Consider the following 54,968-nt stretch of genomic DNA (forward strand, 5'->3'; position numbering starts at 1 on the left):
AAGTCATGGCGAATTCCACCATCTGGTGGCTGATAGCGGGGGCCGCCATCGTGCTGGAGTTGCTTTCCGGCACGGTCTACCTGTTGCTGCTGGCGACCGGTTTCGCAGCGGCGGCCATTGCGGCGCATCTGGGCGCCGGCACCGTCGCGCAACTGGTGGTGGCGGCCGTCGTGGGCGTGGGCGCGGTCCTGGTCTGGTATGCCGTTCAGCGCCGCCGCCCGGCCGCACCGCCTACGACATCGAACCGCGATGTCAATCTGGACATCGGCGAGATCATCCACGTCGAGGCCTGGAACCCCGACGGCACCGCCACCGTTCGCTACCGCGGCGCCCAGTGGACCGTGATCCCGCGCTCGGGCCAGGCCCCCACCACCGGCGAGCACCGCGTGGTCGAGGTGGTCGGCAGCCGCCTCGTGGTCGACAAGACCTGATCAGAACAGAACAGAACCCTAGAGGAGAAAACCATGGAATTTTCGGTCCCCATCATCATCCTGGTCATCGCGATCATCTTCATCAGCCAGTCGGTCAAGTTCGTGCCGCAGCAGAACGCCTGGGTGCGCGAGCGCCTGGGCAAGTACCACGGCACCATGACGCCCGGCCCCAACTTCCTGATCCCGTTCATCGACCGGGTCGCCTACAAGCACAGCCTGAAGGAAATCCCGCTCGACGTGCCGAGCCAGATCTGCATCACGCGCGACAACACCCAGCTGCAGGTCGACGGCATCCTGTACTTCCAGGTGACCGACCCGATGCGCGCGAGCTACGGCTCGTCGAACTACATCGTGGCCGTGACGCAGCTGGCGCAAACGTCGCTGCGCAGCGTGATCGGCAAGCTCGAACTCGACAAGACCTTCGAGGAGCGCGACGTCATCAACGCGCAGGTGGTCGCGGCCATCGACGAGGCGGCGCTCAACTGGGGCGTGAAGGTGCTGCGCTACGAGATCAAGGACCTGACGCCGCCCAAGGAAATCCTGCTGGCCATGCAGGCGCAGATCACCGCCGAGCGCGGCAAGCGTGCCCTCATCGCCGCCTCCGAAGGCCGCCGCCAGGAACAGATCAACATCGCCACCGGCGAGCGCGAGGCCTTCATCGCCCGCTCCGAAGGCGAGAAGCAGGCCCAGATCAACAATGCCCAGGGCGAGGCCGCCGCCATCACGGCCGTGGCCACCGCCACGGCCGACGCCATCGAACGCGTGGCAGCCGCCATCCGCCAGCCCGGCGGCGAACAGGCCGTGCAGCTCAAGGTGGCCGAGCGCGCGGTCGACGCCTACGGCAAGGTCGCGGCCGATTCCAAGACCACGCTGATCGTGCCCAGCAACATGACCGAAACCGCCGCCCTCATCGCCTCCGCGATGCGCATGGTCCAGGCCGGCAAGCCGCAGAATCCGGCCTGAGCGACTGCTACAATCGAGGGCTCAGGAGCGGTGGATGAGCGGTTTAAGTCGCACGCCTGGAAAGCGTGTGAGGGTTAATAGCCCTCCGCGGGTTCGAATCCCGCCTGCTCCGCCAGAGAAGTCATGGGTTTCATGCGGGTTTCCAGCCCGTCAGCATGTTGACCCGCATCAAACCCATCAATGCAGAAACGCTTGATGGGTTTTTTGTTGGAAAAGCGCGTTGCCTTGGCGCAACTGGGAGATTGGCCCAGCCCGCTTCGTCTGGCGCTACCATCCAAAGGTCTTACTTTCAAGCCTGCAAAAGGAGGAGCCTCGATGGCTGCACAGCCCCCCACCGTGCCGCGTGGCAAGACGTCGCTCGACAAGACGCTCAAGAAGAGCGAAGAAGTGGCCGCCGATGTGCAGCGGGCCTCGGACAATCTCGCCGTCGTGAACACGGTGCTCGAACAGGAGCTGCCGGACGAAGTGCAGGTTGGCGAGGTGGCGCAGGCCATCGAGCAGACGAGCCAGCTCGAGCAGAAGCTCGCCAAGTCGGCCGAGAAGCTGGCCGAGGTCAACGCGGCACTGAGCGAGGAAATCGAGAAGCGCCGCGAAGTGACGGCCGAGCGCGATGAAAGCCAGGCGCTGGCCGAAGAGCTCAAGGCAAGGATCCGCTCCGACAACAAGCACTGAGCGCAGCGCCGCGCCAGAACGCGCTGTCCGTATCCCTTCTCCTACGCTGCGGCCGCGTCCGGCACGCTACGCTATTGGTTCTCAGAACGAAACCACGGCATGGCCCTCATCACGTTCCTCGTCGAGGACAACAAGACCATCAGGGACAACCTGGTCCCGGCCCTCGAAGATCTGGTCAACGGCCAGGTCGTCGGCTTTGCCGAAACCGAAACGGATGCGCTCGCCTGGCTCGCCGTTCATCCCCATGACTGGCAACTGCTCATCGTCGACCTGTTCCTGAAGGAAGGCTCCGGCCTGGGCGTGCTCTCGGGCTGCAAGGCACGCGGTCCGGGCCAGCGCGTCGTGGTGCTGAGCAACTACGTCACCGCCGACATCCGCGCACGCTGCGAAGCGCTGGGTGCCGATGCGGTGTTCGACAAGTCGCGCGATCTCGACGCCTTCATCGAATACTGCAACACCGACCGGCCCTCGGGCTTCGCAAGCCTGGCCTGAAAATCGCGGCCGGCAGGCACAAAAAAAGGGCCCGAAGGCCCTTTTCTCTTTTGCGCGCCTGGATCAGCGAACCACGGCGATCTGCGTACGCACGCCACCCTTGTAGGTGAAGAGCGTCAGCGCGCCGTTCTTGATGTCGCCCTTTTCGTCGAAGGCGATCGGGCCGGTCACGCCCTTGTATTGCACCTTGCCGACTTCGGGCAGGTACTTTTCAGGGTCGGCGGAACCGGCCTTGACCATGGCTTCGGCCAGCACGTTGACCGCGTCGTAGACGTACGGCGCGTAGATCTGCACGTCCACGCCGTTCTTGGTCTTGAACCTGGCCTTGAAGTCTTCCAGCGGCTGCTTGAAGTCGCCGTCGACACCGCCGGCCTCGGCGCAGACCACCATCTCTTCGCCGATGGCGTCGCCAGCCAGCTTGGGCAGTTCGCCGGTGCACAGGCCGTCGCCGCCCATGAACTTGACGTTCAGGCCGAGCTGCTTGACCTGCTTGAGCATCGGGCCGCCGACGGCGTCCATGCCGCCGAAGAACAGCACGTCAGGCTTGGCGGACTTGAGCTTGGTCAGGATGGCGTTGAAGTCGGTCGACTTGTCGGTGGTGAATTCGTGGCCCACGATGGTCCCGCCGGCAGCCTTGGCCGCCTTCTCGAACTCTTCGGCAACGCCCTGGCCGTAGGCCGTGCGGTCGTCGATCACGGCAATGTTCTTGCCCTTGAGCGTTTCGACGGCGTACTTGCCGAGCGTGCCGCCGAGCTGGGTGTCGTCGGCCACCACGCGGAACGTGGTCTTGAAGCCCTGGCGCGTGTACTTGGGGTTGGTTGCCGACGGCGAGACCTGCGGAATGCCGGCGTCGCTGTAGAGCTTGGAAGCAGGAATGGTCGTGCCCGAGTTCAGGTGGCCGACGATGCCGTTGACCTTGCTGTCGACCAGCTTCTGGGCCACTGCGGTGCCTTGCTTCGGATCGCCGGCGTCGTCTTCTGCCAGCAGTTCGAACTTGGCAACCTTGTCGCCGATCTTCAGGCCCTTGGCATTGAGGTCTTCGATGGCCATCTTGGCGCCGAGCTCGTTGTCCTTGCCCAGGTGGGCAATGGCACCGCTGGTGGGGCCGACGTGGCCGATCTTGACGATCAATGCATCTGCCGGAGGCGCTGCAGGTGCGGGGGCCGCTGCCGTGGGCGCCGGAGCGGCGGGCGCAGCAGCTTCTTCTTTCTTGCCGCAAGCCACAAGCGTGAGAGCAGCCAGTGCGACCGCAGTCCATTTCAATTGCATGAGAACCTCCAGAACATTGATGAATAAACCAAAAACCGGTCGTGTGATCCGGGCGCGAAGACCTCGCAAGTTTCGCGCCGCAGACCAGCGGCACCCTCCCGCCCCATCGACCTGGCGCGCAGTTTAGCTGAAGCTTTATGCGCTGGAAGCTGGCGTAGACCCTGTGTTTTCAGAGAGCTCGGCGGCCATGGCTTCGATCACCAAGGCACGCAGCACGGCCTCGATTTCCTCGCGCAGCCGGGGCACCATCGCATCGAGCTGCTGCTGCACGGCGGCCGAGACCGTGTCGCTCAGGCGCTCTTCCAAAGACAGGTCGACGCGCTGCAGCACGCGGTGCAGAAGTTGCTCTTCGAGGCGGACGATTTCGGCCTCGGAGCGCTGCTCGGCCGGAGGCAATGCCACGGCTTCGGCGGGGTCGACCGCCGGTGGTGGCGGCGCGCTGGCGGGCGTTGCCGCCTCGGCGGCGCCCAGCGGCTCGGCAGGCAGGTCGAGCACCGTGGTCAGCGTGGGAACGAACCGGGGCGGCGTGCGCAGCGTGCTGGCCATCAGGAGGCGCTCCTTGCAAAGTCGTGCGGCTGGATCGAATAGCCCCGGTCGGCATAGTGGCGCCAGCGCGAGCGGCCGATCTGCCGATCGTCGGCCTCGTTGCTCACGATGTCGACCAGGCGCTCGAAGCGCTCGAAGCCGACGGGCACCGTGGGCCCGAGATTGACCAGCATCTCGCGGTGCGCGAGCCCCGCGGCGTCCGCGCCCTCGGCGCAAAGAATGACCGGCGAGCGCGCCACCAGGTGGGGCTGCGCATCGCCGCGGCAATGCGCGATGAAGTCGCAGGGCGAGAGCTGCCAGAGCGCCGCATCGACCGCCTCCAGCATCTGCGGCTCGCCCACCACGACCACCCGCAAGCCGCGCACGCTCACGGCCTTGCGCACCAGCCGGCAGGCGTAGTTCGCCTTGTCCGGCAGATTGAAGTGAAAGCCGATTTCCGTCACTGCGCGGACCGGGCCTTGCGCGCGGCCGCGCCGGGCTCCCTGCGCGCCGCCTTCTTGGGCGATACCGCCTGGGCCGCGCCGCTGCGCGCGCGTTCCATCAGATAGGAGACCAGCAGGCCCACCGGCCGGCCGGTCGAGCCCTTGGCCGCCCCGCTCTTCCAGGCCGTGCCTGCGATGTCCAGGTGGGCCCAGGTGAAATCGCCGGCAAAGCGCTGCAGGAACTTGGCCGCGGTGATGGCGCCGCCGGCTCGGCCGGCCACGTTGGCGACGTCGGCAAAGTTGCTCTTCAGGCCTTCGGCGTATTCGTCGTCCAGCGGCAGCCGCCAGCAGCGGTCCTGCGACTGCTCGCCGGCCGCCTGGAGCGCCTCGGCCAGCGAATCGTCGCTGGTGAACAGGCCGCTGCGCACGCCGCCCAGCGCCACCACGCAGGCGCCGGTGAGCGTGGCGATGTCGATCACGGCCGCGGGCTCGAAGCGCTTGGCATAGGTGAGCGCGTCGCACAGGATGAGGCGGCCTTCGGCATCGGTGTTGAGCACTTCGATGGTCTGGCCGCTCATGCTGGTCACCACGTCGCCGGGCTTGATCGCGCGGCCGTCGTTCATGTTCTCGCACGAGGGCACGAGGCCCACCACGTTGATGGCCGGCTGGATCTCGCCAAGCGCGCGGAAGGTGCCCAGCACGCTGGCCGCGCCGCACATGTCGAACTTCATTTCGTCCATTTCGGCCGCCGGCTTGAGCGAGACGCCCCCGGTGTCGAAGGTGATGCCCTTGCCGACCAGCACCACGGGCGCCTGGTCCTTGGGCCCGCCCTGGTAGCGCAGCACGATGAAACGCAGCGGTTCGGCCGAGCCCTGCGCCACGGCCGCGAACGAGCCCATGCCGAGTTTTTGCACTTCCTTGGGACCCAGCACCTCGCATTTGACGCGGGGCAGCTTGCCGAGCTCCTTGGCGGCCTCGGCCAGCAGCGTGGGCGTGCAGTAGTTGCCGGGGCGGTTGCCCCACTCCTTGGCGAGCTCGATGCCGGCGACGGTGGCACGGGCTTCGCCGAAGGCCGTGCCCACCGCTGCCGCGTCGGCCACGCCGAGCGTCAGGTGGCGGATGGTGCGCCCGTTCTCGCCGTTCGAGGCCTTGGCCTTGGTGGTGGTGTAGACGTAGCTGGCGTCGGCGGCGGCGGCCACCGCGCTGCCCACGGCAGCGCCGTCGGCCTCTTGCGCGAAGGCCATGACCACCCGCTTGGGCCCGTAGGCCTTGGCCGCATTGACCGCCGCAATGACGCCGCTGCGCACCGAGGCGGGCTTGCCGTCGCCGATGGCGGCCAGCACCACGCGCGAGGCCACCACCTCGTCGGGGTGGTAGAGCGCGAGCAGCTTGCCGGCCTTGTCGGGCAGGTCGCCGGCCTTGCGGGCGCTGGCGATCAGCGCGGACAGGGGGTCCTTGGCCGTGATGGGCGCGCTGCCGACGAGCACGATCAGCAGGTCGGATTTTTCGGCCGCGGCGCGGGCGACGGTGAGGGTCTTGAGCTGAAAGTCCATAATCCTTTTTTTCCTCGAACGATGTTATTCCATTCTTCCCTACGCAAGGAGCTGTCGCGCAGCTTCGGAGCGACCCTCGTGGTCCTGGTCACCATCGTGATGACCATGATGCTCATCCGCACGCTCGGGCTCGCCTCCAAGGGCAGCGTGAACCCGTCCGAAGTGTTCCTCGTGATGGCGTACACGGTGCTCGGCTACATGCCGACCATCCTGAGCCTGAGCCTGTTCATCGCCATTGTCGGCACCTTGTCGCGCATGTACCGCGACAGCGAGATGGTGATCTGGTTTTCCAGCGGACGGGGCCTGGCCGATTTCGTCGAGCCGCTGTTCCGCTTCGCCTGGCCGGTGCTGGTGCTGATCGCGGTGATGGCGCTGCTGGGCTGGCCGTGGGCCAACTCGCAGACCATCGGCATGCGGGCGCAATATGAAGGGCGCAGCGACATCGAGCGGGTCACGCCGGGCGAATTCCGCGAATCGTCCGGGCGCATGCGGGTCTTCTTCATCGACAAGGACACGCCGGATGGCGCCACGGCCACCAACGTGTTCATCTGGGCGGTCGAGCGCGGCCTGCAGATCACCACCTCGGCGCGCAGCGGACGCATCGAGAACGTCGGCAACAACCGCTTCCTGATGCTGAGCAACGGGCAGCGGCTGGAGCGGCCGCTGCTGCCCACCGCGGGGCTCAAGATCAGCGAATTCGAGACCTATGGCACCCGGGCCGGCGGCACCTCCGACTTCTCCGCCGACAACACGCCGGCGCGCGCCAAGCCCACGCTCCAGCTGCTGCGCGAGCCCGGCGACGCCAGCCACGGCGAACTGGCCTGGCGCATCGGCATGCTGCTGGCGGCCATCAATTTCGTGCTGCTGGCGCTGACGGTGTCGAGCGTCAACCCGCGCGTGGGGCGAAGCGGCAACCTGCTGTTCGCGCTGTTCGCCTTCGTCGTCTACTACAACATGCTCAACCTGGGCCAGAGCTGGATCAGCTCCGGGCGCTTCAGCATGGGCTCGTTCATGCTGCTGCTGCACGGCGGCGTCCTGCTGATCGGCGTGGCATGGCTGCTCCTGCGCAACAACAACTGGGGCCGCAGGCGCAGGACCGAGCACGTCATGGCCGGCGGCCTGCCGCCTTCGCCGCCCTCGAAAATCGACCCGACCTCGTGAAAACAATCCGACGCCTGATCTATGTCGAGGCACTGAAGGCCGTGGCTTTCGTGACCCTCGGCTTCCTGAGCTTGTTCTTCTTCTTCGACTTCGTCGACGAGCTGCAGTCGATCGGCCGGCCCGAAAGCCTTGCCTACGGCCCTGCGCAGGCACTGATCTACGTGACCCTGCTGATTCCGAGCCACCTTTACGAACTGCTCCCGATCACGGTGCTGATCGGCTGCATCTTCGTGATGGCGCGCCTTGCGCAAAGCTCGGAATACACCATTCTTCGCACCAGCGGCCTGGGGCCGTGGCGCGCGCTGCGCACGCTGCTGCTGCTGGGCGTGGGCTTCGTCTTCCTGACCTTTGCCATCGGCGACTACATCGCGCCGGCGTCCGAGCGCACCGGCCAGCTGCTCAAGTCGCGCTACCAGGGCTCCTACTCGCTGGTCGGCAACACGGGCGCATGGCTCAAGGAAAAGCGCGAGAACGTGTCCTATGCCGTCAACGTGCTGTCCATCGCGCGCGACGGTTCGCTCAAGAATGCGCGCATCTTCGAGTTCGACGCCAACGGCTATGTGCGCAAGCAGCTCGTCGCGTCCTCGGCACGCATCTTCGACGACCACTGGCAGCTGTCGGACGTCGAACTGCAGGACTACGAAACGCGCATCTCGGCAGAAAAGGCCCGTATCGTGACCACCAAGGTGCCGCAGCTCGACTGGCCGACCACGCTGACCAGCGAAATGGTGTCGGTGGCGCTGCTGCGGCCCGACCGAATGGGCACGCTGGACTTGTTCGACTACATCCGGCACCTGGAGGCCAACGGCCAGACCGCGCAGCGCTACGAGATCCAGTTCTGGCGCAAGGTCTTCTACCCGCTCTCATGCCTGGTGATGGTGGTGCTCGCCCTGCCCTTCGCCTACCTGCACTTCCGCCAGGCCGGCATCACCACCTATGTGTTCGGCGGCGTGATGATCGGCATCAGCTTCTTCCTGCTGAACAACGTCTTCGGCTATCTCGGCAACCTGAGCAACTGGTCGCCATGGCTCACGGCGGCGGCGCCCGGGCTCATCTATTCGGTGATGTCGCTGGCTGCCTTCAGCTGGCTGGTGCTTCGAAGGTAGCGAAGATGGCCACGGGGAATGCAAGGGGCATCGTGCTGCTGGCCCATGGTTCGCGCGACGAGCGCTGGCGCGAGCCCATCGAGGCGGTGGCCGCACGCGTGACGGCGCTCGACCCGCAGGCCCGCGTGGCCTGCGCCTACATGGAGCTTGCGGCGCCCGACCTGCGCACCGCGGCCGCGGCCCTGATTGCCAGCGGCGCCAGGAGACTTCGGGTGGTTCCGCTCTTCCTCGGCATGGGCAAGCATGCCCGCGAAGACCTGCCGCTTCAGGTGGATGCGCTGCGCCAGGCCTGGCCGCAGGTCGACTTCCAGCTGGCCGGCATCGTTGGCGAAGAGCCCGAGCTGGTCGATCTGCTGGCCAGAATTGCAAGCAAATCTTGAACTTGCAGCAATTTCCATAGACTCCGAAGGCATAATGAATTCCGCAATAAGACGGAATTTGATATGAATCTGCACCAGTTCAAGTTTGTTCAGGAAGCCGTGCGGCGCAACCTGAACCTGACGGAGGCGGCGAAGGCGCTGCACACCTCGCAGCCGGGCGTGTCCAAGGCGATCATCGAGCTCGAGGAAGAGCTCGGCGTCGAGATCTTCGCGCGCCATGGCAAGCGCCTGAAGCGGGTCACCGAGCCGGGCCAGCACGTGATCGCGAGCATCGAATTGATCATGCGCGAAGTCGGCAACCTCAAGCGCATCGGCGAGCAGTTCAGCGCGCAGGACAGCGGCACGCTCTCGATCGCCACCACCCACACCCAGGCGCGCTACGTGCTGCCGGTGCCGGTGGCCAAGCTGCGCGAGGCTTATCCCAAGGTCAACGTGAGCCTGCACCAGGGCTCGCCCGACCAGGTGGCACGCATGGTGATCGACGAGATCGCCGAAGTGGGCATCGCCACCGAGTCGCTCTCGGACTACACCGAGCTCGTGACCCTGCCCTGCTACGAATGGCAGCACGTGCTGGTGCTGCCCAAGGACCATCCGCTGACGGCCAAGGAGCGCATCTCGCTGGAAGACCTGGCGCACGAGCCCATCATCACCTACCACCCGTCGTTCACCGGCCGCACGCGCATCGACCATGCCTTTGCGCAGAAGAAGCTCACGCCGCGCATCGCGCTCGAAGCGATCGACTCCGACGTGATCAAGACCTACGTGCGCCTGGGCCTTGGCGTGGGCATCGTGGCCGAGATGGCGGTGCGCGACGAATCGAACGCCGATCTCGTGGTGCGCCCCATGGGCCATGTGTTCGGCCAGAACATCGCGCGCGTGGCTTTCAAGCGCAGCGCCTACCTGCGCAACTTCGTCTTCAAGTTTGCCGAACTGCTGTCCGACCGTCTCGACCGCAATCTGATTGCCAAGGCCCTGAGCGGCCACCAGCAAGACTACGAACTTTGATCCAGACCCCGATTCCGAATCCGATTCCGAGCACCACCATGAGCGCCCTTTCCTCCTCCCCCCGCACCCCGGAGATCGCCACCAAGCTGCCCGCCGTGGGCACCACCATCTTCACCGTGATGTCCGCGCTCGCGGCAGAGAAGAACGCGGTGAACCTCGGCCAGGGCTTCCCCGATTTCAATTGCGACCCGAAGCTGCTCGAAGACGTCACGGCCGCCATGGCCGCGGGCCACAACCAGTACCCGCCGATGCCCGGCATCCCGGCATTGCGCGAGGCCATCGCGCGCAAGATCTCTGCGCTCTATGGCCACGACTACAGCGCCGCCGAGGAGATCACCGTCACCGCCGGCGCCACGCAGGCGATCATCACCGCCATTCTTGCGGTGGTGCGCGCGGGCGACGAGGTGATCGTCCTGGAGCCCTGCTACGACAGCTATGTGCCCAACATCGAGCTGGCCGGCGGCCGCGTGGTGCGCGTGCCGCTGGTGCCCGGCACCTTCCGCCCCGACTTCGACAAGATCGCCGCGGCGCTCACCCCGCGCACGCGGGCGATCATCGTCAACACGCCGCACAACCCGAGCGCCACGGTCTGGACCGCCGCCGAGATGCGCAAGCTCGAGGAGCTGCTGGCACCGACCGACGTCCTCGTGATTGCCGACGAGGTCTACGAGCACATGGTCTACGACGGTGCGCAGCATGAAAGCGTGGCGCGCTTCCCGGGCCTGGCGGCGCGCAGCTTCATCGTGAGCAGCTTCGGCAAGACCTACCACGTCACCGGCTGGAAGGTCGGCTTCGTGGCCGCGCCCGCGCCGCTGATGGCCGAGTTCCGCAAGGTGCACCAGTTCAACGTGTTCACCGTCAACACGCCGATGCAGCATGCGCTCGCGCAGTACATGGCCGAGCCGGGGCCCTACCTCGAGCTGCCCGCCTTCTACCAGCGCAAGCGCGACCTGTTCGCAGCCGGCCTGGCGCAGAAGACCCGCTTCAGGCTGCTGCGCAGCGAGGGCAGCTATTTCCAGTGCGTCGACATCTCGGCGGTCAGCGACCTGTCCGAAGCCGAGTTCTGCCTGTGGCTCACGCGCGAGATCGGCGTGGCGGCGATTCCGCTGTCGGCCTTCTACGGCAACGGCTTCGACCAGCGCGTGGTCCGCTTCTGCTTCGCCAAGAAGGACGAGACGCTGCTCGCGGCGCTGGATCGGCTCGCACGGCTTTGACCCGGCTCGCGCGGCTTGAATGCCGACGGCCCCGGTAGGAAAGCCCTGACCGCCGAAGAAGCGGCTATCCGGCGCGGGCCCGGTCTCCTGGCACCGAGCATGAATGCTCGTAACAACAAGGTCCAGGAGAAACGCATGTCCCTCTCGTTCATTCTGCTGATCATCCTGATATTGCTTCTGATCGGTGCGCTGCCGAGCTGGGGCTACAGCCGGAGCTGGGGCTACTGGCCCAGCGGCGGGCTGGGCCTGGTCGTGCTGATCGTCATCATCCTGGTGCTCATGGGCCGCATATGACGCTGCCCGGCCCCTCGTGCACCTGAAAGGAGCCCGCGAGAAGCGGGCTTCTTTTTTGCCGGCCGCCGATCAGGCCTGCAGCTGGGCCCAGGCCTTGTCCAGCCGCTTGATGCTGACCGGCTGCGGCGTGCGCAGCTCCTGCGCGAAGAAGCTCACGCGCAGCTCCTCGAGCAGCCAGCGGAACTCCAGCATGCGCTCGTCCACCACGCCCTTGCGCTCGGCCACCAGCCGCCAGTAGCGCTGCTCCTGCGGCCGCAGCTCGGCCAGCTTAGCGGCATCGCGCGCGGGGTCGCTGCGCAGCTTGTCGAGCCGCAGCACGATGGCCTTGAGATAGCGCGCGAAATGCTGCAGCTGCGTCCACGGCGCGTCCGCGATGAAGCGCTTGCCGACCAGGCGCTGCAGCTGCTGCGCGGCGTCCTGCACGGCCTCGGGCTGGATCTTCGTGTCCTTGATCTTGCGCGCGGCGGCCGCGTATTCGGCCAGGATGGCCGAGGCCAGCCGCGCCACCTCGTTGGCGATCAGCGTGAGCCGGCCGCGGCCCTCTTCGAGGCGGCGCTTGAAGGCGAACTCGTCGGTCGGCAGCGGCTCCTGCAGGAAGGCCCGGTCGATCGCCACGTCGATGATCTGCGTGCGCAGCTCCTCCGAGGTACCCAGCGGCATGTAGGCCACAGCCATCTTCTGCAGGTCGGGGATGTTCTTCTCGAGGTACTTGAGCGCATCCTTCAGCTGCAGCGCGAACAGGCGGCGCAGCCCGGCGCGGTGCTTGGCGGCCGCCACGGCGGGCTCGTCGAACACCTCGATGGTGACGGCATCGCCCTCGTCGCGCAGCGCCGGAAACCCGATCAGCGACTGCGATCCGCGCCGCACTTCCATCAGCTCGGGCAGTTCGCCGAAGCTCCAGTTGGTGTAGCGCTGGCCGGCAGGCAGGCTGGGCGCGGCGGGGACTGGTGCAGCGGCATTGCCCTTGGCCTGCCCGCGCCCCTCGGCAGCGTCGGCCGGCTTGCGGTCCGCCGACGCCTTGACGTTGAGGCCGGCCAGCGCCTGGAAAGCGCCGCGCGCCTGCGCGCCCAGTTCCGCCTTGAGCGCGCCCAGGTTGCGCCCCATGCCAAGCTGGCGACCGTGCTCGTCCACGATGCGCAGGTTCATGAACAGGTGCGGCGGCAGCATGTCGAGCTTGAAGTCGGCGCGCTTGACGTCGATGCTGGTCGCGTCGCGCACGCGCTTGAGCAGCACGTCGGTCAGCGAGCCATGGCCGAACACTTCGGGCGCCGAGAGTTCTTCCGCCAGCCTGGCCGCCGACTCGGGCAGCGGCACCAGCCGCGAGCGCGGCCGCTGCGGCAGGCTCTTGAGCAGCGCCTGGATCTTGTCCTTGAGCATGCCGGTCACCAGCCATTCGCAGCGCTCTTCGCTCACCTGGTTGAGCACGAAGAGCGGCACGCTGACCGTGAGGCCGTCCTTGGCGTCGCCAGGCGCGTGCAGGTAGCTTGCAGCGCAGTCGACGCCGCCCAGCCGCAGCGTGGGCGGAAAGGACTGCGTGGTGATGCCCGCGGCCTGATGGCGCATCAGCTCCTCGCGCGTGAGGAAGAGCAGGCGCGGCTGCTCCCTGGAGGCATGGCGGTACCAGTTCTCGAAGCTGATGCCGCCGGCCACGTCGGCGGGCAGCTGCGCATCGTAGAAGGCGAAGATCAGCTCGTCGTCGACCAGCACATCCTGCCGGCGCGCCTTGTGCTCCAGCCCTTCGACCTCGCGCACCAGCTTGCGGTTGGCCGCGAGGAACGGAAACTTGCTCTCCCACTGCCCGCCGACCAGCGCTTCGCGGATGAAGATCTCGCGCGCCGCCACCGGGTCCACCTTCGTGAAGTCGACGCGGCGCCCGCTGTACACCACGAGGCCGTAGAGCGTTGCGCGCTCCAGCGCCGAAACCTGCGCGCCCTTCTTCTCCCAATGCGGATCGAGCAGCTGCTTCTTCAGCAGGTGGCCGGCCACCTGTTCGAGCCACTGCGGCTCGATGTTGGCGATGCCGCGGCCGAAGAGCCGCGTGGTCTCGACCAGCTCGGCCGCGACGATCCAGCGGCCGGGCTTCTTCTTCAGGTGCGCGCCCGGATGCTTGTAGAACTTGATGCCGCGCGCCCCCAGGTAGGCCTCGTCGTCTTCCAGCTTCCAGCCGACGTTGCCGAGCAGGCCCGCGAGCATCGACAGGTGCAGCGGCTCGTAGCCGGCCGGCTCGGCGTTGATGCGCCACTTGTGCTCGGTGACCACCGTGAGCAGCTGCGAGTGGATGTCGCGCCATTCGCGCACGCGGCGGATGTTGATGAAGTTCTGGCGCAGCAGCTGCTCGTACTGCCTGTTGCTGAGCTTGTGGGTGTCTCCATGGCCGCCGCGCGCATCGGCGATCCATTTCCACAGCCGCAGGTAGCCGCTGAACTCGCTCTTCTCGTCGTCGAACTTGGAATGCGCCTGGTCGGCCTGCTGCTGCGCGTCCATCGGCCGGTCACGCACGTCCTGCACGCTGAGCGCCGACGCGATGACCAGCACCTCTTCGAGCGCGCCGCGCGTGCGGGCTTCAAGAATCATCCGGCCCACGCGCGGATCGAGCGGCAGCCTGGCGAGCTCGGTGCCCGTGGCCGTGAGTTCGTTGGCGTCGTCGACCGCGCCGAGCTCGTTGAGCAGCTGGTAGCCGTCGGCAATCGCGCGCGGCGAAGGCGCCTCGAGAAACGGAAAGCGCGCCACGTCGCCCAGCCGCAGCGACTTCATGCGCAGGATCACGCCCGCGAGAGACGAGCGCAGGATTTCCGGGTCGGTGAAGCGCGGCCGGCCTTCGAAATCCTTCTCGTCGTAGAGCCGGATGCAGATGCCATTGGCCACGCGGCCGCAGCGGCCCGCGCGCTGGTTGGCCGCTGCCTGGCTGATCGGCTCGACCAGCAGCTGCTCGACCTTGCTGCGGAAGCTGTAGCGCTTCACGCGCGCGGTGCCGGTGTCGATCACGTAGCGGATGCCCGGCACGGTGAGCGAGGTTTCCGCCACGTTGGTGGCCAGCACGATGCGCCGGCCCGAATGGCTGTCGAAGATGCGGTCCTGCTCGGGGCCCGACAGCCGCGCGAACAGCGGCAGCACCTCGGCGTTGCGCAGCAGCGGCTGGTGGCTCAGGTGGCGGCGCAGGTGGTCGGCGGCCTCGCGGATCTCGCGCTCGCCGGGCAGGAAGACCAGGATGTCGCCGGCGTTGTGCGGATCGCGCCAGAGCTCGTCGACGCCGTCGGCAATGGCGTCGTTCAGGTCGTGCTCGCGCGACTCCTCGAAGGGCCGGTAGCGCTGCTCGACCGGGAAGGTGCGCCCGGACACCATGATCGTCGGCGCCGGGCCTTTCGCCGAGGCGAAATGCTGCGCGAAGCGTTCGGCGTCGATGGTGGCCGAGGTCACGATCACCTTCAGGTCGGGCCGGCGCGGAAGGATCTCGCGCAGGTAGCCGAGCAGGAAGTCGATGTTCAGCGAGCGCTCGTGCGCCTCGTCGATGATCAGCGTGTCGTAGGCCTTGAGCAGCGGATCGGTCTGCGTCTCGGCCAGCAGGATGCCGTCGGTCATGAGCTTGACCGACGCGTCGCGGCTCAGCCGGTCCTGGAAGCGCACCTTGAAACCGACCACGTCGCCCAGCGGCGTCTTCAGCTCTTCGGCGATGCGCTTGGCCACCGAGCTGGCGGCAATGCGCCGCGGCTGCGTGTGGCCGATGAGCCGGCCCTGGCCCGGCGGCGCATTGAGCTTGCCGCGGCCGAGCGCCAGCGCGATCTTCGGCAACTGGGTGGTCTTGCCCGAGCCTGTTTCGCCGCAGACGATCACCACCTGGTGCGCCGCGATGGCGGCCATGATTTCATCGCGCCGGCCGGAGACCGGAAGCGATTCGGGAAAGTCGATGCGCAAGGGGGCGGAAGGTGTCGTGGTCGTCAAGGGGAAGGCTGTTCGGGAAGGCGCGGCAGGCAAACCGCACATTATCGGCGCGCGCCGCGGCTGTTGCACGCCTTGCGGCGCCGCCCGGCCGCTGCGGGCGATAGGCCGCCCCGCGCGAACCGCCCTCCAAGAATGCACAATCACGCTCCATGTCCACCGTTTTCAACTTCACCTTCGTGCCCTGGTTCCGCTCGGTCGCGCCCTACATCCACACGCACCGCGGCAAGACCTTCGTGGTCGCGCTGGCAGGCGAGGCGATCGCGGCGGGCAAGCTGCAGAACATTGCGCAGGACCTTGCGCTGATCCAGAGCATGGGCGTCAAGATCGTGCTGGTGCACGGCTTCCGCCCGCAGGTCAACGAGCAGCTCGCGGCCAAGGGGCACGAGGCGCGCTACTCGCACGGCATCCGCATCACCGACGAGGTGGCGCTGGATTCGGCGCAGGAAGCCGCCGGCCAGCTGCGCTACGAGATCGAGGCCGCCTTCAGCCAGGGCCTGCCGAACACGCCAATGGCCGGATCGACGGTGCGCGTGATCTCGGGCAACTTCATCACCGCGCGCCCCGTCGGGGTGGTCGACGGCGTGGACTTCAAGCATTCGGGCCTGGTGCGCAAGGTCGACGCCGTGGGCATCCGCCGCACGCTCGACTTCGGCGCCATGGTGCTGATGTCGCCCTTCGGCTTCTCGCCCACGGGCGAGGCCTTCAACCTGACGATGGAAGAAGTCGCCACCAGCGTGGCCATCTCCATCCAGGCCGACAAGCTGATCTTCCTGACCGAGATCCCTGGCATCCGCATCGACAGTGAATTGCCCGAGAGCGAAGACAACCCCATCGACACCGAGCTGCCGCTCGCCGCGGCCGAGAAGCTGCTGGCCTCGCTGCCGCCGCCGCAAAAGCCCACCGACACCGCCTTCTACCTGCAGCACTGCGTGAAGGCCTGCAAGGGCGGCGTGGAGCGCAACCACATCCTGCCCTTTGCGCTGGACGGCGCGCTGCTGCTCGAGGTGTACGTGCACGACGGCGTCGGCACCATGGTGATCGACGAGAAGCTCGAGAGCCTGCGCGAAGCCACGGTCGACGACATCGGCGGCATCCTGCAGCTGATCGAGCCCTTCGAGCGCGACGGCACGCTGGTCAAGCGCGACCGCACCGAGATCGAGCGCGACGTGGGCCACTACACGGTCATCGAACACGACGGCGTGATCTTCGGCTGCGCGGCGCTCTACCCCTACCCCGAGGCCAAGACCGCCGAGATGGCCGCGCTCACCGTCTCGCCCCAGTCGCAGTCGCAGGGCGACGGCGAACGCATCCTCAAGCGCATCGAGCACCGCGCCAAGGCCATGGGCCTGGAAAGCATCTTCGTGCTCACCACGCGCACCATGCACTGGTTCCTCAAGCGCGGCTTTCAGCAGGTCAACCCCGACTGGCTGCCCGAAGCCCGCAAGCGCAAGTACAACTGGGACCGCAAGAGCCAGGTGCTGGTCAAGAAAATCTGAAGCTGGAAGAAGGACGCCCCGCCGCCATGACGCTCGCCACCGCCCTGCTGTTCACCCTGGTCGCCTTCACCGCCATCGCCACGCCCGGCCCCACGGTGCTGCTGGCGCTGAGCAACGGCTCCCGCCACGGCGTGCGCCGGGCGCTGCCGGGCATGCTCGGCGCGGTGCTGTCGGACTTCGTGCTGGTGGGCGCCGTCGCGCTTGGCCTGGGTGCGCTGCTCGCGGCGTCGGAGTTCTGGTTCTCGATGCTCAAGTGGGTGGGCGCCGCCTACCTGGCCTGGCTCGGGCTGCGCATGCTGCGCTCCAAGGGCGGCTTCAAGCTGCCGGATGCGGACGCGGCCGCCACGGTGACGGCGGGCGAAAGCCGGCGCATCTTCTTCAAGTCCTTCCTGGTGGCGGTGACCAACCCCAAGGGCTACATCTTCTGCTCGGCGCTCCTGCCGCAGTTCATCGATCCGGCGGCTGCGCAGGCGCCGCAGTACCTGATCATTGCCTTGATCTTCGCGGGCCTCGACACGCTGGTGATGCTGGCCTACGCCTTCGTCGGCGCCCGCGCGATCCGGGTGCTGACGGCATCGGCAACGCGCTGGATCGACCGCGCCTGCGGCGGCATGCTGCTGGCACTGGCGGGCTCGCTCGCCTTCTACCGGCGCAGCGCGGCCTGACGCCTGCCAGCCGTCATGGCTGCCAGTAGCCGCTTCGGCAGGAACGGTAACACCTGTCACCGATAATCCCGGGCATGAATCCCCTGCTTTCCCGGTTGCAACCCTATCCCTTCGAGCGGCTGAAGCAACTGTTCGCGGGCGTCACGCCCAACCCCGAGTTCCCGGCCATCAGCCTGGGCATCGGCGAACCCAAGCACGCCACGCCAGGCTTCATCAAGGACGCTTTGAGCGCCAGCCTCGGCGCGCTGGCCGCCTACCCCGCGACCGCGGGCGACCTGACCCTGCGCACCGCCTTCACCGACTGGCTGAAAACCCGCTACAGCCTCACCCTCGACCCGGCCACGCAGGTGCTGCCTGTCAACGGTTCGCGGGAAGCCCTGTTCTCGCTGGCGCAGACCGTGGTCGACCCCACCGCCTCGCCGCAGCCGGTGGTGATGTCGCCCAATCCGTTCTATCAGATCTACGAGGGCGCGGCCCTGCTTTCGGGCGCCGAGCCGTACTACGTGGCCAGCGTGCCCGCGCGCAATTTCGCCGTGGCCTGGGACAGCGTGCCCGAGGCCGTCTGGGCCCGCACGCAGTTGGTGTTCGTCTGCTCGCCGGGCAACCCGACGGGTGCGGTGATGTCGCTGGACGAATGGAAAAGGCTCTTCGACCTGTCGGACCGCCACGGCTTCGTGATTGCCGCCGACGAGTGCTACAGCGAGATCTATTTCCGCGACGAGCCCCCGCTCAGCGGACTCGAGGCCTCGGTGAAGCTCGGGCGGCCCGATTTCCGGAACCTGATTGCGCTGACCTCGCTGTCCAAGCGCAGCAACGTGCCCGGCCTGCGCAGCGGCTTCGTGGCGGGCGACGCGGCCATCATCAAGAAGTTCCTGCTCTACCGCACCTACCACGGCAGCGCCATGAGCGGCGCCGTGGCCGCAGCCAGCATCGCGGCCTGGGGCGACGAGTCCCATGTGGTGGACAACCGCGCCCAGTACCGCGCCAAGTTCGCGGCCGTCACGCCGCTGCTCGAACCCGTGCTCGACGTGCGCCTGCCCGACGCCAGTTTCTATCTCTGGGCCGGCATTCCCCAAGTGTGGGCTGGCGACGACGAAGCCTTCGCCCGCGCGCTCTACGCTCAATACAATGTGACGGTTCTGCCGGGGAGCTATCTGGCGCGAGAGACCGCCCACGGCGCCAACCCAGGCCGCGGCCGCATCCGCATGGCACTGGTCGCCGAAACAGCCGAATGCGTGGAGGCCGCCCAGCGCATCGTCCGCTTCTGCAAGGACGCCCGCCGCTGACCCGCTTTTCCGCCCGCACCCATTTTTCACACGAGACTTTCTCCATGACCCAGCAACTGCAACAAATCATCGACGCCGCGTGGGAAGACCGCGCCAACATCTCGTCCAGCGCCGCCACTGCCGAGGTGCGCGATGCCGTCGAGCACGTGATTTCCGAGCTCAACAACGGCAAGCTGCGCGTTGCCACGCGCGAAAGCGTGGGCCAGTGGACCGTGCACCAGTGGATCAAGAAGGCCGTGCTGCTGTCGTTCCGCCTGAAGGACAACGAGCAGATGCAGGCCGGCTCGCTGGGCTTCTACGACAAGGTGCCCACCAAGTTCTCGCACCTGTCGGCAAACGAGCTGAAGGAATCGGGCGTTCGCATCGTGCCGCCGGCCGTGGCCCGCCGCGGCAGCTACATCGCCAAGGGCGCGATCCTGATGCCTTCCTACGTGAACATCGGCGCCTACGTGGGCGAAGGCACCATGGTCGACACCTGGGCCACCGTGGGTTCCTGCGCGCAGATCGGTGCCAACGTGCACCTGTCGGGCGGCGTCGGCATCGGCGGCGTGCTGGAGCCGCTGCAAGCCGGCCCGACCATCATCGAGGACAACTGCTTCATCGGCGCGCGCTCCGAAGTGGTCGAGGGCGTGGTGATCGAGGAAAACTCGGTGCTCGGCATGGGGGTGTACATCGGCCAGAGCACCCCGATCTTCAACCGCGACACCGGAGAGACGTCCTTCGGCCGCGTGCCGTCCGGCAGCGTCGTGATCAGCGGCAACCTGCCCAAGAAGACCAAGTCGGGCCAGGAATACAGCACCTACGCAGCAATCATCGTCAAGACGGTCGATGCGCAAACGCGTTCCAAGACCAGCCTGAACGACCTGCTGCGCGACTGATCGAGAAAACAACAGCACCCGAGGAGAGAGACCGATGAACATGATGGAGCGGATTCTTCGTTTGATGGCCGAGCGCAAGGCCTCCGACATCTACCTCTCGGCGCACTCCCCGGTGCTGATCCGCCTCAACGGCACCTGCGTGCCGATCAACGCCCAGGTGCTGCCGGCCAACGCGCCGCTCGCGCTGCTGGCCGAGGTGGTGCCCGAAGCCCGCATCCAGGAGCTGGAGCGAACCGGCGAACTCAACATGGCCGTGATGCTCGAGGGCGCCGGCAACTACCGCATCAGCGCCATGCGCCAGCGCGGCAGCTATGCGGTGGTGGTGCGGCACATCGCCTCGACCATTCCGAGCTTTGCCGACCTGAACCTACCCGACATCCTCAAGACGCTCATCATGGAGAAGCGCGGGCTGATCCTGATGGTGGGCGCGACCGGCGCCGGCAAGACCACCACGCTGGCCTCGATGCTCGACTACCGCAACGAGCACGCCACGGGCCACATCCTCACGGTGGAAGAACCCATCGAGTTCACCTACACCAACAAGAAGTCGCTGGTGAACCAGCGCGACGTGGGCAGCGACACCGAGTCGCTGCAGGTTGCGCTCAAGAATGCGCTGCGCCAGGCGCCCGACGTGATCCAGATCGGCGAGATCCGCGACCGCGAAACCATGACGGCTGCCATTGCCTACGCGCAGTCGGGCCACCTGTGCGTGGCCACGCTGCATGCCAACAACAGCTACCGCGCGCTCAACCGCATCCTGAGCTTCTTCCCGGTCGAGGTGCGCCCCACGCTGCTGGGCGACCTGGGCTCGGCGCTGCGCGCCATCGTGTCGCAGCGGCTGCTGCGCACGCCCACCGGCGGCCGCGTGCCGGCGCTCGAGGTCATGCTCAACACGGCCCTGGTGGCCGAACTGATCGAAAAGGGCGACTTCTCCGCCGTCAAGGAGGCCATGGAGCAATCGATGGCCGAAGGCTCGCAGACCTTCGAGGAAGACATTGCCCGCCTCATCACCGAAGAGCGCGTGACGCGCGAGGAAGGCCTGGCCCAGGCCGACTCGCCCACCAACCTGATGTGGCGGCTGCAGAACCGCGCCGCGCCCAAGCAGAAGACCGAAGACCGCAACCTGACGGACCAGGTCGACGAACCCACCTTCACCGACATCACGCTCGACGTGAAGTTCTGAACCCAGCCTTTCCCCGATGTCCCGTACCCTCCAGCTCGCCGAACAACTCATCTCGCGCCCCTCGGTCACCCCCGACGATGCGGGCTGCCAACAGATCCTCGGCGAACGGCTGGCACGGCTGGGCTTCACGCTCGAAACCATCGAAAGCGGCCCGGCCGATTTTCGCGTGACCAACCTGTGGGCGGTGCGCCGTCCGGCCGGCACCGCGCCGACAAAGACGCTGGTGTTCGCAGGCCACACCGACGTGGTGCCCACGGGGCCGGTCGAGCAGTGGACCAGCCATCCGTTCACGCCCACCCACCGCGGCGGCAAGCTCTATGGCCGCGGCGCATGCGACATGAAGACATCGGTCGCGGCCTTCGTTGTCTCCATCGAGGAATTCCTTGCGGCCACGCCCGATCCCAGGCTCACGCTCGCGCTCCTGCTCACCAGCGACGAGGAAGGCCCGGGCGTCGATGGCACGGTCATCGTCTGCAACGCGCTGGCCGCGCGCGGCGAAACCATCGACTACTGCATCGTCGGCGAGCCCACGGCCGTCGAGCGCTGCGGCGACATGATCAAGAACGGCCGCCGCGGCACCATGAGCGGCAAGCTCACGGTCCACGGCGTGCAGGGCCACATCGCCTATCCGCACCTCGCAAAGAACCCGGTGCATGCCGTGGCGCCCGCGCTGGCGGAACTGGTGGCCATCAACGCCGCGGGCGGCTGGGACGCGGGCAATGCCTACTTCCAGCCCACCAGCTGGCAGATCAGCAACTTTCACGCGGGCACCGGTGCAAGCAACGTGATTCCGGGCAGCGCGGTCATCGACTTCAATTTCCGCTTCTCGACCGAATCGACGCCCGAGTCGCTGCAAAAGCGCGTGCATGCGGTGCTCGATGCGCACGGCGTGGACTGCACGCTCGCCTGGACCATCGGCGGCCTGCCCTTCCTCACGACGCCGGGCGAACTCGTCAGCGCGGTGCAGGCGGCCATTGCCGACGAAACCGGCATCGCCACCGAGCTCTCGACCAGCGGCGGCACCAGCGATGCGCGCTTCATCGCCAAGATCTGCAAGCAGGTGGTCGAGCTCGGCCCGGTCAACGCCAGCATCCACAAGATCGACGAGCACATCGACGTGGCCGAGATCGAGACGCTGAAGAACATCTACAAGCGCACGCTGGAGCGCCTCGAAGCGTCGCTCGCCCGATGAGCACTGTCATCGAGCTGATCGAGGCCGGCGCCAGGCGGCTGGAAGAAGCCGGAGTCGCCTTCGGCCACGGCACCGCCAACGCCTTCGACGAAGCCGCCTGGCTGGTGCTCTGGCGCCTGAAGCTGCCGCTGGACGACATCGACGCGGTGGCCGACAAGGCCGTCTCGCCGGCCGATGCCGGCAAGGTCGCGGCGCTGCTCGATGAACGCATCGCCACGCGCAAGCCCGCTGCCTATCTCACCAAGGAGGCCTGGCTGCAGGGCGTGCCCTTCTACGTGGACGAGCGCGCCATCGTGCCGCGCAGCTTCATCGCCGAACTGATCGCCGACGGCAGCATCGACTACTGGCTCGGCGAGCACACGCAGCGCGTGCTCGACCTGTGCACGGGCAACGGCAGCCTGGCAGTGCTCGCGGCCATGACCTATCCGGACATCAGGGTCGATGCCGCCGACCTGTCGGCCGAGGCGCTCGAGGTGGCGGCCATCAACGTCACCCGGCACCAGCTCGATGCACGCATCCGGCTGGTCGAGTCCGACGGCCTCGCCAGGCTGCCCGGTCCCTACGACCTGGTGCTGTGCAATCCGCCCTACGTGAACAGCGCGAGCATGGCCGCCCTGCCCGCCGAATACCGCGCCGAGCCCGAACTGGCGCTGGCCGGCGGCACCGACGGCATGGACTTCGTTCGCCAGCTGTTCGCCGACGCGCCTTCGCGCATGAGCGAAGAGGCCGTGCTGGTGCTGGAAATCGGCAACGAGCGCGACTACTTCGAAGCCGCCTTCCCGCAGCTCGAAGTGGTGTGGCTGGAAACCTCCGCAGGCGAGGACCAGGTCCTGCTCGTGACCCGAGCCGCGCTGCTGGCTGGCGCCGGCGCGCGTTAGCTGCGCCCGCCCACGTCCCTTTCCGCCGCTTTTCCGCAGCCACGGCTGCGCCCCTCCTTTTCCGGGTGGTGTCCTCCCCATTTGCCCCTTCGCGCCAGGCCGCCACGGGCCGGGCGGGATAATCGCCCCTACGGTTCCTATTTCATGATTACTCTCAAAAACGTCATTCTTCGCCGCAGCGCCAAGGTTCTGCTCGACGGCGCCACCGTCACCATCAACCCCGGTGAGAAGGTCGGCCTCGTCGGGCGCAACGGCGCCGGCAAGTCGACCCTGTTCGCGCTCTTCAACGGCTCGCTGCACGAAGACGGCGGCGACTTCTACGTGCCCAAGCAGTGGCGCATGGCGCAGGTGGCGCAGGACATGCCCGAAACCGAGGAGTCGGCGACCGACTTCGTGGTCGGCGGCGACTCGCGGCTGACCGAGCTGCGCGCCACGCTGGCGGCCATCGAGGCCGCCTACGAAGCCAACCCCGACGACGCCGACATCGGCATGGAGCTGGCCCACGCCTACACCGACCTGGCCGACGCCGGCGAGCACGACGCCGTGCCGCGCGCGCAGGCGCTGGTGCTCGGGCTGGGCTTCAAGTCGCACGAGCTCGACGAGCCCGTCAACAGCTTTTCGGGCGGCTGGCGCATGCGTCTGCAGTTGGCCCGCGCGCTGATGTGCCCGAGCGACCTGCTGCTGCTCGACGAACCCACCAACCACCTGGACTTGGACGCACTGGTGTGGCTCGAAGCCTGGCTGCAGAAGTACGCCGGCACCATGATCGTCATCAGCCACGACCGCGAGTTCCTCGACGCCGTGACCGACGTCACGCTGCACATCGCCAACGCCCAGCTCACGCGCTACGGCGGCAACTACAGCAAGTTCGAGGACATGCGCGCGCTGCAGATGGAGCAGCAGCAGGTCGCCTTCTCCAAGCAGCAGGACAAGATCGCCCACCTGCAGAAGTTCATCGACCGCTTCAAGGCCAAGGCCAGCAAGGCCAAGCAGGCGCAAAGCCGCGTCAAGGCGCTGGAGCGCATGGAAAGAGTCGCGCCGCTCTTGGCCGAGGCCGACTTCACCTTCGAGTTCAAGGAGCCGGGCAACATCCCGAATCCGATGCTCTCGATCAGCAATGCGAGCTTCGGCTATGAGATCGAGGGCGAAGAACCCAAGACCATCCTGCGCGGCGTGAGCCGCTCGGTGCTCGCGGGCCAGCGCATCGGCATCCTGGGCGCCAACGGCCAGGGCAAGTCGACGCTGGTGAAGACCATTGCACGCGAAATGGGCGCGCTGGCCGGCCAGGTCACCGAGGGCAAGGGCCTGAACATCGGCTACTTCGCGCAGCAGGAACTCGACGTGCTGCGCCCGCAGGACAACCCGCTCGAGCACATGGTGCGCATGGCGCGCGAGCTGGGCAGCGCCGTCAAGGAAAGCACCGGCGAGCAGGCGCTGCGCGGCTTCCTCGGCAGCTTCAACTTCAGCGGCGACATGGTGAAGCAGCCCGTGGGCACCATGAGCGGCGGCGAGAAGGCGCGCCTGGTGCTCGCGATGATGGTCTGGCAGCGCCCCAACCTGCTGCTGCTCGACGAGCCCACCAACCACCTGGACCTGGCCACACGCGAGGCGCTGGCCGTGGCGCTCAACGAGTTCGAAGGCACGCTGATGCTGGTGAGCCACGACCGCGCGCTGCTGCGCTCGGTGTGCGACGAGTTCTGGCTCGTGGGCCGCGGCGTGGTCGCCGATTTCGATGGCGACCTGGACGACTACCAGCGCTACCTGCTCGACGAAGCCAAGCGGCTGCGCGAGGAAGCCAAGGTCGCCGTGCGCGAAGCCGCCAACACGGCCGCCCAGGTGCCCAAGCAGGACATCCAGGACCGCCAGCAGCGCAGCGACCAGGCCAAGCCGATCAAGCGCGAGATCGCGCAGATCGACGAACGGCTGGCTGCGGCCGGCACCGAGCGCACCGCGCTCGAGGCGCGCCTGGCGCAGCCCCTGCCGTCAGCCGAGATTGCCGAGGCGGGCAAGCGGCTGAAAGCCCTCAACGACGAAATCGGACGCCTCGAAGAGCGCTGGCTGGCCCTGTCGGACCAGCTCGAGGCGCTCGCGGCCTGAACTCTCTGCCAAGGAGACGCCCTGCATGCCGTCCGCCATCGAACTGGCCCGTGGTGACGAAAAGCTGATCGCGGCCATCCACCGCAGCCGCCGCCTGATCGGCCGCAAGGCGCTGATGGCCGCGGCCGCCAGCGCCGTGCCCCTGCCGGGCATCGACTGGGCGGCCGACGCGGCCCTGCTCTCGCGCCTGGTGCCGCAGATCAGCGCCGAGTTCGGCCTGTCCGTCACCCAGGTCGAAAAGCTCGCGCCGCACCAGCGCGAACGCATCCAGAAGGCCGCCACGACCGTTGGTGCGCTGCTGGTCGGCCGGCTCGTCACGCGCGACCTGCTGATCAAGCTCGCGCGGCACGCGGGCGTGAAGCTCACGGCCAAGCAGGCCGCCAAGTACGTGCCGATTGCCGGGCAGATCGTCTCCGCTGCGCTCGGCTACGCTGCCTTGCGCGCTCTCGGCGAGCAGCACATCAAGGATTGCGTGCGCGTGAGCGCGACGCTTTCTTTACCGCCTCCCGGACCGCACGCGCCCGCCTGAAGGCGCTGTCGTCGAACAGCGCGGTCCCGATCCACCCCGCGGCAACGAGGCCCGCGATCCCCAGGCCGGCCAGGCCATCGTCCTGCGAACGAAACCCATGGAAAAGAGCCGCGGCGGACAGCAGCGCCAACAGCACGCACAGCGCGCGGTCCAGCCACAGGCCCGGCGGCAGGAGCCTGCGCACAGCTCAGCTCAACAGGTGAATACGGGCTGAGCGCGGCGCCGCATCGCATGCGCGATGGCTTCGCTCTTCGCTTCGATTGGCTTGTTTGTGCTTCGGCCTCACGGCTTTGGGCGCCAGCACCAACTTGCGTGGTTTCATGGCAAATACTCCCTTTCAACTATTCTAGAGTCCAAAGTGAATATTCGCCTGCGCTTAAATCGGCGCCCATGGAGACTATTGCAGCGCGCGCATTGGCAGCGCGCAAATACGCCGGAATGACTCAGAAGCAAGCCGAAGCGGCTTCAGGCGTCAAGCAATCCAACATCTCGAAAATAGAACGCGGCGACACCGGCCGCTCGATGGCCCTGCTCGCGCTGGCACGCACCTACCGCGTCGACCCCAACTGGCTCGACACCGGCGATGGCCCCGCGCCATGGGACCCACCCCAGCCAGGCACGGCGCGCGACAACGCCAGCGAACCTCCGGGTGCCTACCGGGTCACGCGCACGCCGCCGTCGGGCCCCTCCTTCAATCCCGGCACGCCCGGCACCGTGCCCCTGATCGCGTGGACGCAGGTCGCCTCATGGAAGGGCGCCGCGCAAGGAACGATCCAGGCCGAGCGCTGGCTTCCCTGCGTTGCGCATCACAGCCCCGGCAACACCTACGCGCTGCGCGTGCGCGGCGACAGCATGACCGCACCGAGCGGCCACCTGAAGAGCTATCCCGCGGAGTCGATCATCTTCGTCGACACGCAGCGCACGACGCCCGAAGACGGCGAGCGCATCATCGCCAGGCTCGACGCGAGCAACGAAGTCACCTTCAAGGTCTTCAAGCAGGAAGACGGCCGCCGCTGGCTGCTGCCGCTGAATCCGAAGCACGAGCCGATCCGAAGCGCCTTCACGGTGCTCGGCACCGTGGTGGGCAAGTGGGAAGACGAGGACTGACCGAGCCTTGCATGGCGCGCGCGTTCAAGGCACGCGCCGAGGTCAGGTTGCGTGCAGGTTGGGGGAACATAGTGAAGGCTCTCCTGTGGCCTGCAATCCTCTGATCCTCCCTCCTCCAGCAGGCCATCTTCCAGCCCGCCCTCGCGCGGGCTGTTTTTTTGGCTGACGCGATCTGCGATCCGCGGGCAATAAAAAAGCCGCTCGGTGGAGCGGCTTCTTGGAGGGGTCTGGTAGGACGTACTGGATTCGAACCAGTGACCAACGGATTAAAAGTCCGCTGCTCTACCAACTGAGCTAACGTCCCGGAACCAATTTCTTCTTTTTCGGTTTTTCTTAACCGGTGTTGAATCCGGCAAAGCCAAAGATTATAGCGTGGCGTTGCTCGCAATCTTGTCGAGAACCCAACCTGCTGCACATTGGCCGAATGTCGCGGTCACGCTCACCACCGAACCATAGCCATGGCAGTTGAGCGAACCGTCGCCTTCTTCGATGGCGCAGGAGGCATCGGGCGGTGCGACGCTCTCGCGGCTGAAGACGCAGGCCACGCCGATCTTGCGGCCCTCGCGCGGAGCGCCATGCTCCTTGCGAAGGCGCTGGCGAAGCTGGGCCAGCAGCGGGTCGTGCGTGACGAGCGCGAGATCGTCGATGTCGACCTTGTGCGCCTGCCGCTTGCCGCCGGCCGCGCCCACGGTCACGAAAGCGCTGCGCGACGCGCGCGCCCACGCGGCCATCGCGAGCTTGGCCTTGACCTGGTCGCAGGCGTCTATCACGGCCGTCGCGGGCCCGTTGGCCGCCTGCGCCGCATCGAGCAATGCCATCCAGTTGCCCGGCTCGACGAACTCATCGAGCGCGAGCACCTGGCAGCCGGGATTGATCTGCGCAATGCGGTCGCGCATGGCCTCGACCTTGGCCTGACCCACGGTCGCATCGAGCGCGTGGATCTGCCGGTTGATGTTCGACTCCGAGACGTGGTCGAGATCGATCAGCGTGAGCCGCCCGACGCCGCTGCGCGCCAGCGCCTCGACCGCCCACGAGCCCACGCCGCCGATGCCGGCGACGAGCACGTGGGCGTTGCGGATGCGCGCGGCACCGGCCACGCCGTACAGCCGCTCGAGGCCGCCGAAGCGGCGCGCGAAGTCGGGCGCCGCGGTGTCGGTCACGACACCTGCGGCAGCGATCGACGCATCGGGAAGGATGGCTGCGCTCAAGCGGAGGGCTTCGCCGTTGCTAGCGCAGGCGCGAGAGACGCTCGCGGCCAGCCTGGGCGGCTTCGGATTGCGGATAGGCCTTGGTCAGGTCTTCCAGCGTGCGGCGCGCGGCGCGCGTGTCCTTCAGCTCGATCTGGCAGTTGGCGATCGACAGCACGGCCTCGGGAGCCTTGGCGTGGTCGGGCGCAAGCGACAGCATGGAGCGGAAGTTCGCGATGGCCTCGTTGTAGTTGCGCGTGGCGTACTGCGCATTGCCGAGCCAGAACAGCGCCGAGGCGTTGTAGCCGCTTTGCGGGTAGCGCTTGACGAATTCGGCAAACGCGGTTTGCGCCTGCGCGAACTGGCCCGCACGGAAGATGCCGAGCGCGGCGTCGAAGTCGGCCTTTTCCTTGGGATCGGCGGTGAACTCGCGGCCGTCGACCGAAACCTTCGTCGGCTCGTTCTGCTTGAGCCGGTCGTCGATGGTGGCCTGGCGCGACTGCATCTCGCTGACCGTGCGCTGCAGCTGCTCGTTCTGGCCGGTCATGCGCGCGAGATCGCCCCGCATCTGCTCGATCTGGTTCTGCAGGTCGAGCAGGCTGCGGCGCAGCTGGCCGTTTTCGTCGGTCAGCCGCTGGTCGGTCTGCTGGCGCATGGCCTCCACCCGCTGGCGCAGGTCGAGGATGGCGCGGCGTGCCTCGTCATCCTCGAACAACGCGGCCTGCGAGCCGGCCGAAACGCAAAGCAAGGCGGCAGCCAGCGCCGCGCCTCGCAACAGGGCGTGTTGCATCACCGGGTGTAGCGGATTTCAGCGCGGCGGTTCTGTGCCCAGGCTTCTTCGCCCGAGCCCTGGACCGCGGGCTTTTCCTTGCCGAAGCTCACGGCTTCGATCTGGGCGTCGCTCACGCCCAAGAGCGTCAGCGCGCGGCGGACGGCCTCGGAGCGCTTCTGGCCGAGTGCAAGGTTGTACTCGCGGCCGCCACGGTCGTCGGTGTGGCCTTCGATGGAAACGCGGCGCTGCGGGTTGGCCTTGAGGAAACGGGCGTGGCCGTCGATCAGGGACTGGAACTCGGGCTTGACCGTATAGCTGTCGTAGTCGAAATAGACGATCCGTTCGATACCGACCGGCCCTTGAGCGGTACCGGCATTGGGATCGATGGTGACGGGCGCCACGGCGCTCGCGCTGCCCTGCTGGCCGCCGGCGGTGCCGGAGCGGTCGGTCACCGGGGTGTCGTTGAGCTTGGTGCCCGACGAGCAGCCGGCAATCAGAGCCACGATGGCCAGCGAATAAATCGTACGTTTCAACATTGGGTACTCCTCAAATAAACCTTGGTCATTGCTTTTGAAACGGACCCCAGTCCGGTTCTCTTATGTCTCCGCCCTGTCCCGCCAGACGTGCCTTTATTTTTCCATCCAGCGTGGTCGTCATGAGCGCTTCGCGGCCTTGCAGGTGCGTTGCGTAGACGATCAGCTTGCTGTTGGGGGCAAAACTCGGGCTCTCGTCTGCCGAGGTGTCGGTGATGGCCGAGACATTGCCGGTGGCCAACTCCATCACATGGAGTTTGAAGGCGCCGCCAACGCGGGAGATGTAGGCCAACCACCGGCCATCGCCGCTGACAGAAGGAGAAATGTTGTAGGTGCCGCTGAAGGTGACGCGCGTCGGCGCGCCGCCGCTGGCGCTCATCTTGTAGATCTGCGGCGCACCGCCTCGGTCGCTCACGAAGTAGATCGTGCTGCCGTCGGCCGAGTAGACGGGCTCGGTGTCGATGCTGGCGCTCTGGGTCAGGCGGCGCGGCTCGCCGCCGCTCGCCGGGATCGTGTAGAGCTGGGAGCCGCCGTCGCGGCTGAGCGTGACGGCCAGCGAGCCGCCATCGGGCGCCCATGCCGGCGCGCTGTTGGAACCGCGGAAGTTGGCCAAGAGGCGGCGCTGCCCGCTCGCCACGTTGTGCACGTACACCACCGGCTTGCGCGACTCGAAGGACACGTACGCCAGCTGTTGCCCGTTGGACGACCAGACCGGCGAGATGATGGGTTCGGGGCTGGCGAGCGCGGCCTGCGCGTTCTCGCCGTCGGCATCCGCCACCCACAGCGAATAGCGGCTGCCGCCCTTGGTCACGTAGGCGATGCGGGTCGAGAAGATGCCCTTGTCGCCGGTCAGCTTTTCATAGACGTAGTCGGCAATGCGGTGCGAGGCGAGCCGAAGATCGCCTTGCGGCACGGTGTAGCTCTGGCCGCCGAGGTCCTGTCCGCGCACCACGTCCCACAGGCGGAAGCGCACGTCGAAGCGGCCGTCGGCCAGGCGCGTGACGCTGCCCACCACGAGCGAATCGGCCGTGCGCTGGCGCCACAGCGCGAGGTCGGGGCGCGAGGCTTCGTCCAGCGCCTGGCCCGAGGCATCGACGCCGCGGAACTGGCCGCTGCGCTCCAGGTCGGCCTGCACGATCTCGGAGATCTTCTGCGGCGAGGCGTCCTGCCCCTTGAAGGGAACCAGCGCAATGGGCAGCTGCGTGAGTCCGACGCCCGACACCTCGACCCGGAACTGGGCGAGCGCGGGCAGCATGGGAGTTGCAGCAAGAGCCGCAATCAAGGCGCGGCGTGCAAAAAACGATGAAGAAGGAGTTGGAATGGAAACTGGCAACGGCTTGTTCATGCGGTTCGGAGATGTTTCGGGTCAAAAAGTTCTACCCGGTGCGACGGGCCACATGTTACACACTGGTTCGATCGTGCCGTCACAAAACGTGTATCGGGCGATGTGGTCCTACAGCGCGGCCCTCCAAGGGCCCTGCGGTGGGCCCCGTAGAATCCGCCGCCATGCAAGCATCCCCCGGCAGTGAGACCGCACGCCCTCCCCTGACACGCCGGCTGGCGCGACTCATGACCTGGTTCGGCGGCTCGCGCCACTGGTGGGCCGTCGGGCTCATCGGCGCCCTGCTGGCGGCCGTCACCGAGCCCTTGATGGCGGCCCTGCTGAAGCCGCTGCTCGACCGCGGCTTCAACCGCGGCCAGCTCGCGCTGTGGATCGTGCCGGCGGCCGTGCTGCTGCTGTTCGCGGTGCGTGGCATCGCGCAGTTCATTTCCCAATATGCGCTCTCGCGCATCGCCAACGAAGGCATGCAGCGGCTGCGCCGCGTGCTGTTCCAGCGCCTGCTGGCGGCCGAGCTGGCGCTGTTCTCGCGCCAGTCGGCCAGCGCGCTTTCCAACACCGTGGTGTACGAGGTGCAGACCGGCTCCATGCTGCTGGTGCAGGCCCTGCTCGGGCTCTCGCGCGACGGCTTCACGCTGGTGGCGCTGCTCGCCTACCTGGTCTATCTGAACTGGAAGCTCACGCTCATCGTCGCCTTCCTGGTGCCGAGCATCTCGTGGATCATGAAGGTGTTCTCCAAGCGCCTGTACCGCCTGACCCAGCAGGGCCAGCAGGCCACCGACGAACTCGCCTATGTGGTGGAAGAGAACGTGCTCGCGCACCGCATGGTGCGGCTGCACGGGGCCGAGGCGGCGCAGGGCGAGCGCTTCGAACAGCTGAGCCAGCGCCTGAACCGCCTGGCCGTGAAATCGACCATTGCGCAGGCCGCCACCACGCCGCTCACGCAGATGATGGCCGCGCTTGCACTGTCGGTGGTGGTGATGATCGCGCTCTGGCAGAGCGGCGAACAGGGCCTGACCGTGGGCGGCTTCGTTGCCTACATCACGGCCATGCTGATGCTGATCGCGCCGATCCGCCGGCTGGCGGACATGGCCGCGCCCATCACGCGCGGCCTTGCAGCGCTCGAACGCGGCCTGGTGCTGATCGACGAAGTGGCGCCAGAGCCGCAGGGCAGCTTCGCCATCGACCATGCGCAAGGCCGCATCGAACTGCGCGAGGCCAGGGTCAGCTACCGCGGCGAGGACGAGGCCCGCGCGCTCGACGGCGTGAACCTGATGATCGAGCCGGGTCAGGTGGTGGCCTTCGTCGGGCCTTCGGGATCCGGCAAGACCACGCTGGTCAACCTGCTGCCGCGCTTCGTGCTGCCGAGCGGCGGCCAGGTGCTGCTCGACGGGCACGACACCAGCGAATGGGAGCTCAAGAGCCTGCGCGCGCAGTTCGCGATGGTGAGCCAGGACGTGGTGATGCTCAACGACACGCTGGCCGCCAACGTGGCGCTGGGCGCCGCCGTCGATCGCGCTCGCGTGCAGCAGTGCATAGAAGCCGCCAACCTCGCCTCCCACGTCGAAAGCCTGCCGCAGGGCATCGACACGGTGCTCGGCCACAACGCCACGCAGCTTTCCGGCGGCCAGCGCCAGCGCCTGGCCATTGCACGCGCGCTCTACAAGAACGCGCCCATCCTGCTGCTCGACGAGGCCACCTCGGCCCTCGACACCGAATCGGAACGGCTGGTGCAGGACGCCCTGCAGCGCCTGATGCAGAACCGCACCACGCTGATCGTCGCCCACCGGCTCTCGACCATCCAGCATGCCGACCGCATCATCGTGATGGAGCAGGGCCGCATCGCCGAGCAAGGCAGCCACGCGCAGCTGATGGCGCTGGACGGCCTCTATGCCCGGCTGCAGACGCTGGCGGTGCGCAGCGCGACGCCGGGCCAGGACCCGACGCTCTGACGAGCCTTCAGAGCAGCACGATGTCGTACTGGCCCTGCCCGATCGCGGGCTCGGACTGCAGCGAGATCGGCTTGCCGATGAAGTCGCTCAGCCCCGCGAGATGCTGGCTTTCCTCGTCGAGGAACAGCTCGATCACCTGCGGCGACGACACGATGCGGAACTCGCGCGGCGTGAACTGCCGCGCTTCGCGCAGGATCTCGCGCATGGCGTCGTAGGCCACGCTGCGCGCCGTCTTCACGATGCCCTGCCCGCCGCAGGCCGCGCAGGGCTCGCACAGCATGTGGGCCAGCGATTCGCGCGTGCGCTTGCGCGTCATCTCGACCAGGCCGAGCTGCGAGAAACCGCCCGCCGTGGTCTTGACGCGGTCGCGCGCGAGCTGCTTGCGGAACTCGGCCAGCACCTGCTCGCGATGGTCGTCGCGCCCCATGTCGATGAAGTCGACGATGATGATGCCGCCCAGGTTGCGTAGCCGCAGCTGGCGCGCGATGGCCTGCGCCGCCTCGAGGTTGGTCTTGAAGATGGTGTCGTCGAAATTGCGCGCGCCCACGAAGCCGCCGGTGTTCACGTCCACCGTGGTGAGCGCCTCGGTCTGGTCGACCACGAGGTAGCCGCCCGACTTGAGTTCGACGCGCCGGCCCAGCGCCTTGGCGATTTCCTCGTCGACCGAATACAGGTCGAAGATCGGCCGCTCGCCCTTGTAGTGCTGCAGCTTGCCGGCCGCCTGCGGCATGTATTCGAGCCCGAACTTGAGCAGCGCCTCGAACTGCTCGCGCGAATCGATGCGGATGGTCTGCGTGTCCTCGCTGGTCATGTCGCGCAGCACGCGCTGCAGCAGGCTCAGGTCCTGGTGCAGCAGCGACATCGGCGGCATTTTGCTTGACGCCTCGCGGATGCGCGACCAGGTCTTGCGCAGGTAGGCGATGTCTTCTGCCAGCTCGGCGTCGGACGAATCTTCGCCGTTGGTGCGCAGGATGAAGCCACCGGTGTTGGCAGGCACCACGCCGCCGCTGTCGGCCGCGGCTGCGGCCTCGATCAGCGCGAGCATGCGCGTGCGCAAGGATTCGCGCTGGTCCGAAGGGATCTTCTGCGAAACGCCGATGTGGTTGTCCTGCGGCAAGAACACCAGCAGCCGGCCGGCAATGCTGATCTGCGTGGAGAGCCGCGCGCCCTTGGTGCCGATCGGGTCCTTGATCACCTGCACCAGCAGCGACTGGCCTTCGAACACCTGCTTCTCGATGGGCACCATCGGCCCGCCGTTGCGGTGGTCGCGCTCGGGGGCCGGTGCACTGGGCCGCGAGCCCGGCGTGAACGGCGCCACGATGTCGGCCACGTGCAGGAAGGCCGTGCGCTCGAGGCCGACGTCGATGAAGGCCGACTGCATGCCCGGCAGCACGCGCGACACCTTGCCAAGGTAGATGTTGCCGACCAGCCCGCGCTCCAGCGTGCGTTCGACGTGCAGCTCTTGCACCGCGCCGTGCTCGACCAGCGCCACACGGGTCTCCTGCGGGGACCAGTTGATCAGGATGTCTTGCATGAGGTCTTAAATAATGAAACCGGCGCGGCGAAGAAGCTGCGCGGTCTCGAACATCGGGAGTCCCATGATGCCCGAATAGGACCCGCTGATGTGCTCGATGTATGCGGCCGCCGCACCCTGGATCGCATAGGCGCCGGCCTTGCCGAGCGGCTCGCCGCTGGCGGCATAGCGCGCGATCTGCTTGCGGGTCATGTCGGCGAAGCGCACGCGTGACACGCTGAGCGCCGCATGGCGCCGGCGGCCATGCTGCAGCGCCACGGCCGTCAGCACGCGGTGCGTGGCACCCGACAAGAGCGCGAGCATGCGCTCGGCATCGCGTGCATCCTCGGGCTTGCCGAGGATGGTGCGGCCGAGGGCCACGGTGGTGTCGGCGCAAAGCACCGGTGCATCGGCGAGTCCGAGGCGCTGGCGCCGCGCGACCGCCGCATCGAGCTTCAGGCCCGTCACGCGCTGCACGTAGGCGGTCGGCGATTCACCGGGCAGCACCGCTTCGAGCGATTCGGCGTCTTCGTCGGCACCGGCCAGCAGCAGTTCGTGACGGACGCCGAACTGGCCGAGCAGTTGGGCGCGGCGCGGGCTCTGCGATGCAAGATAGATGAAGCCGGTGCTCATTCCCGGTGGTACGGATGGCCCGCGTTGACCGACCAGGCCCGGTACAGCTGCTCCACGAGCAGCACGCGCGCCATCGCATGCGGCAGGGTCAGGTCGGACAGGCGGATGCGTTCGTGGGCTGCGGCCTTGAAGGCGGGGTCGAGCCCGTCGGGGCCGCCGATCACCAGGGCCACGTCGTCGCCCTCGCCTTGCCAGGCCTGCAGGCGCGCGGCCAGCGCCTTGGTGGTGAGTGCGGTGCCGCGCTCGTCGAGCACGACGATGCGCATGCCCTTGGCAATGGCACCCTCGATGCGTTCGCGCTCGGCCGCATAGAGCGTCTCGAGCGACTTGGAGCCGCGGGGTTCGGTCTTGACGGCGCGCAGTTCGAGCTTGAGCTCGGGCGGGAAGCGCTTGGCGTAGTCGTCCCAGGCAGTCTGCGCCCAGTCGGGCATGCGCTGCCCGACGGCGACCACCAGCAGCTTCATGCGCGGCGGGCAGGCGCCTTCTTGGCAGGCGCCTTCTTTGCGGCTGGCTTCTTGGCGGCGGGCTTGCCGACCACCTTGACCGGCACGCGCGCCGTGGTGGTCTTCCGCGCGGGCGCCTTCTTGGCGGCAGTCTTCTTTGCCGGGCTTCGGCCGGCCTTCTCGGCCTTGGCTTCCTGCTCGGCCGCGCGGATGGCGGTCTTGGCCGCGCTCGCGCGGCGCAGGTTGGGCATCTTGGCCGCGACCGGCTTCTTCTCCTCGATCACCTTGGAGGCGGTGGCAAGGGCCGGCTTGGTGCCGCCGAGCTTGGCGCGCACCGGCTTGTCGCCCCAGATCTCCTCGAGGTGGTAGTACTGGCGGATGGCCGGCTGCATGATGTGCGCGACGGCGGCGCCGCAGTCCACGATGATCCACTCGCCGTTGTCCTCGCCCTCGATGCGCGGCTTGCCGAAGCCGGCTTCGCGCACGGCATCGCGCACGCTGGCGGCCAGCGCCTTGGTCTGCCGGTTGGAGGTGCCCGAAGCCACGATCACGCGCTCGAACAGCGGCGAGAGATGCTCGGTGTCGAAAACCTGGATGTCCTGCGCCTTGACGTCTTCGAGACCATCGATGATGGCTCGCTGGAGTTTCTGGGTGTCTTTCTTGGCGGCGGCTTCAGTGGTCATCAGGCAGGGCGGTAAAGGTGGTGTTGGTCAATATAGCGTGCAACGGCGGACGGAACCAGCGAGGAAATGTCCTCGCCAAGCGCCGCACGCCGCCGGATGTCGGTGGCGCTGGTGTCCATGGCCGGCAATTCGAGCGCCTCGAAACGCGCGCCAGCCGGCAGGCCGGGCAGCATCTTCGGATCAAAACGAGCAGTGCCGCCCGTCGATAATGCGCGATACGCTACAGAAACAATAGCAATGCCGAGTATAGCCTGCCAGCCGTGCCATGTCGGCAATGCGCCGGCCTGGTCGGCACCCATGATGAGAACCAGCTGGGCGCCGGGCTGTTCCCGCTGCAATTCATGCAGGGTGTCGAGCGTGTAGGTGGGGCCGTCGCGCAACACTTCGCGGCTGTCGATGACGACCGTGCCCTTCAATCCGCCGAAAGCCAGGCGGGCCATTGCCAGGCGATCTTCCTTCGGCGTCAGCGCCCTGCTCTTGTGCCAGGCCTGGCCCGTGGGAACAACGTGCAGTTCGGCGAGGTCGAGCTGCGCCAATGCGGCCTCGGCCAGCGCGACATGGGCGTTGTGCGGCGGGTCGAAGGCGCCGCCGAAGATGCCGATGCGCGGGGCCGTGCCGGAAGGATTCACAACCAGTCGCGCCGCACGATGAAGTCGCTGTACAGCGCGGCTTCGGGGCTGCCCGGCTCCGGCTGCTGCTGGTAGGCCCAGCTGGCCAGCGGCGGCATCGACAGCAGGATCGATTCGGTGCGCCCGCCCGACTGCAGCCCGAAGTGCGTGCCGCGGTCCCACACGAGGTTGAACTCCACGTAGCGCCCGCGCCGGTACAGCTGGAACGCCCGCTCGCGCTCGCCCCAGGGCATGGCGCGGCGCCGCTCGATGATGGGCAGGTAGGCCGGCAGGAAGGCATTGCCCACCGAGCGCAGCAAGGCAAAGCCGTTGTCGAATCCGCCCTCGGCGAAGTCGTCGAAGAAGATGCCGCCGATGCCGCGCTGCTCGTTGCGGTGCTTGAGGAAGAAATACTCGTCGCACCAGGTCTTGAAGCGCGGGTACTTGTCGTCGCCGAAAGGGGCCAGCGCATCGCGGCACACGGTGTGGAAGTGAACCGCGTCATCCTCGAAGCCATAGCAGGGCGTGAGGTCCATGCCGCCGCCGAACCAGCACACCGGGTCCTTGCCCTCGGGCAGCGCGGCCAGCATGCGCACGTTCATGTGGACGATGGGCACGTAGGGATTGCGCGGATGGAACACCAGCGAAACGCCCATGGCCTCGAAGGGCGCGCCGGCGAGCTCGGGCCGGTTCTGCGTGGCCGAAGGCGGCAGCCTGGGGCCGCGCACCTGCGAGAAGCCGCAGCCCGCGCGCTCGAACAGCGCGCCGCCTTCCAGAATGCAGGTGAGGCCGCTGCCCTGCAGCGCCTCGCCAGGCTCCTTTTGCCAGGCATCGCGCACGCAGGTACCGCCATCGGCCGCCTCGACGGCCGCGACGATCTCCTGCTGCAGCTTGCGCAGGTAGTCGCCGACCGCTGCCGGGTTGGTCTGTTGCATCAGGCGTGCGGGGTGTTGCGCGCGTGGACCGCGCGGTGTCCGATGTCCTTGCGGTATTGCGCGCCGTCGAAGCCGATGCGCGCGGCAACCTCGTAGGCCCGCTGCTGCGCGAGCTTCACGCTGTCGGCCAGCACGGTCACGCACAGCACGCGGCCGCCGCTGGTCTTGAGCTCGCCGTCCTGCTGGGTGGTGCCCGCGTGGAACACCACGGCATCGGGCGCCTCGGGCGGAATGCCGGTGATGCGGTCGCCCTTGCGCGGCGAGAGCGGATAGCCGTGCGCCGCCATCACCACGCCCAACGCCACGCGCCGGTCCCACTGCAGCTCGACCTGGTCGAGCGTGCCGTCGGTGGCATGCCAGAACACCTCGAACAGGTCGGACTTGAGCCGCATCATGATCGGCTGCGTCTCGGGGTCGCCCATGCGGCAGTTGAACTCGAGCGTCTTGGGATGGCCGGTGGCGTCGATCATGAGGCCGGCGTAGAGGAAGCCGGTGTACGGGATGCCGTCCTTTTCCATGCCGCGGATGGTCGGCAGGATGATTTCGCGCATTGCGCGCGCATGCACCTCGGCCGTGACCACGGGCGCGGGCGAGTAGGCGCCCATGCCGCCGGTGTTGGGGCCTTCGTCGTTGTCGAGCAGGCGCTTGTGGTCCTGGCTGGTGGCCAGCGCGGTCACGTTCTTGCCGTCGCACAGCACGATGAAGCTGGCTTCCTCGCCCTGCAGGAATTCCTCGATGACGACGCGCGCGCCGCCGTCGTTGTGCGAGACGCCGAACTTGTTGTCGACCAGCATGAAGTCGACCGCCTCGTGCGCCTCCTGCGCGGTCATGGCCACTACCACGCCCTTGCCGGCGGCCAGGCCGTCGGCCTTGACGACGATCGGCGCGCCCTTGGCGTCGATGTAGGCGTGCGCCGCCGCGGCATCGGTGAAGGCCTCGTACTCGGCCGTGGGAATCTTGTGGCGCTTCATGAAGGCCTTGGAGAAGGCCTTGGAGCTCTCGAGCTGCGCGGCGGCCTGCGTGGGGCCGAAGATGCGCAGGCCGTGCGCGCGGAATTCGTCGACCACGCCCGCTGCCAGCGGCGCCTCGGGCCCGACGACGGTGAGCGCGATCTTTTCCTTGGCAGCCCACTCGCGCAGCGCGGCGGGCTCGGTGATGTCGATGCAGTCGTAGCGCTCGTCGCTCACGGTGCCGCCGTTGCCCGGCGCCACGTACACGCGGCTGACCCGGCTGGCCTGCGCCAGCCGCCACGCCAGTGCGTGCTCCCGGCCCCCTCCTCCAATTACCAGTACCTTCATTCGTGGGCCTTCTTCATTCGCTGTGGATCAATGTTCATTCATTCGGAGAGCGCGGCGTTGTGATAGACCTCCTGGACGTCGTCCAGGTCTTCGAGCACATCGAGCAGCTTCTGCATCCTGGCTGCGTCCTCGCCGGTCAGTTCGATCGTGTTTTCGGCGCGCATGGTGACCTCGGCCACCTCGGGCTTGAGGCCGGCGGCTTCGAGCGCATTCTTGACGGCTTCGAAGTCGGCGACGGCGGTGATCACCTCGATGGCGCCGTCGTCATCGGTGACCACATCCTCGGCGCCGGCTTCGAGCGCGGCTTCCATCACCTTGTCTTCATTGGTGCCAGGGGCGAAGATGATCTGGCCGCAGTGCTTGAACTGGAAGGCCACCGAGCCTTCGGTGCCCATGTTGCCGCCGTGCTTGGAGAAGGCGTGGCGTACTTCCGCCACGGTGCGCACGCGGTTGTCGGTCATGGTGTCGACGATGATCGCCGCGCCGCCGATGCCGTACCCTTCGTAACGAATTTCTTCGTAATTGACGCCTTCGAGGTTGCCGGTGGCCTTGTCGATGTTGCGCTTGACGGTGTCGATCGGCAGGTTGACCGCCTTGGCCTTCTCGACCGCCAGCCGCAGCCGCGGGTTGGCGCTGAGGTCGCCCCCGCCGGCGCGGGCAGCCACGGTGATTTCACGGATGGCGCGGGTCCAGAGCTTGCCGCGCTTCTCGTCCTGGCGGCCCTTGCGGTGCTGAATGTTCGCCCATTTGCTGTGTCCGGCCATGGCTTTCTATCTCGCTGTCTTGTGTTTTCAAAAGCAAGCTCCGAGTTTACTGTCCGGCGCGCACAACGGCCGGCGCGCCAGCGCCAAAGCGGCAAGGTCTTTTGGTGATAATCCTTCGATGACGCCATCGCCTTCCGTCGGGCCCGGGAATCCGACCATCCTGCCGCCGCACACCCCATTGCCGCTGTACTACAGGAACGAGGCGGAGCACCAGGCGTTCCTGCGGCGCATCTTCGACAGCACCGCCGCCGACTACGACCGCATCGAAAGCGTGCTGGCCTTCGGCACCGGCCCGTCGTACCGCCGCGCCGCCCTCTCGCAGGCCGGGCTCGCTGCGGGCGCGCAGGTGCTCGACGTCGGCATCGGCACCGGGCTGGTCGCCCGCGAGGCGCTCAGGATCATCGGGCCGGCGGGCCGGCTCGTGGGCGTCGATCCCAGCGTGGGCATGATGGAACAGGTCGACCTGCCCGGCGTCGAGCTGGTCCAGGGCGTGGCGGAAGCGCTGCCCCGCCCGGATGCCAGCTGCGATTTCGTGAGCATGGGTTACGCCATGCGCCACATCAGCGACGTGGCGGCCGCCTTCGGCGAGTTCCACCGCGTGCTGCGCCCGGGCGGGCGCCTGGTGGTGCTCGAGATCACCAAGCCGAACGGCCGCATCGCCACCGCGCTGCTCAAGGCCTACATGCGCGCCGTGGTGCCGCTGATCGCGCGCGTGGTCGGCCGCCGCAGCAACACCTCCGAGTTGTGGCGCTATTACTGGGACACCATCGAGGCCTGCATTCCGCCCGAGCGCGTGCTCGAGGCACTGCGCGCCGCGGGCTTCACCGACGTGCGCCGCCACGCGAGCCTCGGCGTGTTCTCCGAATACATGGCGCGCAAACCAGAAAACACCGTCGAGGCCGGCTGACCGTGCAAGTCCAGGGCGAAAACACCTCCTCCTTGCGCGTCGAGCGCCTTTCGCTGCCCGCCAGCCTTGCGCTGGCCGCCGACGGCCGCGCGCCTTTCGCGGCGCTCGGCTACGGCACGCCGCATGAACTGGCATGGATGCCGACCGTCAATGCACGCGTTCTTTCCGAGCAAGGCGCCATGGCGGACGTGTGGCACGTGAGCGGTGGGCGGGTGGCATCGAGCACCACCGGCATCGCCCGCTGGCGCAGCGACGGACACTGGCTGCTCGGCGCCATCGACCTCGACGAATCGGTCGAGAAGCAGGATCTTGCCGAGCTCTCGCACCGCGCCTACCGCGACCTGTTCAAGACCCTCGACCAGGCCGGCACGCCGCACCTGCTGCGCATCTGGAACTACCTGCCGCAGATCAATGCCGACGGCGGCGGGCTGGAGCGCTACCGCCAGTTCAACCTCGGGCGCCAGGAAGCATTTTTCGAGGCTGGCCGCGCCGCCTTCGAGGGCGCGCCCGCGGCATGTGCGCTGGGCATCCACCAGGGTGCGCTGTCGATCCGCTTCCTGGCCGGCCAGACCGCGCCCATGCCGGTCGAGAACCCGCGCCAGGTCTCGGCCTACCGCTACCCCGAAACCTACGGCCCGCGCTCGCCCACCTTCTCGCGCGCCGCGCTGGCCGAGATCGGCAATGGCGAGGTGGCGCTTTTCATATCGGGCACCGCGAGCATCGTGGGCCATGAAACCGTGCACCATGGCGACGTGCTGGAGCAGACGCGCGAAACGCTGCGCAACCTCGAAGCCGTGATCGCGGCCGCCAACGGCCAGGCCACGGCCAGCTTCGCGCTCTCCATGCTCGACTGCGTGGTCTACGTGCGGCATCCGGGGGATACCGACAAGGTGCGCGGCGTGCTCGAGAGCGCGCTCGGCGCCGACGCGCCGATGATCCGCCACGCGGTCTACCTGGAAGCGGACATCTGCCGCAGCGACCTGCTGGTCGAGATCGAAGCCCACGCCGTCGCACCGGGTCGCCTGCGGGCCTGACCCGGCGCGATCGATCGGACCGGCGACCCCATGTCGATGACCCGCGTGCTGCGCATTCTCACGGCCATTCCGCTTGCGTTGATGCTCTACGCGCTGCTGCTGTTCCTGGGGCTGATTTCGCTGGCCTGGAACCTCGTCGCGATGCTGCTCTACCCGGTGATGCCCGAGGCGCCCGCGCGCACGCTGGGCCGCCTGACCATCGCCTTCGCCTACCGCATGTTCTGGGGCCTGGCCTCGGTGACCGGGATGATGCGCATCGACGCCAGCTGCCTGGACCCGATGCGCAACGAGCCGGGCGTGATCTTCGTGGCCAACCACCCCACCATGCTCGACGCGCTGCTGCTGGTGGCGCGGCTGCCGCGCAGCGCCTGCATCATGAAGGCCGACCTGCTGCGCAACATCTTCCTGGGCGCGGGCGCACGGCTGGCGCGCTACATCAGCAACGAGTCGGCCCGCACCATGGTGCGCCTGGCGGTGGCCGACCTGCGCAATGGCGGCCAGCTGGTGATCTTTCCGGAAGGCACGCGCACCGTGACGCCGCCGCTCAATCCCTTCGGCCCCGGCGTGACGCTGATCGCCAAGCTCGCGCAGGCCCCGATCCAGACCGTGTTCATCGAGACCGACTCGCCCTACCTCAGCAAGGGCTGGCCGCTGTGGCGCGTGCCGCCGCTGCCCATCGTCTTCAGGCTCCGGCTGGGCCAGCGCTTCGCGCCCATGCAGGACAGCCACGTGCTGCAATCGGAGCTCGAACAATACTTTCGCCAACACATGGAACAGCGCGCAACCGACGCGTCCCCCGCATGCCAGACGCCTCGCGCACACACCTTGTCCTGATCCCCAGCTACAACACGGGCGAACGCCTGTTCTCCACGGTCGAAGCGGCACGCGCGCAGTGGAGCCCGGTCTGGGTGGTGGTGGACGGCAGCACCGACGGCACCGGCGAGCGCCTGCAGCAGATGGCTGCCGGCGACCCGGGCCTTCGGGTCTGGCTGCTGCCGCAGAACCAGGGCAAGGGCGCGGCCGTGCTGCACGGCCTGCGCGCGGCGCGCGAGGCCGGCTTCACGCATGCGCTGACCATGGACTCGGATGGCCAGCATCCGGCCGACCTGATTCCCGCCTTCATGAAGGCATCGCAGGCACGGCCCGAGACCATGGTGCTGGGCCGCCCGGTGTTCGATGCCTCCGCCCCGCTGTTGCGCGTGCGCGGACGGCGCGTGTCCAATGGCTGGACCCAGCTCGAAACCCTGTTTGCCGGCGTCGGCGATTCGCTCTACGGATTCCGCGTGTACCCGGTGGCCGACCTGATCGCTGTGATGGCGCGACAGCCCTGGATGCGGCGCTTCGACTTCGACACCGAGGCCGTCGTGCGGCTGGCCTGGCGCGGCGTCAAGCCCGTGAACATCGACGCGCCGGTGAAGTACCTGAGCGCCGAGGAAGGCGGGGTCTCGCACTTTCGCTATGGGCGCGACAACGTGCTGCTGACGTGGATGCACGCGCGGTTGATGGTCGAGTTCGTGGTGCGGCTGCCGGGGCTGGTTTTCCGCAAGCTGCGCGGGATTGCGCCGTTTCAGAAATAGAGTTTGCTCGTTGTTGGGGAGTGCCCGGCAAGCGGTGCGGCGCGGTCGGCCCCACTATGCCGGCCGCTTCGCGGCTGCCCTGCGGTGCTCGCGTTTCGGCGGCACAGAGGGGCCGTCCACACCGCACCGCCTGCCGGGCACTTGCCGTGACGTTGATGCCGCTGCCCTCACCCCAGCCCTCTCCCGGAGGGAGAGGGAGCAAGACGCAAATGCGGCCTCGAAGTGAGGAGAACCAACGGCGGTGCTGTCCCGGCGATGGGGGTTGAGCCGCTGGGTGGCCGTTGAGGCACCGCCGAGCAGCGCAGCGACAGGCGGATCAGGGCTCGCAGCTGTCTGAGCGAAACGCAGTGGAGCGAGTTCTGCGAGACCCCGCCTGACGCGAGCAGCGCAGGGAAGCCGCGGAGCGGCCGGTGACGTCGGCCGCCCAGCGGCTCAACCCCCATCGCCGCGCCCCGGCAGCCAAACTCAGATCATTCCGCCATTGATCGAAATCACCTGCCCCGTGATGTAGGCCGCTTCGTCACTGGCGAGGAATGAAGCCAGCGCCGCCACTTCCTGCGGCGTTCCGGCGCGCTTCATCGGCACCATCTGGTTGACCATGGCGGGGTCGAAGGCGGCATCGGCCATGGGCGAGGCGATGATGCCGGGCGCAATGGCGTTGACCGTCACGCCGCGCGAGGCCACTTCGAGCGACAGCGCCTTGGTCGCGCTGTTGAGCGCACCCTTGGCGGCGGCGTAGTTGACCTGCCCGCGGTTGCCGGTCAGCGCCGAGACCGACGAGATATTGAGCACGCGGCCCCAGCGCGTGCGCATCATCGGCAGCAGCAAGGGCTGCGTCACGCGGAAGAATCCGTTGAGCGAGATGTCGATGACCTTGTGCCACTGGTCGGCACGCATGCCGGGCAGCACGGCGTCGTCATGCACGCCCGCGTTGTTGACCACGATCTGGACCGGCCCGCCTTCGAGCATGCGCTCGCAGGCCACGCGGCAGGCCTCGTCGCTGCGCAGGTCGAACAGGTGGCACTCGGCCTTGCCGCCCGCGGCCGCGATGGTGGCTGCCAATTGCTCCACCGCTTCGGGCCGCGAGTTGGCGTGCAGCAGCACCGTGGCGCCGTCGCGCGCGAGGCGCTCGGCCATGGCAGCGCCCAGGGCACCGCTGGCGCCGGTGATGAGTGCGCGTTTTCCTTCGAGCGTCATGGTGCGTGGGCTCCAGTTGCCAGCGGCGTGTTCAGCACCACCACCGCGCGGCCTTCGGCCAGCACGCGGGCGCCGCTGTCGCTCACCGCGAATTCGTAGAGGATCTGGTGGGTGTCGCCCGACAGGCGCCGCGCCTGCACCTGCAGCGCACCGTCGATGTCGTCGAGCCGCGCCACCGACAGGCGCACGCTGCGCGCACTCGCCAGGAATCCGGCCGACGGCGAGCTTCCCTCGGCAGCCAGCAAACCGCCGTGCAGCGCCATCGCTTGCGCCGCGTATTCGATGGCATTGGGTGCAAGCAGGCCGCCCGCCGTTCGCAAGGGATTGTCGGGCTGCGCATGCGTGCGGGTGCTGCAGTGGATGGACTCGGCGTCCCAGCGTTCGAGCCGGTCGAGCAGGCACATGCTGCCGCTGTGCGGAATGCGCTTGGCAATGCCGGCGCGGTCGAGCGTCTGCGGCGCCGTGGTCACGCCCGATGCTCCAGGTCGGCCACCAGCAGCACGTTGGCAAAGGGCGTTCCCTTGCTCATCGGAATGCTCTGGACGCGAAAGTCCAGCCGCTGCAGCGCCGCCACCCAGTCGGACAGCGGACGGCCCCAGGTGGGCGACACCTTGTGGCCTCGGACGCGCGTCACGGTGCGGTCGACCCACTGGCTGATGGCAAAGCCGCGCTTGCTCGATGCATCGCCCACGCGCAGCAGCAGCCGGGCGTTCGCACTGCCGCCGCGCCGAAGCGCGTCGTGCACCCGCCGCAGGACGCCGTCCTGCGCGTCGATGCCCACGTAGTGCAGCACGTCGAGGATCACGACCAGGTCGCATTCGGGCAGCGGCACCGAGCACATGTCGGCGCAGACCAGCCGCGGCGCCGGCTGCAGGTGCCCGATGGAAGCCTCGGCGCGCGCCACGTCCTTGGGCATCAGCTCGATGCCCGTGTAGTCGGCGGCCGGCGGCGTGGGCTTCCACGACGAGGGCCAGCGGCCGTGCGCCTGCATGCGGCTCATCGACGCGAGCAGGCTCGCGAAGAGCCCCTGCCCGCAGCCGATGTCGACCACGCGCCGGTGAGCTGCATCGATCAGCCCGCGTTCGAGCAGCCCGCGGAACACCGGATCGCGCCCCAGCTTGCCGCGCGCGAAATGCCAGGCGAAGCTGCCGCCCTTCTTGTAGGGAACGGTGGCGGCCTCATGCAGCTCGCGCCAGGCGGCATCGGTGGAAGAAGACGACGACGACGAAGAAGGCAGCACCGCGCTCATGGTTCAAGGCCTTCCGGCAGGGTGACGGCGTGCAGGCGCTCGGCGCGCAGGCGTTCGAAAAGCAAGGGCAGTACCTCCAGCAATACAGGGTTTCCCAAAGGGGTGCGCGCGGCGTTGCCGTCGTGCAGGAGCAGGATGTCGCGCGCCTGCAGCTTGCGGTCCAGGCGCGCCATGACCTTGGCGGGATCGCCTTCGCGCGTGTCGAAGCCGCGGCGCGTCCAGCTCACGAGCGACAGGCCGAGCCGGTGCAGCACCGGCTCGAGGAACGGATTGCGCAGGCCCGCCGGCGCGCGGAAGCAGGTCGGGCGCTGGCCGGTGGTGTCGGCCAGGATGTCCTGCGCGCGCGCGATCTCGCTCGCAAAGCCGCGCGGCCCGAGGAACGAAAAATTGTGCCGGTGCCGCGCCGTGTGGTTCTGGATGCTGTGGCCCCGCGCCACGATCTCGCGCGCCAGCGCCGGGTGGGCCAGCACGCGCTCGGCAATGCAGAAGAAGGTGGCGCGCTGGCCGTGCGCGTCGAGCAGGTCGAGCACGCGGGGCGTGACCTCGGGGTCGGGCCCGTCGTCGATGGTGATGGCCACCTGGCGCCGGGCAGCGGCCGCCGCGGGCAGGCGCGTGACATTGGGGCCCAGCAGGCTGCTGCGCGGCGTGAGTCCCGCGCCGGTGATCAGCGCATGGTTCAGCACGATGGCGCCGATGGCCCAGGGCATGGCGCCCGGCACCAGCGCGCCGGCGCCAATGGCCGCCACGTGCCAGGCCGCGCTGGCGCGAATGGCAAGCGGCCAGGGCCAGGATTCGGACGGAGCGGCAGAGGCGGACGGCATGGCGCGGGATTTTCCCATCAGCCGCGCGCGGCGGGCGGCGTGGGCGCCACGCGGCGCGCAAACGCGGCCGACAGCAGCAGCGCCAGCAAGGCGCCCGGCGCCACCACGCGGCCGATCGACGACAGCGCCGGAATGTCCGAGATCGCGATCAGCCCGAAAGACACCACCGTGGTGAGGTTGGCCAGCATCAGCGACGCCAGCGTGTCCTCGTCGGCCCGCCCGGCCACGCGCAGCTGGTCGAAGAACAACGCGTAGTTGGAGCCCACCGCCACGATCAGCAGCAGCCCCACCAGGTGCAGGATGCCCAGCGGCACCTGGAGCACGGCCATGCCGCCCAGCGTGAGCACCACCGCGAACAGCAGCGGCTGGCACACCGCGAGCAGCCGCCGGCCCGAGCGCAGGTAGATGCCCAACAGCACCACCACCGCCAGCGCGCCGAGCAGCACCTGCACGAAGGCCTCGTGCAGGTAGCGCTGATAGAGCCCCGCGAGTTCGCGGCCCACGTCGACCACCTGCACCTCGGGCACGCCCGCCAGCGCCGCTTCGAGCCGGCGCGCGTCGAACTTTGCCCCGGGGTGCAGCACCACCAGCGTCGACCAGCCGCCGCCCGGGCGCTGGTACATGAGCGTGTTGACGACCGAGCCGAGCGGCCCGCCCGCCAGGTCGGCGCGCCGCACGGGCGCGAGCTTGCGCGCGGCTTCGACATCGGCCAGGAAAGGGCCGAGGCGCGAGGCCGGCAGCGGCGAGCCTTGGGTGGCTTCGGCCAGCCGGCTGCGCAGCGTCTCGCCGTCGGGCAGGCTCGCGAGCCGGGCCGACTGCGTCGCGATGCTCGGCAGCACGCGCGTCACGGCCTCGAAGCCGCCGAGCTCGCCCTTGTCGACCAGGGCTTCGAGCCGCGCGGTGGCGGCTTCGGTGTTGCGCAGTGCGGTTTCTTCATCGGCGCCGTACACCACCACCAGCGTGCCGCCGTCGCCGGTGCCGATGTCGGCGCGCAGCATCTCGTCGAGCTGCTGGGCCGACTTGGGCACCGGGCTCATGGCGCCGAGGTCGGCGCGCCACAGATGGCCGCCCTGCCAGATGACCAGCACCAGCGCAGCCACGCCGAGCCCCGCAAGCATCCAGCGCAGGTGCGGCAGGCCGCGCACGAGCACGCCGGCCGCGCGCGCCATGTAGCGGCGCATGCCCATGCCGGTGGCGCCATCGGGCGCGAGCATGGGCAATGCGTAGCGCGTGGCCAGCGCCGCGGCCACGAGCCCTGCGATGGAGAACACGCCCAGCTGCGCCAGGCCCGGGAATCCCGAGAACACCAGCGCCGCGAAGCCGCACACCGAGGTCAGCAGCCCGAGCCGCACGGTGGGCCAGTGCACATCGCGCCAGCGCGCCCAGCCGGTGCCGGCCACGGCCGCGCCGCGCGCCTGGATCAGGTAGTAGATGGCGTAGTCGACGGTCTCGCCGATCAGCGTGCTGCCGAAGCCCAGCGTCATGCCGTGCACCGAGCCGAACACCACGCTGACCGCCGCGGTCCCCACCACCACGCCGGTGGCCACGGGCAGGAACGCGATTACCAGCGCGCGCGGCGACGCGAAGGCCAGCAGCAGCAGGCCGCCCATCACGATGCCGCCCACGATCGCGAGGTGGATCGCTTCGGTCTTGATCTTGTCGCGGCTCAGCACCGAGAACACGGGCGGGCCGCTCAGCAGCAGCTTCGGCCGGGTGGCCTCTTCCATGCCGCGCGTGGCGGCATCGAAGGCCGCGTGCACGCTTGCAATGGTTTGCGCCTGGGCGTCGAGATCGCTGCCCGCCGCGCGCGTGGTGACGATCATGAGCGCCCGCGGCGCGCTGCGCGACATCCAGACGCCGTCTTCGCTGCGCGGCGCGCTGGCCGGCGTCAGCTCGACGGCAATGCGCTGGGTCTCGCCGGTGGGATCGCGGTCGAGCAAGGGCTTGATCGCGTTGCCGGCCGGCGTGCCGAGCATCGACAGCGTTTCGTAGATCGCGTCGCGCAGGCCTTCGGCGGTGAAATGCTCGGGCCGGACGCCCGGCGAAAGCTGGTAGCGGTGCGCGAAGACCCAGGTGCCGGCCTCGCTCCAGTCGCCGGTGTCGCCGTTCTGGATCAGGTCGAAGAGCCGGCTCTCGCGCATGGACTTGGCCACGGCGCGCGATACGGCCGCGCGCTGCTCGGCACTCGCGCCGCCCTCGATGCCGAGCATCAGCGTGCGCGAGGCCACGCCGCTTTGCAGCTGCTCGATGAGCACCTGCTGCCGCGCGTCGGGGCTCTTGGGCAGGAAGGCGGAAAGGTCGGCGCTGAACTGCGTGCGCGCGATCTGCAGCGCGCCGCCGAGCAGCACCAGCGCCCAGACCAGCAGCACCAGCGCCCGGCGCTGCCAGCCCGGCGGGCCGCGCTCCCCGGTCTCGCGCTCCTTCACGGCGTGGTGCGTCCAGCGGCACCCGGGCGCTCGGGCGTGATGCTCATCACCGAGCGGTCGCCGCCGACGAACTCCATTTCAAGGCCCAGCACCTCGCCGGCACGGCCGCTGATGCGGATGCTGCGCACCTGCGCCGCGAGCCGGCTGTCGGCCGGCAGGAGGTCGAGCGTCCAGTTGGCGGCCGAACCGCTCACCGTGCTGCGGAAATAGCGCTGCAGCGTGGCGCCATCGCCGGTCAGCGTGCCGCGCATGGCTTCGACCAGGCCGAGCAGCTCGGGCATGCTGTCGAGCGTCAGCGTGCGATTGCGGCCGCCGCGCGAGAGCGTCAGCGTGTTGCCTTCGACCGCCATGGTTTCCACGCGCGGCGACAAGGTGCGCCGCACCAGCTTGTCGGGCGCATCGAAGCTCAGCGTGCCGCGCGCATCGAGCGGGCCTTCGAGGCCGTGCACGAAACGCTGCTCGGTGAAGCGGGCCTCGCCGCTCTTCTGCTTGGCAAGCAGCACCATCAGGTCGGGCAGGTCGAAGGCCCACGCCGGCGCGGCGCAGAAGGCCAGTGCCAGCAGCAGGCTCCTGCAAAGCCAGTCAAACCGAATCTTCGAGCCAGAAATCATGAAAGTTGAACCAGTTGTAGGGATAGGCGCGGCACAGGGCATCCAGGCGCGCCACGTAGGCTTCGACCGCCGCGCGGATGCGGCGTTCCCGCTCGGCGGGGTCGGGCGCCCGCTCGCTGAAGTCGGCCAGCAGGTCGAACCGGACATCGTAGCGCGCCCCGCCGCCGTAGAGGCCGGCCATGAAGAACACCTTGCGCCGCAGCAGCGCGGCCAGGCGGAACGGGCCGTCGTCGAAGCTGGCCGGATGGCCGAGGAACGGCAGCACGATGTTGTTGCCGCGCTGCTGCGCGGGCTGGTTCTCGCTGCCAGGCAGGGTGCGGTCGACCAGCATGCCGCCCAGGCCGCCGCCGTCGAGCCAGTCGCGCAGCGCGAGCATCGAATGCGGGCGGCCCAGCGCAATCACGTGCGGCCGCAGCCCGGGCAGGCTGATGGCGTTGAGGATGGCCGTGATGCGCTGCGCGTTGTCGGGGTACATCAGCATCGCCAACCGCAGCTCGTGCTTGTGCAGGCTGTTGTGCTTGCAGGCACCCATGGCCTCGAAGCTGCCGACGTGCGCGCCGAGCAGGAAGGCGCCGCGCCCCTTCAGCGCCTCGGCTTCGAGCGCCTGGTTGCCCTCGACCCTCACGTCGAACAGGTCCATGCGCCCGCGCAGGAAGTACACGCGGTCGAGCACCGTCGAGGCAAAGGCATGCAGCAGGCGGTAGCCGTCGAGCCAGCCGGCATGCGGACCGATGGCCCTGAACAGGTAGCGCTTGATGTGGCGCCGCGGCGCGGGTGCGAACAGCAGGAAGTACAGGCTGATCGGCGGCAGCAGCAGGCGCGTGATGCGGCGCCCGCACACCAGTGCCATCAGGCAGATGAAGCGCAGCGCCAGCATGTTGCTGCGCTCGGGGGTGTGCGCCCAGTCGCCGCGCTGGCCTGCCTGCGCCGCGTCTTTCACGGCGCGCGTCTCGGCGTCGGTGTGATCCATCACGCAGACTCTGGCACGGCGGCCCAGCGGCCGGTGACAGCCAGCACGCCGTCGCAGCGCACGTCGAAGCGCACGCCGCGCGCGGCGCCGGACTCGGGCTGCAGCTCGATGGAGAGCATGCTGCCCGGCCGCACGGGTGCCAGGAACTTGGCGGCCGCGAGCGTGGGATGGGCACCCAGCCGGGCGGCCAGCGCGGGCACGCGCTGCACGGCTTCCATGACCTCGGCCAGTATCAGCGCTCCCGGCAGCAGCGGCTGGCCGGGGAAGTGGCCCGCGAATGCCGGATGGTCGACCGGCACCGCATGGGCCAGCTGCACCGGTGTGTCGTCTTCTGCCAGCTGCGCGAGCGCGAATTCGCGCAGCGCGCGCGCCGTGAGCTTGCCGGTGCCTTCGCGCGGAAAGGCCTTCACCTGCACCACGCGGCGCGGCACGAACACCGGCTCCAGCCGCTGGCGCAGCGCGGCAATGATCTGGCCGGCCGAGAGCGTGGGCGCGACCACGAAGGCCACCGGACGCACCACGCCGTCGGCCACTTCGTCGGGCAGCCAGAACGCGCCGTCCTCGACGCCCGCGATGCTGTTGAGGTGGTAGTTCAAGTGCGCGAGCGAGCTGCGCCGGCCCGCGACATGGATCAGGTCGTTGGCGCGGCCCAGCAGCCGGAAGCGCCGTGCGTCGAGCAGTTCGAGCACGTCGGCCATGGGCGTGGGCTCGGGCAGGAAGTCGCCGCTGAAGATGAAGCGCTCGGCCCCGTCGCCCTCCCCTGGCTGGGCGTGCACGCGGATATCTCCGAAGGTCTCCCAGACTTCGCTCTGCGTGGTGCGGCGGGTGGCGACCTGGCCGGACTCGGTGCTGCCGTAGATCTCGATCAGCACGCCGCCGAGCGCCTGCTCGGCCTGGGCCGCGAGCTGCGGCGAGAGCGGCGCGGTGGCGGAAAGCACCAGGTCGACCGGCGGCAGCTCGATGCCCGAGAGCAGCAGCGTCTTCAGGTGGAAAGGCGTGGTGACCAGTGCGCGGGGGCGTGGCACCGAAGCCAGCGTCTTGGCCACGTCGGCTGGAAAGAACGGCCGTCCGCTGTCGAACGCGGCGCCGCCGAGCATGGCCAGCAGCGCCGATGATTCCAGCCCGTAGCTGTGCTGCACGGGCACGGTCGCCACCAGCGTCAGGCCGGCGAGCGATGGCAGACCGAGCAGGCTGGAGAGCCGCTCCACCGCCACCGCGACGTCGCCGACCAGCGTGTCCCAGCGCTTGGCATGCGGCTGCGGCGCACCGGTGGAGCCGGAGGTCAGCAGGCTCACCGCGTGCATGGCGCCGTCGATGGCCGGAAGCTCGAGGCCCGCATCGCCTTCGGAGCCGCCGCGGTATTCGACCAGCAGGCGCGGCATGCCGGGCGTGGCGAGCGCGGCGTCATCGGTCAGCGCGAAAAGATTCGAGCCGCCGGATTCGAGCAGGCGCGCGAGCGTGTCGGGCCGCGCGTCGGGCGGCAGCAGGCTCGCATGGCCGCGCACCAGCGCAGCGGCCAGGCCGACCGCAAACGCATAGCGGTCGACACAGAGATTGACGGCCCGGCCCTCGGCCGGCAGCAGCGGCGCGAAGCGGGCCACGTCGGCCAGGAACTGGCGCGTGCTCACCGGCACGCCGGCGCGCCAGGCCAGCGGTGCATCGAGGTCCCGGTTGGCGATCAGCGGCAGCAGGCGGGTATCGGCGCTCACGCAATGGGCCCCTTGCTTCAACGGCTGCCGCTGCCGTGGTCGACGGGCGAAGCGCCCTGGAAGGCGCGCACTGCATCGATGAGCCGCGTGCGCTCGAATTCGGGGTGCAGCCGGTAGCGCACCAGGTGCTCGCCCACGAAAAGAAGCGTGACCGACAGCGGCGTCAGCACGTTCGCGAGCAGCGACCAGGCCGAGAAAGGCAGCGTCAAATACACCACGATCGACGACACCACCACCAGCGCGAAGTACGCGGTCCAGATGCGCGTGAGCGTGGTCGTGTAGGCCAGCATCTGGCCCTTGAGCGGATGCACGCGCTGGGCGAACTGGGTGATCAGCGGCAGGCCGGGCCCGCGCAGCGAGGCGCCGAACCAGCCGCACAGGAGGCCGTTGATGGCGACATGCTGAAACACATAGAGCCGGTTGGTGTCGCCCGCCTCACCCAGGAACACGAGCGCAAAGCCCCCGATGCCCAGCAGCATGGCCGCGGCAAAACCCCAGCGGCCGAACTTGCTTGCGGCAAAACCCATGGCGGCCAGCCAGAGCGGACCGAGCAGCACCACCACGGCCCACGGCTCGGTGGGGTGGAACAGCATCATCCAGTGAGAGAGGCCGGCATAGGCCACCCCCACCAGCAGCAGGAGCGCCAGTCGCCATCGAGACATGGATCAGGAAGCGCTGCGATGCTGGGCGACGTGGGTCGCGAGCGTGCGCAGCGACTGGAAGATCTGCTGGTTGCGCTCGTCGTCCGAGCGCAGCTGGAAGCCATAGCGCCGGGACACCTCGAGCGCGACTTCGAGGATGTCGATGGAATCGAGGCCCAGGCCTTCGCCGTACAGCGGATCGGTGGGCACGATGTCTTCGGGTGCGACTTCGAGATTGAGCGCGTTCACCAGCAGGACGGCCAACTCTTTTTCAATCGGCGACTGTTCAGGTGAATCGCCGGCGGCGGGAATGGGGGGCTGAGCAGTCGATGACAAAAAAACCTCCTGAAACTTTTTCCGTAACTACCTCGGGGGCCGTGGATTATAGGAGGGCAGCTTGATTAGACTGCCCGCTTCGATACGACCCGGAGCCCTTCATGGCCGACCCCCTTCTGATCGCGCGCCACGACACCATCGAGTGCACCCTGCTGCCCAGCCTGGCCAACCGCCACGGCCTCATCACCGGCGCCACCGGCACCGGCAAGACGGTCACGCTGCAGACCATGGCCGAAAAGCTCTCGGGCATCGGCGTTCCCGTGTTCATGGCCGACGTCAAGGGCGACCTGACCGGCATGAGCCAGAAAGGCAGCATCGGCGAAAAAATGGCGGCCACGCTGAAGGAACGGGGCATCGATCTGCCCGAATCGCAGGCCTGCCCCGTCACCCTGTGGGACGTGTTCGGCGAACAGGGCCACCCGGTGCGCGCCACCGTCTCCGACATGGGGCCCCTGCTGCTGGGCCGCATGCTCGACGTGAACGAAACGCAGGCCGGCGTGCTGAACCTGGTGTTCAAGATCGCCGACGACAACGGCCTGCTGCTGCTCGACCTGAAGGACCTGCGCGCCATGCTGCAGTACGTGGGCGAGAACGCGAGCCAGTTCACCACCGAGTACGGCAACATCAGCGCCGCCAGCGTGGGCGCCATCCAGCGCGGCCTGCTGCAGATCGAGACCCAGGGCGGCGACAAGTTCTTCGGCGAGCCGATGCTCAACATCGCCGACTTCATGCAGACGGTGGGCGGCAAGGGCGTGGTCAACATCCTGGCGGCCGACAAGCTCATGAATTCGCCGCGGCTCTACGCCACCTTTCTGCTCTGGATGCTGTCCGAACTGTTCGAACAGCTGCCCGAGATCGGCGACCCCGAGCAGCCCAAGCTCGCCTTCTTCTTCGACGAGGCCCACCTGCTCTTCAACGAGGCGCCCAAGGCGCTGGTCGAGCGCATCGAGCTCGTGGTGCGGCTGGTGCGCTCCAAGGGCGTGGGGGTTTATTTCGTGACGCAGAACCCGCTGGACATTCCGGATTCGGTGCTGGCCCAGCTGGGCAACCGCGTGCAGCATGCGCTGCGCGCCTTCACCCCGCGCGACCAGAAGGCCGTCAAGGCCACGGCCACCACCATGCGCCAGAAGCCGGGACTGGACATCGAAACCGCGATCACCGAGCTCGCGGTGGGCGAGGCGCTGGTGAGTTTTCTCGATGCCAAGGGCCGCCCGAGCGTGACCGAGCGCGTGTTCGTGGTGCCACCCGGCAGCCAGATCGGCCCCATCACGGCCGCGCAGCGCCAGGCGGTCATTGCCAATTCGCTCGTCGCTGGCGTGTACGAGAAGACCGTGGACCGCGAATCGGCCTACGAAAAACTCAAGGGCCGGGCCGAAACCGCGCCCGATGCACCGCAGCCCAAGACGGCGGGCGCCGGCAAGGGTGCGGCCGAAGCGTCCGAAGGCAGCAGCATGCTGAACGACCTGCTCTTCGGCAGCACGGGCCCGCGCGGCGGCAAGCGCGACGGCCTCGTGCAGACCATGGCCAAGTCGGCGGTGCGGACCATGGGCACCTCGGTCGGCAAGGAAATCCTGCGCGGCGTGCTGGGCGGCATCTTCGGCGCCAAGAAGCGCTGAGCCAGCCGGGCCCCGCTGGCTGGCTACCAGCGCAGCAGGCGCGGCCCGAGCACGGCGCCCACCAGCACCGGCAGCCCGATGCCGCTCACGTACCAGACCGCGAGGAAAGGTGCCGTCAACTCCATGCAGTGCAGCGCATAGACCGCCGCACCCACCCCGCCGGCCAGCGCACCGGCGGCCGCACCGGCCAGCGCAGGCCGCGTGGGCGCCAGCCCCTTCAGGGCCAGCAGCGCCGCCGCAAAGACCGGCAGCGCCATGAGCCCGATGCTGACCGCGCAAACGCGCCACGACTCGCCCATGAGCAAGGGCATGCGCTCTTCGGCCGGCGCGTTGAACCAGGCCAGCGCCGCCATCACCCACACGGCAAGCACCGGCACCGCGATGCCGATCCAGGCGCGCCGCACCGGCACGCCCGGCCGCGCGAGGCGCTGCACCACCACGAAGGCGGCCGCCGCA

The 54,968-nt window shown here is 68.1% G+C and carries 54 protein-coding genes and 2 tRNA genes (1 of these 56 only partly in view); 27 read left to right on the top strand and 29 right to left on the bottom strand.

Annotated elements, in window-relative coordinates; all coding sequences use genetic code 11:
- Window positions 1-5: 5 nt before the first annotated feature.
- The 5 genes from AC1DSC_RS24980 (at window position 6) to AC1DSC_RS25000 (ending at window position 2,558) form a co-directional block, all read left to right on the top strand.
- Window positions 6-431: an NfeD family protein gene (locus AC1DSC_RS24980; RefSeq protein ID WP_369662943.1), complete on the top strand. Its 426-nt coding sequence runs from the start codon at window positions 6-8 to the stop codon at window positions 429-431.
- A 33-nt stretch (window positions 432-464) separates the two neighbouring features.
- Window positions 465-1,394: an SPFH domain-containing protein gene (locus tag AC1DSC_RS24985; RefSeq protein ID WP_012747840.1), complete on the top strand. Its 930-nt coding sequence runs from the start codon at window positions 465-467 to the stop codon at window positions 1,392-1,394.
- Between the two features lie 24 nt (window positions 1,395-1,418).
- Window positions 1,419-1,509, top strand: a tRNA-Ser gene (locus AC1DSC_RS24990).
- Between the two features lie 200 nt (window positions 1,510-1,709).
- Window positions 1,710-2,066, top strand: coding sequence for a hypothetical protein (locus AC1DSC_RS24995; protein WP_062367002.1), 357 nt, complete (start codon window positions 1,710-1,712; stop codon window positions 2,064-2,066).
- Between the two features lie 99 nt (window positions 2,067-2,165).
- On the top strand, window positions 2,166-2,558 hold the full coding sequence (locus AC1DSC_RS25000; RefSeq protein WP_012747838.1) for a response regulator: 393 nt from the start codon (window positions 2,166-2,168) through the stop codon (window positions 2,556-2,558).
- A gap of 63 nt (window positions 2,559-2,621) precedes the next feature.
- On the opposite strand, the gene AC1DSC_RS25005 is transcribed toward AC1DSC_RS25000, so the two are convergent.
- The 4 genes from AC1DSC_RS25005 to AC1DSC_RS25020 all read right to left on the bottom strand — a co-directional run bounded on the left by AC1DSC_RS25005 (window position 2,622) and on the right by AC1DSC_RS25020 (window position 6,348).
- A complete protein-coding gene (locus AC1DSC_RS25005) occupies window positions 2,622-3,827 on the bottom strand; it encodes a branched-chain amino acid ABC transporter substrate-binding protein (RefSeq protein WP_012747837.1) in 1,206 nt (401 codons plus the stop codon).
- 135 nt (window positions 3,828-3,962) lie between these two features.
- Complete coding sequence (locus AC1DSC_RS25010; protein ID WP_369662927.1) at window positions 3,963-4,373, bottom strand: hypothetical protein; 411 nt, start codon at window positions 4,371-4,373, stop codon at window positions 3,963-3,965.
- On the bottom strand, window positions 4,373-4,816 hold the full coding sequence (locus tag AC1DSC_RS25015) for a DNA polymerase III subunit chi (RefSeq protein WP_062367009.1): 444 nt from the start codon (window positions 4,814-4,816) through the stop codon (window positions 4,373-4,375). The genes AC1DSC_RS25010 and AC1DSC_RS25015 overlap by 1 nt, the downstream gene beginning before the upstream one ends.
- Window positions 4,813-6,348, bottom strand: a complete 1,536-nt coding sequence (locus AC1DSC_RS25020; protein ID WP_369662926.1) for a leucyl aminopeptidase — start codon at window positions 6,346-6,348, stop codon at window positions 4,813-4,815. The genes AC1DSC_RS25015 and AC1DSC_RS25020 overlap by 4 nt, the downstream gene beginning before the upstream one ends.
- Before the next feature lie 21 nt (window positions 6,349-6,369).
- Here AC1DSC_RS25020 and lptF point away from each other — a divergent pair, with 21 nt between their 5' ends.
- From lptF to AC1DSC_RS25050, 6 genes are all read left to right on the top strand, one after another.
- Entirely contained in the window at window positions 6,370-7,509 is a 1,140-nt protein-coding gene (gene lptF, locus AC1DSC_RS25025; protein ID WP_012747833.1) for an LPS export ABC transporter permease LptF, read from the top strand.
- Complete coding sequence (gene lptG, locus AC1DSC_RS25030) at window positions 7,506-8,615, top strand: LPS export ABC transporter permease LptG (protein ID WP_012747832.1); 1,110 nt, start codon at window positions 7,506-7,508, stop codon at window positions 8,613-8,615. The genes lptF and lptG overlap by 4 nt, the downstream gene beginning before the upstream one ends.
- Before the next feature lie 5 nt (window positions 8,616-8,620).
- Complete coding sequence (locus AC1DSC_RS25035) at window positions 8,621-8,995, top strand: sirohydrochlorin chelatase (protein WP_062367017.1); 375 nt, start codon at window positions 8,621-8,623, stop codon at window positions 8,993-8,995.
- 63 nt (window positions 8,996-9,058) lie between these two features.
- Entirely contained in the window at window positions 9,059-10,000 is a 942-nt protein-coding gene (locus AC1DSC_RS25040; protein ID WP_369662925.1) for a CysB family HTH-type transcriptional regulator, read from the top strand.
- A gap of 38 nt (window positions 10,001-10,038) precedes the next feature.
- Window positions 10,039-11,214 (top strand): pyridoxal phosphate-dependent aminotransferase, encoded by a 1,176-nt coding sequence (locus AC1DSC_RS25045; protein WP_307595463.1) that lies wholly within the window; start codon window positions 10,039-10,041, stop codon window positions 11,212-11,214.
- Window positions 11,215-11,349: 135 nt separating this feature from the next.
- On the top strand, window positions 11,350-11,508 hold the full coding sequence (locus AC1DSC_RS25050; protein WP_012747828.1) for a DUF3309 family protein: 159 nt from the start codon (window positions 11,350-11,352) through the stop codon (window positions 11,506-11,508).
- A gap of 69 nt (window positions 11,509-11,577) precedes the next feature.
- On the opposite strand, the gene hrpA is transcribed toward AC1DSC_RS25050, so the two are convergent.
- Entirely contained in the window at window positions 11,578-15,366 is a 3,789-nt protein-coding gene (hrpA, locus tag AC1DSC_RS25055; RefSeq protein WP_369664488.1) for an ATP-dependent RNA helicase HrpA, read from the bottom strand.
- 230 nt (window positions 15,367-15,596) lie between these two features.
- On the opposite strand from hrpA, the gene argA reads away from it, so the two are divergent.
- From argA to AC1DSC_RS25105, 10 genes are all read left to right on the top strand, one after another.
- Window positions 15,597-16,943 (top strand): amino-acid N-acetyltransferase, encoded by a 1,347-nt coding sequence (argA, locus tag AC1DSC_RS25060; RefSeq protein ID WP_012747826.1) that lies wholly within the window; start codon window positions 15,597-15,599, stop codon window positions 16,941-16,943.
- 26 nt (window positions 16,944-16,969) lie between these two features.
- Window positions 16,970-17,608 carry a LysE family translocator gene (locus AC1DSC_RS25065; protein ID WP_012747825.1) on the top strand — a complete coding sequence of 213 codons (639 nt, stop codon included), beginning with the start codon at window positions 16,970-16,972 and terminating at the stop codon, window positions 17,606-17,608.
- A gap of 74 nt (window positions 17,609-17,682) precedes the next feature.
- A complete protein-coding gene (dapC, locus tag AC1DSC_RS25070; protein ID WP_369662924.1) occupies window positions 17,683-18,894 on the top strand; it encodes a succinyldiaminopimelate transaminase in 1,212 nt (403 codons plus the stop codon).
- Window positions 18,895-18,938: 44 nt separating this feature from the next.
- Entirely contained in the window at window positions 18,939-19,772 is an 834-nt protein-coding gene (dapD, locus tag AC1DSC_RS25075; RefSeq protein ID WP_319426098.1) for a 2,3,4,5-tetrahydropyridine-2,6-dicarboxylate N-succinyltransferase, read from the top strand.
- 34 nt (window positions 19,773-19,806) lie between these two features.
- A complete protein-coding gene (locus tag AC1DSC_RS25080) occupies window positions 19,807-20,955 on the top strand; it encodes a PilT/PilU family type 4a pilus ATPase (protein ID WP_307595458.1) in 1,149 nt (382 codons plus the stop codon).
- Window positions 20,956-20,971: 16 nt separating this feature from the next.
- Complete coding sequence (gene dapE / locus AC1DSC_RS25085; protein ID WP_369662923.1) at window positions 20,972-22,147, top strand: succinyl-diaminopimelate desuccinylase; 1,176 nt, start codon at window positions 20,972-20,974, stop codon at window positions 22,145-22,147.
- Complete coding sequence (prmB, locus tag AC1DSC_RS25090; RefSeq protein WP_369662922.1) at window positions 22,144-23,025, top strand: 50S ribosomal protein L3 N(5)-glutamine methyltransferase; 882 nt, start codon at window positions 22,144-22,146, stop codon at window positions 23,023-23,025. Before dapE ends, prmB begins: the two co-directional genes overlap by 4 nt.
- Before the next feature lie 144 nt (window positions 23,026-23,169).
- Window positions 23,170-25,122, top strand: coding sequence for an ABC-F family ATP-binding cassette domain-containing protein (locus AC1DSC_RS25095; RefSeq protein ID WP_369662921.1), 1,953 nt, complete (start codon window positions 23,170-23,172; stop codon window positions 25,120-25,122).
- Between the two features lie 25 nt (window positions 25,123-25,147).
- Complete coding sequence (locus AC1DSC_RS25100) at window positions 25,148-25,651, top strand: hypothetical protein (RefSeq protein WP_012747818.1); 504 nt, start codon at window positions 25,148-25,150, stop codon at window positions 25,649-25,651.
- A 390-nt stretch (window positions 25,652-26,041) separates the two neighbouring features.
- Window positions 26,042-26,758, top strand: a complete 717-nt coding sequence (locus AC1DSC_RS25105) for a helix-turn-helix domain-containing protein (RefSeq protein ID WP_026284060.1) — start codon at window positions 26,042-26,044, stop codon at window positions 26,756-26,758.
- 228 nt (window positions 26,759-26,986) lie between these two features.
- Here AC1DSC_RS25105 and AC1DSC_RS25110 read toward each other — a convergent pair.
- The 5 genes from AC1DSC_RS25110 to tolB all read right to left on the bottom strand — a co-directional run bounded on the left by AC1DSC_RS25110 (window position 26,987) and on the right by tolB (window position 30,505).
- A tRNA-Lys gene (locus AC1DSC_RS25110) sits at window positions 26,987-27,062 on the bottom strand.
- A gap of 61 nt (window positions 27,063-27,123) precedes the next feature.
- Complete coding sequence (locus tag AC1DSC_RS25115) at window positions 27,124-27,918, bottom strand: tRNA threonylcarbamoyladenosine dehydratase (protein WP_012747802.1); 795 nt, start codon at window positions 27,916-27,918, stop codon at window positions 27,124-27,126.
- A gap of 67 nt (window positions 27,919-27,985) precedes the next feature.
- Window positions 27,986-28,735 (bottom strand): tol-pal system protein YbgF, encoded by a 750-nt coding sequence (gene ybgF / locus AC1DSC_RS25120; protein ID WP_012747801.1) that lies wholly within the window; start codon window positions 28,733-28,735, stop codon window positions 27,986-27,988.
- Window positions 28,735-29,253: a peptidoglycan-associated lipoprotein Pal gene (gene pal, locus AC1DSC_RS25125; RefSeq protein ID WP_012747800.1), complete on the bottom strand. Its 519-nt coding sequence runs from the start codon at window positions 29,251-29,253 to the stop codon at window positions 28,735-28,737. The genes ybgF and pal overlap by 1 nt, the downstream gene beginning before the upstream one ends.
- Before the next feature lie 25 nt (window positions 29,254-29,278).
- Window positions 29,279-30,505, bottom strand: coding sequence for a Tol-Pal system beta propeller repeat protein TolB (gene tolB / locus AC1DSC_RS25130; RefSeq protein ID WP_012747799.1), 1,227 nt, complete (start codon window positions 30,503-30,505; stop codon window positions 29,279-29,281).
- 251 nt (window positions 30,506-30,756) lie between these two features.
- On the opposite strand from tolB, the gene msbA reads away from it, so the two are divergent.
- Window positions 30,757-32,541 (top strand): lipid A export permease/ATP-binding protein MsbA, encoded by a 1,785-nt coding sequence (gene msbA / locus AC1DSC_RS25135; protein WP_026284061.1) that lies wholly within the window; start codon window positions 30,757-30,759, stop codon window positions 32,539-32,541.
- A gap of 7 nt (window positions 32,542-32,548) precedes the next feature.
- On the opposite strand, the gene rng is transcribed toward msbA, so the two are convergent.
- From rng to AC1DSC_RS25175, 8 genes are read right to left on the bottom strand one after another with little or no spacing between them, the layout of a single operon-like run.
- The gene (rng, locus tag AC1DSC_RS25140; RefSeq protein WP_012747797.1) at window positions 32,549-34,075 is read right to left on the bottom strand and encodes a ribonuclease G; all 1,527 of its coding nucleotides are present in this window, start codon (window positions 34,073-34,075) and stop codon (window positions 32,549-32,551) included.
- Window positions 34,076-34,081: 6 nt separating this feature from the next.
- A complete protein-coding gene (locus AC1DSC_RS25145; protein ID WP_012747796.1) occupies window positions 34,082-34,687 on the bottom strand; it encodes a Maf family protein in 606 nt (201 codons plus the stop codon).
- Complete coding sequence (gene rlmH / locus AC1DSC_RS25150) at window positions 34,684-35,151, bottom strand: 23S rRNA (pseudouridine(1915)-N(3))-methyltransferase RlmH (RefSeq protein WP_012747795.1); 468 nt, start codon at window positions 35,149-35,151, stop codon at window positions 34,684-34,686. The genes AC1DSC_RS25145 and rlmH overlap by 4 nt, the downstream gene beginning before the upstream one ends.
- On the bottom strand, window positions 35,148-35,813 hold the full coding sequence (gene rsfS, locus AC1DSC_RS25155; protein WP_012747794.1) for a ribosome silencing factor: 666 nt from the start codon (window positions 35,811-35,813) through the stop codon (window positions 35,148-35,150). Before rsfS ends, rlmH begins: the two co-directional genes overlap by 4 nt.
- On the bottom strand, window positions 35,813-36,442 hold the full coding sequence (gene nadD / locus AC1DSC_RS25160; RefSeq protein WP_012747793.1) for a nicotinate (nicotinamide) nucleotide adenylyltransferase: 630 nt from the start codon (window positions 36,440-36,442) through the stop codon (window positions 35,813-35,815). Before nadD ends, rsfS begins: the two co-directional genes overlap by 1 nt.
- Window positions 36,439-37,356: an oxygen-dependent coproporphyrinogen oxidase gene (gene hemF / locus AC1DSC_RS25165; RefSeq protein WP_012747792.1), complete on the bottom strand. Its 918-nt coding sequence runs from the start codon at window positions 37,354-37,356 to the stop codon at window positions 36,439-36,441. The genes nadD and hemF overlap by 4 nt, the downstream gene beginning before the upstream one ends.
- The gene (gene purD, locus AC1DSC_RS25170) at window positions 37,356-38,654 is read right to left on the bottom strand and encodes a phosphoribosylamine--glycine ligase (RefSeq protein WP_012747791.1); all 1,299 of its coding nucleotides are present in this window, start codon (window positions 38,652-38,654) and stop codon (window positions 37,356-37,358) included. Before purD ends, hemF begins: the two co-directional genes overlap by 1 nt.
- 38 nt (window positions 38,655-38,692) lie before the next feature.
- Window positions 38,693-39,418 (bottom strand): YebC/PmpR family DNA-binding transcriptional regulator, encoded by a 726-nt coding sequence (locus AC1DSC_RS25175; RefSeq protein ID WP_012747790.1) that lies wholly within the window; start codon window positions 39,416-39,418, stop codon window positions 38,693-38,695.
- A 118-nt stretch (window positions 39,419-39,536) separates the two neighbouring features.
- Here AC1DSC_RS25175 and AC1DSC_RS25180 point away from each other — a divergent pair, with 118 nt between their 5' ends.
- The 4 genes from AC1DSC_RS25180 to AC1DSC_RS25195 are packed head-to-tail and all read left to right on the top strand — an operon-like array spanning window position 39,537 to window position 42,936.
- Complete coding sequence (locus AC1DSC_RS25180) at window positions 39,537-40,325, top strand: class I SAM-dependent methyltransferase (RefSeq protein ID WP_012747789.1); 789 nt, start codon at window positions 39,537-39,539, stop codon at window positions 40,323-40,325.
- 2 nt (window positions 40,326-40,327) lie between these two features.
- Window positions 40,328-41,359 (top strand): chorismate transformation FkbO/Hyg5 family protein, encoded by a 1,032-nt coding sequence (locus tag AC1DSC_RS25185; RefSeq protein WP_012747788.1) that lies wholly within the window; start codon window positions 40,328-40,330, stop codon window positions 41,357-41,359.
- Window positions 41,360-41,389: 30 nt separating this feature from the next.
- On the top strand, window positions 41,390-42,193 hold the full coding sequence (locus AC1DSC_RS25190) for a lysophospholipid acyltransferase family protein (RefSeq protein WP_012747787.1): 804 nt from the start codon (window positions 41,390-41,392) through the stop codon (window positions 42,191-42,193).
- The gene (locus tag AC1DSC_RS25195; protein ID WP_012747786.1) at window positions 42,160-42,936 is read left to right on the top strand and encodes a glycosyltransferase family 2 protein; all 777 of its coding nucleotides are present in this window, start codon (window positions 42,160-42,162) and stop codon (window positions 42,934-42,936) included. The genes AC1DSC_RS25190 and AC1DSC_RS25195 overlap by 34 nt, the downstream gene beginning before the upstream one ends.
- A 465-nt stretch (window positions 42,937-43,401) precedes the next feature.
- Here AC1DSC_RS25195 and fabG read toward each other — a convergent pair whose 3' ends face one another.
- The 10 genes from fabG to AC1DSC_RS25245 are packed head-to-tail and all read right to left on the bottom strand — an operon-like array spanning window position 43,402 to window position 52,896.
- Window positions 43,402-44,133 carry a 3-oxoacyl-ACP reductase FabG gene (gene fabG / locus AC1DSC_RS25200; RefSeq protein WP_012747785.1) on the bottom strand — a complete coding sequence of 244 codons (732 nt, stop codon included), beginning with the start codon at window positions 44,131-44,133 and terminating at the stop codon, window positions 43,402-43,404.
- Window positions 44,130-44,603, bottom strand: a complete 474-nt coding sequence (locus AC1DSC_RS25205; protein ID WP_012747784.1) for a hotdog family protein — start codon at window positions 44,601-44,603, stop codon at window positions 44,130-44,132. Before AC1DSC_RS25205 ends, fabG begins: the two co-directional genes overlap by 4 nt.
- The gene (locus AC1DSC_RS25210; RefSeq protein WP_012747783.1) at window positions 44,600-45,382 is read right to left on the bottom strand and encodes a class I SAM-dependent methyltransferase; all 783 of its coding nucleotides are present in this window, start codon (window positions 45,380-45,382) and stop codon (window positions 44,600-44,602) included. Before AC1DSC_RS25210 ends, AC1DSC_RS25205 begins: the two co-directional genes overlap by 4 nt.
- Window positions 45,379-46,221 carry a polysaccharide deacetylase family protein gene (locus tag AC1DSC_RS25215; RefSeq protein ID WP_012747782.1) on the bottom strand — a complete coding sequence of 281 codons (843 nt, stop codon included), beginning with the start codon at window positions 46,219-46,221 and terminating at the stop codon, window positions 45,379-45,381. Before AC1DSC_RS25215 ends, AC1DSC_RS25210 begins: the two co-directional genes overlap by 4 nt.
- Window positions 46,221-48,629 carry an MMPL family transporter gene (locus AC1DSC_RS25220; RefSeq protein WP_012747781.1) on the bottom strand — a complete coding sequence of 803 codons (2,409 nt, stop codon included), beginning with the start codon at window positions 48,627-48,629 and terminating at the stop codon, window positions 46,221-46,223. The genes AC1DSC_RS25215 and AC1DSC_RS25220 overlap by 1 nt, the downstream gene beginning before the upstream one ends.
- The gene (locus AC1DSC_RS25225) at window positions 48,626-49,240 is read right to left on the bottom strand and encodes a LolA-related protein (RefSeq protein ID WP_012747780.1); all 615 of its coding nucleotides are present in this window, start codon (window positions 49,238-49,240) and stop codon (window positions 48,626-48,628) included. The genes AC1DSC_RS25220 and AC1DSC_RS25225 overlap by 4 nt, the downstream gene beginning before the upstream one ends.
- The gene (locus AC1DSC_RS25230) at window positions 49,212-50,210 is read right to left on the bottom strand and encodes an acyl-CoA synthetase (protein WP_012747779.1); all 999 of its coding nucleotides are present in this window, start codon (window positions 50,208-50,210) and stop codon (window positions 49,212-49,214) included. Before AC1DSC_RS25230 ends, AC1DSC_RS25225 begins: the two co-directional genes overlap by 29 nt.
- A complete protein-coding gene (locus tag AC1DSC_RS25235) occupies window positions 50,210-51,919 on the bottom strand; it encodes an ApeI family dehydratase (protein WP_012747778.1) in 1,710 nt (569 codons plus the stop codon). Before AC1DSC_RS25235 ends, AC1DSC_RS25230 begins: the two co-directional genes overlap by 1 nt.
- Window positions 51,920-51,936: 17 nt before the next feature.
- Window positions 51,937-52,581 carry a COG4648 family protein gene (locus AC1DSC_RS25240; protein WP_012747777.1) on the bottom strand — a complete coding sequence of 215 codons (645 nt, stop codon included), beginning with the start codon at window positions 52,579-52,581 and terminating at the stop codon, window positions 51,937-51,939.
- A gap of 3 nt (window positions 52,582-52,584) precedes the next feature.
- Window positions 52,585-52,896: a phosphopantetheine-binding protein gene (locus AC1DSC_RS25245; RefSeq protein WP_012747776.1), complete on the bottom strand. Its 312-nt coding sequence runs from the start codon at window positions 52,894-52,896 to the stop codon at window positions 52,585-52,587.
- Between the two features lie 101 nt (window positions 52,897-52,997).
- Between AC1DSC_RS25245 and AC1DSC_RS25250 the strand changes: the two genes are divergently transcribed.
- Entirely contained in the window at window positions 52,998-54,512 is a 1,515-nt protein-coding gene (locus tag AC1DSC_RS25250) for a helicase HerA-like domain-containing protein (RefSeq protein ID WP_012747775.1), read from the top strand.
- Between the two features lie 23 nt (window positions 54,513-54,535).
- Here the strand turns inward: AC1DSC_RS25250 and AC1DSC_RS25255 are convergent, their stop codons facing one another.
- Window positions 54,536-54,968, bottom strand: partial view of an NrsF family protein gene (locus AC1DSC_RS25255; RefSeq protein ID WP_012747774.1) — the 3' portion only. 209 nt of this gene lie beyond the right edge of the window; the window shows 433 of its 642 coding nt (coding positions 210-642); its start codon lies off the right edge, out of view — the gene reads right to left on this strand; the stop codon is at window positions 54,536-54,538.

It is taken from the genome of Variovorax sp. 01N425 (assembly GCF_056399465.1).

Excerpts from the sequence above, each read along its gene's own strand:
- hemF (WP_012747792.1), bottom strand. The coding sequence starts at position 37,356 with ATGCAACAGACCAACCCGGCAGCGGTCGGCGACTACCTGCGCAAGCTG.
- AC1DSC_RS25035 (WP_062367017.1), top strand. The coding sequence starts at position 8,621 with ATGGCCACGGGGAATGCAAGGGGCATCGTGCTGCTGGCCCATGGTTCG.
- ybgF (WP_012747801.1), bottom strand. The coding sequence starts at position 28,735 with ATGCAACACGCCCTGTTGCGAGGCGCGGCGCTGGCTGCCGCCTTGCTT.
- AC1DSC_RS25065 (WP_012747825.1), top strand. The coding sequence starts at position 16,970 with ATGACGCTCGCCACCGCCCTGCTGTTCACCCTGGTCGCCTTCACCGCC.
- dapE (WP_369662923.1), top strand. The coding sequence starts at position 20,972 with ATGTCCCGTACCCTCCAGCTCGCCGAACAACTCATCTCGCGCCCCTCG.
- AC1DSC_RS25195 (WP_012747786.1), top strand. The coding sequence starts at position 42,160 with ATGCCAGACGCCTCGCGCACACACCTTGTCCTGATCCCCAGCTACAAC.
- AC1DSC_RS25010 (WP_369662927.1), bottom strand. The coding sequence starts at position 4,373 with ATGGCCAGCACGCTGCGCACGCCGCCCCGGTTCGTTCCCACGCTGACC.
- AC1DSC_RS25105 (WP_026284060.1), top strand. The coding sequence starts at position 26,042 with ATGGAGACTATTGCAGCGCGCGCATTGGCAGCGCGCAAATACGCCGGA.
- AC1DSC_RS25175 (WP_012747790.1), bottom strand. The coding sequence starts at position 39,418 with ATGGCCGGACACAGCAAATGGGCGAACATTCAGCACCGCAAGGGCCGC.
- AC1DSC_RS25095 (WP_369662921.1), top strand. The coding sequence starts at position 23,170 with ATGATTACTCTCAAAAACGTCATTCTTCGCCGCAGCGCCAAGGTTCTG.
- AC1DSC_RS24980 (WP_369662943.1), top strand. The coding sequence starts at position 6 with ATGGCGAATTCCACCATCTGGTGGCTGATAGCGGGGGCCGCCATCGTG.
- msbA (WP_026284061.1), top strand. The coding sequence starts at position 30,757 with ATGCAAGCATCCCCCGGCAGTGAGACCGCACGCCCTCCCCTGACACGC.
- AC1DSC_RS25180 (WP_012747789.1), top strand. The coding sequence starts at position 39,537 with ATGACGCCATCGCCTTCCGTCGGGCCCGGGAATCCGACCATCCTGCCG.
- AC1DSC_RS25050 (WP_012747828.1), top strand. The coding sequence starts at position 11,350 with ATGTCCCTCTCGTTCATTCTGCTGATCATCCTGATATTGCTTCTGATC.
- AC1DSC_RS25215 (WP_012747782.1), bottom strand. The coding sequence starts at position 46,221 with ATGGGAAAATCCCGCGCCATGCCGTCCGCCTCTGCCGCTCCGTCCGAA.
- AC1DSC_RS25250 (WP_012747775.1), top strand. The coding sequence starts at position 52,998 with ATGGCCGACCCCCTTCTGATCGCGCGCCACGACACCATCGAGTGCACC.
- AC1DSC_RS25230 (WP_012747779.1), bottom strand. The coding sequence starts at position 50,210 with ATGGATCACACCGACGCCGAGACGCGCGCCGTGAAAGACGCGGCGCAG.
- AC1DSC_RS25145 (WP_012747796.1), bottom strand. The coding sequence starts at position 34,687 with ATGAGCACCGGCTTCATCTATCTTGCATCGCAGAGCCCGCGCCGCGCC.
- AC1DSC_RS25100 (WP_012747818.1), top strand. The coding sequence starts at position 25,148 with ATGCCGTCCGCCATCGAACTGGCCCGTGGTGACGAAAAGCTGATCGCG.
- AC1DSC_RS25020 (WP_369662926.1), bottom strand. The coding sequence starts at position 6,348 with ATGGACTTTCAGCTCAAGACCCTCACCGTCGCCCGCGCCGCGGCCGAA.
- AC1DSC_RS25225 (WP_012747780.1), bottom strand. The coding sequence starts at position 49,240 with ATGATTTCTGGCTCGAAGATTCGGTTTGACTGGCTTTGCAGGAGCCTG.
- purD (WP_012747791.1), bottom strand. The coding sequence starts at position 38,654 with ATGAAGGTACTGGTAATTGGAGGAGGGGGCCGGGAGCACGCACTGGCG.
- AC1DSC_RS25000 (WP_012747838.1), top strand. The coding sequence starts at position 2,166 with ATGGCCCTCATCACGTTCCTCGTCGAGGACAACAAGACCATCAGGGAC.
- AC1DSC_RS24985 (WP_012747840.1), top strand. The coding sequence starts at position 465 with ATGGAATTTTCGGTCCCCATCATCATCCTGGTCATCGCGATCATCTTC.
- rlmH (WP_012747795.1), bottom strand. The coding sequence starts at position 35,151 with ATGAAGCTGCTGGTGGTCGCCGTCGGGCAGCGCATGCCCGACTGGGCG.
- AC1DSC_RS25210 (WP_012747783.1), bottom strand. The coding sequence starts at position 45,382 with ATGAGCGCGGTGCTGCCTTCTTCGTCGTCGTCGTCTTCTTCCACCGAT.
- AC1DSC_RS25240 (WP_012747777.1), bottom strand. The coding sequence starts at position 52,581 with ATGTCTCGATGGCGACTGGCGCTCCTGCTGCTGGTGGGGGTGGCCTAT.
- AC1DSC_RS25045 (WP_307595463.1), top strand. The coding sequence starts at position 10,039 with ATGAGCGCCCTTTCCTCCTCCCCCCGCACCCCGGAGATCGCCACCAAG.
- AC1DSC_RS25040 (WP_369662925.1), top strand. The coding sequence starts at position 9,059 with ATGAATCTGCACCAGTTCAAGTTTGTTCAGGAAGCCGTGCGGCGCAAC.
- lptF (WP_012747833.1), top strand. The coding sequence starts at position 6,370 with ATGTTATTCCATTCTTCCCTACGCAAGGAGCTGTCGCGCAGCTTCGGA.
- hrpA (WP_369664488.1), bottom strand. The coding sequence starts at position 15,366 with ATGGCCGCCATCGCGGCGCACCAGGTGGTGATCGTCTGCGGCGAAACA.
- rsfS (WP_012747794.1), bottom strand. The coding sequence starts at position 35,813 with ATGACCACTGAAGCCGCCGCCAAGAAAGACACCCAGAAACTCCAGCGA.
- AC1DSC_RS24995 (WP_062367002.1), top strand. The coding sequence starts at position 1,710 with ATGGCTGCACAGCCCCCCACCGTGCCGCGTGGCAAGACGTCGCTCGAC.
- prmB (WP_369662922.1), top strand. The coding sequence starts at position 22,144 with ATGAGCACTGTCATCGAGCTGATCGAGGCCGGCGCCAGGCGGCTGGAA.
- AC1DSC_RS25005 (WP_012747837.1), bottom strand. The coding sequence starts at position 3,827 with ATGCAATTGAAATGGACTGCGGTCGCACTGGCTGCTCTCACGCTTGTG.
- tolB (WP_012747799.1), bottom strand. The coding sequence starts at position 30,505 with ATGCTGCCCGCGCTCGCCCAGTTCCGGGTCGAGGTGTCGGGCGTCGGA.
- rng (WP_012747797.1), bottom strand. The coding sequence starts at position 34,075 with ATGCAAGACATCCTGATCAACTGGTCCCCGCAGGAGACCCGTGTGGCG.
- dapD (WP_319426098.1), top strand. The coding sequence starts at position 18,939 with ATGACCCAGCAACTGCAACAAATCATCGACGCCGCGTGGGAAGACCGC.
- AC1DSC_RS25190 (WP_012747787.1), top strand. The coding sequence starts at position 41,390 with ATGTCGATGACCCGCGTGCTGCGCATTCTCACGGCCATTCCGCTTGCG.
- fabG (WP_012747785.1), bottom strand. The coding sequence starts at position 44,133 with ATGACGCTCGAAGGAAAACGCGCACTCATCACCGGCGCCAGCGGTGCC.
- pal (WP_012747800.1), bottom strand. The coding sequence starts at position 29,253 with ATGTTGAAACGTACGATTTATTCGCTGGCCATCGTGGCTCTGATTGCC.
- argA (WP_012747826.1), top strand. The coding sequence starts at position 15,597 with ATGTCCACCGTTTTCAACTTCACCTTCGTGCCCTGGTTCCGCTCGGTC.
- AC1DSC_RS25080 (WP_307595458.1), top strand. The coding sequence starts at position 19,807 with ATGAACATGATGGAGCGGATTCTTCGTTTGATGGCCGAGCGCAAGGCC.
- dapC (WP_369662924.1), top strand. The coding sequence starts at position 17,683 with ATGAATCCCCTGCTTTCCCGGTTGCAACCCTATCCCTTCGAGCGGCTG.